Consider the following 57,671-nt stretch of genomic DNA (forward strand, 5'->3'; position numbering starts at 1 on the left):
TAGACGCGCTTGCCCAATATTATCTGCTGGAGAGGGAAGAGCCGGTCTACGAGTCTGAGTATCAGAGAGAAATGACGGAGTATTATTTTGTGGAGGAAGAAGAGGAAGTCAAACCGGCAGTGGCGGTGATTGGTGATGCGGGCGGATATTTAAGAGGAACCTTTTACTACCACGATGGACTGCGCAATACGGCAGAGTATTTTGCAGAACAGGGATATGGAATGACATATCAGCAGAAGCCGGACAGAACCATACCTGTAAAGCAGTCTGAAACTGTCTATGACGGTGAAAATGAACTGGATTGGTATGAAGATCTGGATGGCGGCTATGCGGTCTGCGGTATGGATGGGCAGTTGATGACGGACTTTATCTATGAAGAGTGCGGAAGTGTCTCCTCCGGCCTTCTTGCGGTGAAGCAAAATGGCAAATGGGGATATGTCAATGAACAGGGCGAGGAAGTGATTCCCTTGGAGTACGACGCATCCTGCAGTTATGAAACTTGTGTTTTCAGCTATAACACGGAGGAAGAACCAGAAATAGTGGAATATTGCTACGCGGCGTCCGATGGCTATGTTCCGCTCTGTAAAAATGGAGAATGGGAGCTTCGGGATACGTCTGGAAAACTTATCGTTCCTTCAGGTGTTTTCGACACGATCCGTCCGGTATATGATGGAAAATGCTGGGTTGAAAAAGACGGAAACTGGGGCGTGATCCAAGTTGGCGAAGAGGAAACACAGGCTGACAGCACGGAGAATGGAAAAGACAGCGGCGAAGAATCTTGGCGAACGGCCTATACCTCCTATATTGAGAGCATCCAGGCTGAAGGATGGGCAGGATATCGGCTGATCTATATCAATGACGACAACATTCCTGAATTATATATCACAGGAAGTAATACGGCCCAGGGAGATCAGATCTGCACGATGAAAGGATCCGAGATCAATGTGCTTAGCACAGGGATTTCCGGTCTGACTTATCTGGAACGCCAGAATCTGTTCTGTGAAAGCGGCGGCCGTATGGACTCTTATTACGATAATGTATATCAGATAGAAAATGGGGAGATGGTAAAGCTCCATGAAGGCTGGTATGGAGCGGAAGACAACACCAATGTCCAGTTTGACGCCCAAGGGAATCCGGTCTACCAGTATTTCTGGGATGGCGAAGAACTGTCCAAAGAAGAATACGAAGAAAGCTTGGAACAGGTATTCCATAGAGAAGGGGCGGTCTACGCGGCGGAGAAGACTCTTTCCGCCGGGGAGATTTTGAGACAGATCAAGAGTTATTAGGAATAAAAAGCAGGAATTAGAGAATATGAGTGAACATATCCTAACGATCATAGACACGAGGGGAAATTTAAGAGAAGTAGATCTGGATACCTTTCAGAAATCTGCGCTGACGCTGGGAAGGGATCGGGAACAGTGCGATATTGTGATCCCTGACCAGATCGTATCAAAGCTCCATGGAAGACTGCACATCAGCGGAGACAGGGTCCGCTATCAGGACCTGGACAGCCGGAACGGAACCTTCCTTGGTCTGGGAGCCGGGCGGCAGCTTCTTGGGAAGGCAGACGGATGGGCGGAGGTATTTGATAAGACGGTCCTTTGTATCGGGAATCTTGAGCAGGCAGAGAATATGGTATTGCTGCTCTATTCTGCCAGCGCTGAACGAGAGCTGTGGAAACGGGAACCATTGGAACGGCAGATCACAGAGATCGGACGGGACAGCGGGAATCAGATCTGCCTTCCCGGCCCTGGAGTATCGAAGATCCATTGCCGGATCTGCCGGCAGGAGACAGGATTTGTGCTGCAAGATAACCGCAGTACCAATGGAGTCCTGGTCAATGGAGGATATGTCAGAGGAGTCCAGGCCCTGAGAGATAAGGATGTGATCCAGATCCTGGGATTCCAGCTTGTCTTCTGCCAGGGGTGTATTTATTACAAATCGGCGGCCAAAGGAATTTCCCTGCAGGTACAGGGGATTACGAAGGTTGTTGGAAAGGGAAAGAAGAAAAAGAAGATTCTAAATGATGTAAGCTGTGAAATCCAGGGGAATGAATTTGTAGCGATCATCGGAGGTTCCGGGGCTGGGAAAACGACGCTGATGAACGCGATCAGCGGGTTTGAACCGGATTTTGAGGGAAAAGTTTTCTGCAACGGCACGGATCTTGTGGAAAATTTCCAGGCGTTGAAAAGCGTGATCGGCTTCGTTCCTCAGCAGGATATCATATATGAAAATCTGACGTTAAAGAAGATGCTGTATTACTCGGCCAAAATCCGGATGCCAAAGGATACCCGGCCGGACGAGATCCAGAAAAGGATCGAGGATGTGCTGGAAATGGTGGACCTAAAAGCTCACCAGGGAACGTATATCCGCAAATTATCCGGCGGCCAGAAGAAGCGTGCCAGCATCGCGGTGGAGCTGCTGGCGGATCCGAAGCTGTTTTTCCTGGATGAACCCACTTCCGGTCTGGACCCAGGGACAGAGAAGAACCTGATGATGAGTCTGAAAACGCTTGCAAGAGAGCAGAATAAAACCATTATTATGGTGACGCATACAACGGCAAACCTGCATCTGTGCGATAAGATCATTTTCATGGGGCCTGGCGGAAGGCTCTGTTTCTGCGGAAATGTGGAAGAAGCAAAGCGTTTCTATGAGACAGACGACCTGGTAAATATCTATAATATGATCGCTGCCGCTCCGGGAGAGTGGGAACAGCGGTACCGGAGATACCGGAGCCGGGAAGAACAGATCCCAAAGCAGAACCGGGGAAGGGAGAATCTGGCTAAGTCTGGAGAGAAATCCGGTTTCCGACAGTTCCTGGTGCTGCTGCGGCGATACGGGGAATTGATGGGAAACGACCGGCAGCGGCTGATGGTACTTCTGCTGCAGCCGTGTTTGATCGCGGTTCTCTTACATATAGTAGCGGATGAAAATATTTTTACGATTTATGAAAGCACGAAATCTATGCTGTTCGCCTTAAGTTGTTCTGGAATCTGGATCGGGCTGTTCAATTCGATCCAGGAGATCTGTAAGGAACGGACGATCGTCAAACGAGAATATATGGCGAATCTTAAGCTCCCCGGATACGTGCTGTCCAAATTTACGTTCCAGTTTGTTTTGGGCGGAGTCCAGGCGGCGTTTTTAGCTATGATCTTCCTGGAACTTACAAATAAGGACAGAGAAGGCATTTTCTTGGAGCATTTTTCCTGGGAGATGTTCCTGACCGTATGGCTGACAGTGCTGGCCTCTATTGCTCTTGGGTTTGTCATATCGGCTATGGTGCGGACGGGCGATAAGGCTATGGCTGTAGCGCCCTTTGTGCTGATCATCCAGCTTTTGTTTTCTGGGATTCTTTTTACCCTGGAGGGAGCGGGGAAGATCATTTCGTATGTAACGATCAGCAGATGGTCGGTGGAAGCGCTTGGGAGTATTGCCAAGCTGAATCGGCTGGATTTGAAGCTTCAGGCGGATTACCCGATGCTGGAACATGAAGCGGAAGCTTTCTTTAAAGCGACCAAAGTCCATGCGGCGCAGTGCTGGGGTATCCTGCTTTTTATGACAGCGCTGTTTCTTGCGCTGAGCGTGCTGTTTCTGAAAAGGATCGCCAGGGATACCAGATAGAAGAATGGCTGACACAGGAGGAAAGACTATGAAAGATTATCTCAAAGGTTGGAAGGATGAGCAGACGGCAGAGATTCCGCCGATACCGGAGACTGAGGAAGAACTAGTTGTGATCCGTCAGTATGTTCCTCCGCTGGAGCGGGAGGACGAGGAAGCTACAACACCGCTGTTTTCGGAAGCGGCAGCGGAGTCTGAAGGGGACGATGAGCCCACGACTCTGTTGGAACGCAATGTAAAAGTCTTGGTCACCCTGCAGAGAATGAAGACGGGAGAGACGGTGGATGTATCTGAGGATCCGTTTGTCCTGGGAAAGGGATCAGACTGTGATTATATCATCAGAGAGAATTCTTCGATCAGCCGGCGCCATGGGGAGATCTTCCAGAAGGAAGGCGCCTGGTTCTATCGGGATCTGGATTCTTTGAACCACAGCTTTATGGAGGAACAGCAGATCACGGAAGACCTTAAACTGGAAGACGGAATGAAGCTTCTGCTGTCAGACGAGGAATTTTTGGTGAGGATAGAGATAAGGAAGTAAGCAATGGATCAATTTGAAGAATTTACAAGTACATATCAGCTCCTGGAGAAGCTGGGAGAGGGCAGCGGGGGCGTTGTCTATCGGGCCTATCATAAAAGGCTTCAGAAGGAAGTGGTGCTCAAGCAGATCAAGAGCAAAGGGCTTTCGATGGCGGATAAGCGGCAGGAAGTGGATATCCTGAAGAATCTGAATCATATGTATCTGCCTCAGGTGCTGGATTTCCTGGTGTATGACGATGAAGTGTATACCGTTATGAGTTATATTCCGGGAAAATCTTTCCGACAGTTGATGAGAGAGCATGCTTCCTTTTCCCTGGGACAACTGACCCGGTGGGGGATGCAGATCTGCAGCGCCCTCAATTATCTGCACAGCCAGAATCCGCCGGTGATCCATGGAGATATCAAACCGTCCAATATCATGCTGACACCGCAGGGAAATATCTGTCTGATCGATTTTAATATTTCTTTTTATCTGGATGAGAACTCAATCCTTGGATATACAGACGGGTACACGTCGCCGGAACAGTATATCATCGCTTTAGACAGTGAATCAGACCGACCCATCGGCCGCTATTCTAAGGTGGACGAAAAAGCGGATATCTACAGTCTGGGAGCCACCCTCTATCACTTGGCCACAGGGAGGAAGCTTCAGAATTATCGGGATCGGATCGACCGGGAATATCTGGCGGAACGCACCAGCGAGGCATTTGCCCAGATCATTGAAAAAGCGGTGGAGATTGAGCCGGGGAAAAGATATCAGAGCGCCTTTGAGATGTTCCAGGCGTTTCAGAATGTGGGAAAGAAGGATTGGAGATACCAGGCGCTCCTGCGCAGGCAGACGGCTGTCCGGGCAGGACTTGTGGCGGCGATGGCTGGATTCATTGTGCTTGGCGGCTATGGGATCCATACGATCCAGGGAGAACGGACAGACGCCTACAATGAACTGGTGGCGGAACAGGAAGAATACCGGGAGAGCAGGGATTATGAGAAGCAGGAGGAAACCTTTGCGGAAGCGGTGGAGATCCTTCCCTCATCTCTGGAAAGCTACTATCAGAATGCCTGCGCCCTATATGAGCAGGAAGAATACCAGGATTGCATTTCTTTCGTAGAATACGATGTGGAGCAAAATGAGAAGCTGGATCTTCTGGCTCCCAGGATGGCGGACATTTATTATCTGGAAGCAGAAAGCCATATGGCTCTGGAAGAATACGAAGAGGCGGTCAGCACCTTTGAGAAGCTGTTCCAGATCGGCGGGTTTGATCAGGAATATTACCGGGATTACGCCATTGCCCTGGCCTATGACCAGGAACCGGAGAAGGCCCAGGATGCCCTGGATGAAGCCATCGAACTTGGTCTGAAAGAAGATTCTGTCTATTATACCAGGGGTGAGATCAAGAAGTCTCAGCAGGAATTGGATCAGGCGCTGAATGATTTTAAGAGCTGTATCCAGATTTCAGAAGATAATGAACTAAAAGCCAGGGCCTATATTGTGATGAGTGATATTTACGAGGAACAAGGAAGGGACCAGGATCAAAGGGAGATCCTGCTGGAAGCGAGAGAGGCGCTTCCGATAGAGAACCAGATGATCTTGCTGCAGAGGCTGATCCAGGCAGACATGGATCTGGCGGAGCGAAGCGGGAATGACAGCTACCGGGAGGAAGCGGCCGTTCTTTTGAACCAGGTGATCGAGCAGGGATGGGATACTTACGAGACTTATAATAACCTGGTAATCCTCAGCGAAAAGCAGGGGCGCCTTCAGGAAGCGGAACAATATCTGAACCAGATGGCGCAGAAGTTTGGAGAAGATTATAATATTTATAAAAGGCTGGCGTTCCTGGAGATCGATAAACAGGAACAGAAAAGCAACAGCCAGAGGGATTACAGCGCGTTTGCCGGCTATTATCAGAAAGCAAATGAAATGTACCAGGAACAATTGGAAGGAAATGATACAGACGCAGAAATGCAGCTGCTGGATAATGTGTATCAGCAGGTGCTGGCAGGAGGGTGGTTATCATCATGGGATTAACGGCAGGATGGATCTTTACGGGGATCAGTGTGATTGGGATCATCGGCTGCGCGGCGGGACTGATCGCAACGATTAAAAGTTTTCCCAGACAGCGCAGAAGGCTTCTGGAAGAGATTGAGGACGAGCAGGAGGGAAGAAGATGAAAAAGTATCTGAGATATGTGGCGGGGGGCCTGTTTGCCGCGGCCTTATTGATCCTGCTGTTTGCTCCGCTGATCGATGTGGCTGTGATGGAGCTTTCTCTGGCGGATGTGATGAAGCTGGGCAGTGGAATTGGAAGTTCCAACGCCTGGGGAGGATTTGAAGATGTGCTGAGAGAATATATGAAGCCCTATTTCTTTGTGATCCTATTTTTGATCCTATTAGTGATCGCAAGCGTTCTGGGCTGTGTGCTGCTCAGCTGGAGAAGCGCCTATGTGGCGGCGCTTGCGGGAGTGGCGGCAACCAATATTGTGACAGTCATCAGTGTGTGGACCCTTTATTCCAAGACCAAAGAACTGCGGCAGGGGTTAAGCTTCTTTGGAATGGAAGGGCTGATCCGCCTTCACAAGGGACCGATTATTTTGTGGTTTCTGCTTTGCGCCGGGATTCTTGCGATCAGTGTATGGGGGATCATACAGGCAGCTAAGATGCCGGAGCGGGAAAGAGTAAGGGATATCCTGCCAGAGAGCTTTAACGGCAGGAAGAATCCCTGGGAGGACCATCGGGATCTGACAGCTCAGGTGGGACGGGAAGATTATCTGAACCGGATCAATGAGCTGGAACAGGAGAAACAGCGCAGAGAAATGTTCCAAGAGATCGTTCACGAGAAGCAGGAAGAGAAACGGCAGAAGGAGAGAATGGCGCATTTCCACGGAGCATTAAAAGGATTAGAGGGAATATATGATAAGAAAGTATATGCCCTGGAAGAAAAGCTGCCGGTTTATTTTGTGCGGGACGGAGAGCAAGTCTTCGTTTCTGAGAAAAAAGAAGAAGACACACTGGCAGAAGTCTATTATATCAGTGAGTATGGAGAGTACTGCCTGACGCCAAAGAAGAGGCGGGCTTGTATTCTGGAAAGCGGCCAGCCTTTAGGCTCGGACCGGCATTATTATCTGAAGCGGGGGACACGGATCGGAGTAAACGGTCTGTCGTTTCTGCTGGCGTAGCAAGGAGGGAAAAATGCGGTGCAGTCATTGTAATATGGACAATCCGCCGGGATTCAGATTCTGTGGGAACTGCGGACGGCCCCTTAAGGCAGACGGGGATCAGGCGCTCAGAGAGAGCGGCCGGGCGGAAGAAAAGGGCCATAGAAAAGGTCCTGGGAAAGGAGTCTGGATCGGGGCCATATGTATCATTTTGGTCATTGCGGCAGCGGCGGTGGGATTTCTGATCTTTGGCTCAGGGAAGAACGCGAAAGAGATGGATCAGCTGCTGGCCAAAGGAGATCAATATCTGGAAGAGCTGGATTATGAGGAAGCGGAAGCTCAGTATCTGGAAGCGATCGCGGTGGATCCAAAGGAAGAAGAGCCTTATTTGAAGCTGGCAGAACTCTATACAAAGCAGAATCAGCCTGGAAAGGCGGCCAAAATCCTGGAAGAGGGAAAGAAGAATACGGAAAGTGAAGCAATCACAGAGCGGTATACGCTATATTCCTATGTGGATCAGGCGCTGATCCCCAAGATTGGAGCGTGCCGGGAAGGGGAATATATCTGTGGATATAAGCATGTTAATGGATTTGTGGGAGTGGACGGCGTCCATGATCAGAAAGGTGTCCTGACTTCCAGGATCAGGGATTTTGACGGGGACGGCGAAGAAGAACTGCTGGTGCTGGTACTGGATAATGAGGCCGATCTGGATGAGACGTCTCTTGGTTATGTGTCAGAAGGCGAGAAGGTTAATCAAATGCTTCTTCAAATGTATGAACTGGAAGAAGAAGAGGTGATCTTGAAGGATGAATACCAAGGGTTATGCCCCGTGCTGGGATATGGAGATGAAGAATCATCCGGCGTTTTCCTGAAGGAGAAAGATGGCAGGCTATATATTTGCGGAAGTCTCCACCAGATGATGCGAGTCAGTTATTCCGGCGGGAACGCCGTGCAGCTATTCGTACTGATCTATGACGGAGAAGAATTTGTGTTCCAAGCGGGACAGCGGGAAGTGACGGTAGGTACAGATTTTGAAGGAGAACGGGAGAGCGCCATGGAGACAGCTGACTTTCTGGAGGAAATCGGACTGCCCAAGGAGGCGGCTCAGATACGGGAGTCCTATATAGAGAAATTTGATTTTGCAGATGAAATGGATGATGTACTGCTTCGGATCACAGGAGAGGAAGATGGAAACAGCGATAGAGACGCCTTCTGGGATTCGGGCGGAAGAAATCTGGAATATCTTGGAAATGTAGTGATCCGCCTGCGGATGACATGGGAAGAAGGAGAATCTGCGGCCAGCCAGGAGAAAGCGGCAGAAACAGCAGGGCAGGCGCCGGAGATTTATGAAGAAGGAACGGTGGAGATGACGGGAACTGTTGAGGAGGTGGAATTCTCCCATCCCAATGGTTCCGCCTTGACAGCCATGGTTTTAAAGTTGGATGAGCCGGCGGATCTTAAGATCACTCATGATGGAGGGCCCATGGTTTATGAAGACTGTGAGCAGATCCAGCTTGGAAGCGGTGAGGGGATCGATCCCTCCTGGAGAGGAAAGCGGGTGAAGGTGACTGGAGAACTTCGAGAAAGCCCCCTGACAGCCTATTATCTAGATACCTACGTGATCTGGGATCCTGTTTTGGAAGAAATCAGTGAATAGAGGAAGGAGAGGTCAGAAATGGAAAATCGCGATGAAACAGTATTTGTCAATTACGAGAAGCTGGGACAGGGGCAAAATCTGACGTCTGCTGAAGGTAAGAGAACAGAAAGCAGGCCAAAGGAAGGCAGAAAGCCGGCAGACCAACTGGAACAGGCTTATCGGGATCTGGGGAAGGCATACTATGAAGGCGGGTTCGAGGATCCGCTTCCGCAGCTTCTGCCCTTGTTTGATAAGATCACCAGACTGAAAAAGGAAGAGGAGCGGCAGAAAGGGCTTTGCCCCGGATGTGGGAATCCGGTAGAGAAAAACGCGGTGTTCTGTGGAAAATGCGGATACCGGCTGAAGTAAACCTTTTGAAAAAATAGAAAACCAGGAGGAAAAAGGAATGAGATGTCCAAATTGTGGTTATGAAAACGAACATGGCTCCCAGTTCTGCGGAAATTGCGGGGCGGCGCTTCCGCCGTCAGGGCCGGCCGGCCAGGATCCGATGGAAATGAGGCCGGAGGGACAGAAAGGCAGGAAGAAGCCGAAAACAGCGCTGATCATTATCATAGCGGTCATAGCGGCGGCACTGCTGGCCGGTGTGATCGGATTTGCGGTCTATCACCAGTTTGCGGAGCGCAGAAGGCAGGAAGAGATCCAGGAAGAGCAAAGAGAAGCGGAGCAAGAGCGCCAGGAAGAAGAACAGGAAGCCAAGGAGGAACAAGAAGAGCAGGAGATGGAGCAGACGGCTCCGCCGCAGGAAGAGGAGGACGGCATCTGGACAGCCTATTCTTCGTCGGCTCCGGCCAGCCTGGGAGAGAGCTATAAGCTTCCGGTCAGCCAGGCCACAGCCACTTCTGTGATCGATCAGGAAGGGCATGACAACAGCGCGGCCATGGTGCTGGACGGGAAAGACGAGACTTCCTGGCAGGAAGGTGTAGATGGACCGGGAATTGGAGAGAGACTTACCTTCTCTTTGGATCGGACATATGAGATCGAGTATCTGTCATTCAAGCTGGGAAATTGGCGCTCTGATGAGTTTTACTATGAAAATCACCGGCCTATGACGCTGAAAATCGTCATAGGAGGGCAGGAGACACTGGTGGATTTCGCGGATGAGAAGACGGAGCAATGGGTGAAAGTAGACGGAGACTGTGAGGCTTCAGAGATCCAGATCGAGATTGTGGATGTCTATCAAGGGACCAGCAGCGTTTGGGACGATACCTGTATCGCGGAGATCGGGATCTACGGAGAGGATGCGGATTAAATGAAGAGCTTCAGAAGGAAAGGGAATCTTTGGATAAGGGCAGGCATAGGGTGTCTTGCCCTTTCCTTGATGGCTGGTCTTGCCGGCTGCGGCCAGTTGGGCGTAAAGTTTGAGAAACAGGAAGATATATCCCGGAAAACCAAGAAAGAGCAGAGCGGACTTCCGGTCCAACTGGAAACAGTGGAAAACTTAAAGGCGGGAGAGGTCATACCCGCCGATTGGCTGGATTTTGAACACCTGGAACAGTATTTTCAGGTGCTCGAAATAAGCGAAGCTGTATATCAGGAAATGAATGGGCAATCCTATGTAGCAAATGACCATATTCAGATCGAGGATCTGCGGTATTTGAAGGTACTCCATTACAACTATGATCATGAGATCCAGGTGGGAGAACTGGTGGTCAATCGGGCGATCGCGGAAGACGTGAAAAATGTTTTCTACGAATTGTTTCAGGAAGAGTATGAAATCTCATCCATGTATCTGATCGATAAATACTGGACGGGAAACGGCGTGGATTCAGACACAAATTCGATCGAACACAATAATACGTCCGCGTTTAACTACCGGGTGGTTCCGGGAACGGATCATTTGTCCAATCATGCGGAAGGGTATGCCATCGATATCAATCCCATAGAGAATCCCTACGTACAGTACACAGCAGACGGGGAATTTGCAAAATATTATCAGGATATGGAGAAATATCTGGATCGGGATTCAGGGAAACCTCACATGATCACACATGAAGACGCCGCATACAAGGTGTTTACAAAGTATGGTTTCACTTGGGGAGGAGACTGGGTAAATACAAAAGATTATCAGCATTTTGAGAAAAGACCCTGATAATCAACAATGAATTTCCAATGGCGCTCTGGTATTGATAGCCGGCATATGATAAAATCATAGCAGCATAAGGAGAAAGAATAAGGAGGAAGATAAAATGGGATTTCGAGAGATAGATATCCAGAGTTTACAGTTCAATCCATTTGATAAGATCAGCAAACAGTGGATGCTGGTGACCGCGGGGGATGAGGAAGGATCCAATACCATGACGGCAAGCTGGGGAGGTGTTGGGATCATGTGGGGGAAACCGGTAGCGACAGCTTACATCCGTCCCCAGAGGTACACAAGAGAGTTTGTGGAGAAGTCCGATTGCTTCACGCTGGCGTTTCTGCCGGAGGAATACCGGGAGGCGCTGAAGATCTGCGGCAGCGTATCGGGAAGAGACGTGGAAAATAAGTGGGAATCAGCGGGACTGCATCCTTGCTGCATAGAAGGGACGGCCCTGCCCCAGGAGGCTGAGCTGGCGTTTGTGTGCAGAAAGCTGTATGTCCAGGAGATGAAGCCGGAATGTTTCACCGACAGCGAGTGCGATATTAAGTGGTATCCGCAGAAGGACTATCATATCATGTATATGGCGGAGATTGAGAAAGTTTTGGTGAAGGAATAGGCAGATGCCCTGACGGGATCGAAACGGTGAACTCCTTTCTGAGTAAGCGTATATTACGTGAAAACCGCTTACTTTAGGAAGGAGTTTTTTATTTTTGATAGAAATGCCGGCCGGTTATACGAAGTAAAAGACAAAGGAGAGCGTTTTCCTTAACAGGGGGAAGAAAAGAATGAAATTGACAGAGGAAAATTTTATCAGCGAATTAAAAAGGGGAAATGAGAAAGCGCTGGTTTATGTGGTCGATCAGTACGGGAGCCTTTTGTGCGGGATAATACGCCGAAAACTTTGTCTTTTAAAAGAATACCAGGAAGAATGTCTGAATGATGTGTTTTTCAGTATCTGGCAGAATATCAGCTATTATGATGCAGACAAAAACAGTTTTGCTAATTGGGCTTCAGGTATCGCGCGTTATAAAGCGATCGATTATCTCAGGAGATATTATAAAAAGATTCCCACAGCCAGTCTTGAAGAACTGGAGCTTTCAGAGCCGGATCAAAATCTGGAAGATCTGATAGAATGTGAGATCTCGGAGGAACTGGAAGAAATGTTAAGCTGCCTGAAAGAGCAGGACCGGGAATTGTTTCTGCAGATTTACGTCCAGGAAAAGGGAGTAGGGCAGGTCAGCCAGGAGACGGGGATTTCCAGAGAGGTAATCTATAACAGATTGTCCAGAGGAAAGAAAAAGATCCGAAAACGGTATGCGCCGGGAAGGGAGAATGAATATGAAGACGATCTATGATCTTTTGAATGACGTTAAGACGGATACGGAAGAATACTGTGCGGAAGAAGTATCTGTGCTGGAAAAGCAAAGATGGAAACGAGCGGTTCTGCGCAAAGCCGGGAAGAACAGAAAGGCAAGAGCAATCAAAATTGCGGCTTGCATAGCGGTCTGTATCCTAGCTCTGGCAGGAGGGCCGCTTCGAGGTCAGGTGACGGCGGCAATGGATTCCGTGGCGGAAGCCATAGGCGGATGGCTCTCCTGGGGCACGGGAGAGAGGGAAGTAGCCCAGTATGAAGAGGTGATCAATACCAATCAAGAAAGCGATGGGATTGAAATGAAGCTGGAGTCTGTTTTCCTGGATGACCGGGAGATTGTCGTATCTACCCTGCAGACTTACCCGGATGACAGAGAGGACCTGGCCGAGCCTGTGAAAGATATGCAGGAAGGGATGACTCCGATATGGTCTATCGAACCGTTTGAAGATTTTGACAATGTCAGGGAGGAACTGAAAGCGTCAAAAGAGGAAACGGAATACCCGTGTATTGCTTCGAATGTGACGATCAACGGGCAGAAGGTAAAGGTAAGGCAGTTCATTGATGTGATGGGCGGCGATGAAGACGGGATCCGGGTGATCTATCAGTACTTTTTAGACGGCAGGGCAAAACTGGATCTGGCGGAAAGGTCTGAGATTCAAGTGGAATTCCAGGAAGTGGCAGGATTCAGTGATGGGAAATGGGAATTTGATTTTACCGCGGATGATGAAGAGCTGAAGCAAGATACCCTGATCGTGCCTTTGGATCAAAAAGTACAGCTTTCAGACGGAAGTGAGATCGTGCTGACAGAGTATAAGTGTAATAAGCTGGGAACGTATATTTATTACGAAGGTGAGACGCCGTCGGGCAATCCTGTACAGCTGAGAGGAGTCAATGACAAAAACGAGATCGTTTGGTTCCTGGATTATGGAGATATAGATAAAGAAGGCAGGTTTGGGCTATACAATTTGAACCAAATGAGAGCGGAAGACGCGGAAAGGATGATGTTGACGGTATACCAGAAAACGGATGTGGAAAAAGAAGAGTATAAACCCTGCGGGGAATCCTTTACAATTCCAACAGCGAACTAAAGGAATTCCCAAGCGCTCCGGTATGGAAAAGATATTCCATACCGGAGTATTTCATTTTTTAGGACTCCATTTTTAAATACAGAACACTGTAAGGGGGGAGTTCTATCTGGCCGTTCAAAGACAGATGTGCGCCGCTTAGAAGATCGAGAGCATCCCCGTTTAAGTCCCCATGGCTGGCGGTATACGCGTTTTCAGAAGCGTTTACGGCGACAAGGATGCGTTCCTGTTCCGCGGTCCGCCCAAAGATCAGTTGGTGATTGGTGATCACTATATTTTGATAGGACCCGCTGCACAAAGCATCGCTGTTTTGACGGAGATGAATTAATTTTTTTATAAATTCCGTTAATTCATTTGGTTTTGGGGTTTCAAAATAAGGACGCAGGGCATAATCGTTATCCGGAGCCTTTTCTCCCAGTTCTCCCCATTCGCTTCCGTAGTACAGGCAGGGGATGCCGGGCATACCAAAGAGAAGGCCGTAGGCAAGAGGGATATGCTCCTTGTTGGTCAAAATACTGGCAAGTCTTGTAACGTCATGGTTGTCCGCAAAGGTCATCAGGTGTTTCCCGCGGTAAATGCACCAGGGGTCCGGGCCGAACTGCCGATGCAGGGAGTGGGCGATCTCGAAGAGGTTCATGGAGTTGAAGCTGGAATACAGCCCTTTATAACATTCATAGTTCGTGCAGCTGTGCAGCATATCATCATTGACGATCTGATTGTAGTCTCCAAACAGCACTTCCCCGATCAAAGCGAAATCAGGTTTTAATCCGTTGGTGAAAGAACGGAGTCTGCGCATAAAATTGTGATCCAGGCTATAAGCCACATCCAGCCTGAGCCCATTGATATCAAAAGTATCCATCCAGAACCGGACACATTCCAGAAGGTAGTCCGCAACTGCCGGATTCTGAAGATTCAGTTTGACCAGTTCAAAATGTCCTTCCCAGCCTTCGTACCAGAAACCATCATTGTACGCGCTGTTTCCATCAAAATTAATGTAAAACCAGTCCTTATAAGGTGAATCCCATTTTTTCTCCAGCACATCCTGAAAAGCCCAGAATCCGCGGCCTACATGATTGAAAACACCATCTAGAACAATCTTGATGCCATGGCCATGTAAAGTGCGGCAGACCTGGACGAAATCTTCGTTGGTTCCCAGACGGCAGTCGATCCGTTTGAAATCACGGGTATCGTAGCCGTGGTTATCCGACTCGAAAATAGGATTTAATAAGACCGCATCCACGCCCAGTTCCTGGAGATAGTCGGCCCAGGCTGCCAGATGACGGATACGGGGAACGCATTGGCCGTCATTATGTACCGGAGCGCTGCAGAACCCGATGGGATAAATCTGATAAAAAATACTGTGATAAGCCCACATATCTTAAACCTCGCTTTTCAAAATTTAATAAAGACATTATATCAGAAAAATCAAGAGTTTAACATAGTTTTGATAGACAGGGCGCAAGGAGGGGGATATAATAGAAGTATCAAAATCAAAGGGGGACATTTTTATGAAGAAAGTTCTAAGTTTTGTGCTGATCTGCTGTATGGCGTTTGGGCTTGCGGCGTGCGGAGCGGAAGAGAAAGAAGACGCGCTGGTCTGCACCATGGAGCAGAGTGGGATGACCTTTACCATGCGTATGGACGCGAAAGGAGATAAGATCACTAATGTAGAGCAGGAAACGGTAGTAAGTACAGAAGGCTTTACTGAAGACCAGATCGCGCAGCTTCAGACAGCGATCGAGGATGCGGCAGCTGCCTATGAGGAAGTAGAAGGAACAGAATACTCTACTGAGGAAGGCGATGGAGAGATCCGCGAAGTGATCTCGATTCCAGTAGAGGATGAAGATGTTCTGAAAGCAGTGATCGATAAAGGACTGCTTCCAGTAGATGGAGAAAATGTGACAGAACTTTCTCTGGAACAGACGAGGGAAAGTCTGGAAGCCAGCGGATGGACGATCGAAGAATAAATAACCAGGGTTTAGGAAAAACTATATAAAATGAATAGAAAAGCACTGTAGAAACGGAAATATTCTGGAGTTCCATTCACAGTGCTTTTTTACGTACAACTATTCTTTCTTCAAAGCCGCGGAGAAAATGTGAGGGCCATTCTCCGGTTTGGTTTCCCGGCGCAGGAAGAGAAGAAACCAGATGAGAAGAAGGACACCCTTAAGGATACTGGAAATGGTAATACTCCACCAGATTCCATTTAAGCCAAGGGCAGTATCAGTGAGCAAAACCGCAAGGGGAATCCGCAGCGCCGTAAAAAAGATTCCGATCACGGAAGGCGGGATGGTCCGCCCGAATCCAGAGAAAGCCCCGGCCGTGGTGATCTCTGTGCTCATAAAAAGCTGAGAAACTCCCAGGATGATCAAGTAATCTACACCCATAGGAAGCAGTTCCGGTTCTGTAATGAAGACGCGAAAGACCGGAGCCGGACAGAGCATCAGAAGAAGTGTGCAGAAAACACCCCAGATCAGAACAATGCCCATAGCGCAGCGGTAGCCCTTCCGGATTCTGGCGCGGTTCCCAGCGCCGTGATTCTGGGCGATAAAGGAATTTACAGCCGCGGCAAAACCGTCCGCCGTCATCCAGGAAATAGACTCGATCTGGGATCCAACTTTCTGTACGGCGACAGCGCCGTCACCGTAACTGGCGACAAAACGGGCAATGATCATAGAAATGCCGGTGAAAAGCATATTCTGGATGGATGTGGGAAACCCGATCCGCGCGATAGATTTTAAGGAAGCGGCCGCCGGGACCGATTTCCAGTTTATATAAGGGAAGAGGGTCGTGTCTCTAAGGGCGAAAGCTAGGAACATTAATGTAACGATAGCCTGAGCCAGCACTGTAGCGATGGCGGCGCCCATAACCCCTAACTTTGGAAATGGCCCCACGCCGAAGATCAATACAGGGTCCATAATGATATTTACGAATAATCCGGTGGTAGTAGCCAAAAAAGCGGCCTTGCTGTTCCCGATAGCGGTAAAGATCCCGGTAAACGTCTGATTGAAAAACGAAAAGATCACAAGGCCGCAGGTAATCTGCAGATAGATCTTGGCGTCTGCAATGACCTTAGGACTGTTCAGTTTAAAGAAATCAATCAGAGGATCCGCAAAAACAGCGCAGCCAACGCCAAAGAGGATTCCCAGGAGCGCGCAGAGCCAGAGCGCGGCAAAAGCGTACTCTCCTGCGGATTTAGGACGCCCCGAGCCAAGAGCGTGTCCTACATTGACTTGTCCGCCCATTTTCGACAGGGCGACAAGACCATTGGAAAGCCACATATACATTCCGGCGGCGCCTACAGCGGCAACGGCATCGCTTCCCACCCTGCCGATCCAGATCATGTCCGTAAGATTGTAGGCCATCTGGATCAGAGAAGTGGCCATGATCGGGACAGCCAGTTTAGTGAGAGATGGAAGCACAGGACCATGGAGCAAGTCCACATTTTTCTGCATTGCGAAAACCTCCGTAAATAGCAAGATAAACGCGCTCGGCAAGAGCGCGGGCACTATTATAGCACAGTATATAGGAAAAAGATAGATACAGAGCATAAATCCCGCCGTGAAGGCGGAAAAACCCTGAAAAAATCACGGAAAATGGTTGACACGCCAGGAAGCGTATAATATAATAATGCAGTATGACAAAAGGAGAAACGGCAAGAAACCATAGCCCCGGAGTCTTGTTGATTTCGATAAATGATCATGGAAAATGGAAATGATTTACAGGAGGTAAACCAATGAAAACTTATATGGCGAATCCAGATAAGATCGAAAGAAAATGGTATGTAGTTGACGCTGCAGGATATACATTAGGCCGTCTGGCTTCTGAAGTGGCTAAGGTTTTAAGAGGAAAGAACAAACCGGAGTTCACTCCACACATTGACACAGGTGACTATGTGATCGTAGTCAACGCAAAAGACATCAAAGTGACAGGCAAGAAGATGGATCAGAAGATCTACTATCGTCACTCTGAATATGTTGGAGGTATGAAAGAGACAACATTGGCTGAGATGATGGAGAAGAAGCCTGAGAAAGTTGTTGAGCTGGCCGTAAAAGGTATGCTTCCGAAGGGACCTTTAGGAAGAGCAATGATCAAGAAGCTCCGTGTATATGCCGGACCAGAGCATGAACAGCAGGCTCAGAAACCGGAAGAGCTGAAGTTTTAAGGAAAGGTTTTGAAAGGAGGATATGACAGTGGCAAAAGCAAAATTCTACGGAACAGGAAGAAGAAAAAAATCAGTTGCGAGAGTATATTTAGTACCAGGAACAGGCAATATTACAATAAATAAGAGAGACATCGACGAGTATCTTGGTCTGGAGACTTTGAAAGTGGTTGTTCGTCAGCCGCTGGTAGCGACAGAGACAGATGGAAAGTTTGATGTGATCGTAAACGTAAAGGGCGGCGGTTATACCGGACAGGCTGGAGCAATCCGCCACGGAATCGCAAGAGCGCTTCTTGAGGCAGACCCGGATTACAGACCGGTTCTTAAGAAAGCTGGATTCCTGACACGTGATCCGAGAATGAAAGAGCGTAAGAAATACGGCCTCAAGGCTGCACGCCGCGCTCCGCAGTTCAGCAAGCGCTGATTTCAGTTCAAAACAGCTCAAAAACCCCGAAACCATGCGGTTTTCGGGGTTTTTCCTTTTCAGATTGTTTGCCCTGTTTTGGCATAGTCTGACCTGTTTTAACCCGATTTTTATGGGTTAAATAAAGGACAACCACCCCTAAAATGAGGGCTAATGGGTTAAATTATAGGACAACTTTTTTGGCCTTTCCCTCTCCCCCAAGGTCGTTTTTGCCTTTTAAGCCCTCCGCATTTTTATGCAAAATCGGTTTGGCAAAGTTTGACCAAATCTGAACAAATGAATATGATTTTATTGCGAAAGCGCTCAGTGTTCCTGCTGGGCGCTTTTTGCATTTCCGGGGATTGATGTTCCGGGATCAGAAAAAGCCGTCACTCTTTTTAACGAAAGAAGTGGCGGCTTTTTCTATTTCCAGAACCGAACGCAATCAACAGAAACGAGGTGAAACATAATGAACACGCAAATCATCGCCGTCGCCAACCAGAAGGGCGGTGTCGGCAAAACGACCACCTGCGCCAACTTAGGGATAGGGCTGGCCCAGGCCGGAAAGAAAGTGCTGCTGGTGGATGCTGACCCCCAGGCCAGCCTGACCATCAGCCTGGGCAACCCGCAGCCGGACAAGCTGCCCTTCACCCTTTCGGACGCGATGGGCCGCATCCTGATGGACGAGCCGCTCCGCCCCGGCGAGGGCATCCTGCACGACCCGGAGGGCGTGGACCTGATGCCCGCCGACATCCAGCTCTCCGGCATGGAGGTGTCCCTGGTGAACGCCATGAGCCGAGAGACCATCCTGCGGCAGTATCTGGACACGCTCAAAGGACAGTATTCCCATATCCTGATTGACTGCCAGCCCTCCCTGGGTATGCTCACGGTCAACGCGCTGGCCGCCGCCAACAGGATCATAGTCCCCGTCCAGGCAGAGTATCTGCCCGCCAAGGGCCTGGAGCAGCTGCTGTCCACCATCAACAAGGTCAAGCGGCAGCTGAACCCCAAGCTCCAGATTGACGGCATTCTGCTGACGATGGTGGACAACCGTACCAACTTTGCCAGGGAAATCGCCGCCCTGCTGCGGGAGACCTATGGCAGCAAAATTAAGGTGTTCGGCACCGAGATCCCCCACTCGGTCCGGGCCAAGGAGACCAGCGCCGAGGGCAAGAGCATCTATGCTCACGACCCCGGTGGCAAGGTGGCGGAAGCCTACAAAAATCTGACGAAGGAGGTGTTGAAACTTGAAAAGCAGCGCGAAAAAAGTAGAGCTGGCATCGGTCGATGATCTGTTTTCCACCGAGGAAAGCCGGGCCGACGCCCATAGGGAGAAGGTTCTGGAAATTCCCTTGTCGGAGCTGCACCCGTTCAAGGACCACCCCTTCAAGGTCAAGGATGACGAGGCCATGATGGAGACCGCAGACAGCATCCGGCAGTACGGCGTGCTGGTCCCGGCCATCGCCCGCCCCGACCCCAACGGCGGCTATGAGCTGGTGGCCGGACACCGGAGGCACCGGGCCAGCGAACTGGCGGGCAAGGACACCATGCCGGTCATTGTCCGCGACCTGGACGACGATCAGGCCACCATTATTATGGTTGACAGCAATTTGCAGCGAGAAAGCCTGCTCCCCAGTGAGCGGGCTTTTGCTTATAAGATGAAGCTGGAGGCCATCAAGCACCAGGGCGAGCGGTCGGACTTAACTTCTCGCCAAGTTGGCGAGAAGTCGCAGACTTCGATTTCTCTTGTTGCGGATCAGGCGGGAGAAAGCCAGCGGCAGGTCCAGCGTTACATCCGCCTGACCGAGCTGATTCCCGAACTGCTGGATATGGTGGACGAGAAGAGAATTGCCTTCAATCCGGCCTATGAGCTGTCTTTCCTCAAAAAAGAGGAACAGGTGGACCTGCTGGACGCGATGGACAGCGAGCAGGCCACCCCCTCCCTCTCCCAAGCCCAGCGGTTGAAAAAGTACAGTCAGGAGGGCCACCTGACCCTCGACATGATGCGGGTCATCATGGGCGAGGAAAAGAAAAGTGACCTGGACAAGATCACCTTCACCAGTGACACCCTGCGCAAATATTTTCCCCGGAGTTACACGCCCCAGCGGATGCAGGAGACCATCATCAAGCTGCTGGAGCAGTGGCAGCGCAAGCGCCAGCAACAGCACGACCGCTGAGAAAGGAGAGCCTATGAGGGATATTTCAGCCCGTGAGCTGAAAGGACATAACATTTTGGCTGTGGAGCGATTTCAGGACAGCACCCGATGGATGATTGAATTTGCGGTCCGCAAGCCCCGTTCCCCCTACGGCAGCCCCGGCGATGAGGTTCGCCTGTTTCTCACCGAGGATGGCTACCGGCAGGCCCTGGACGCCCAGCGCGGCCAGCAAATCAAAATCAAGCGGTATGCCCACGTTGTAGAGGGCCATATCCTCGATTTCAAACCGAAAAAGAAACGCCGTCACCCGTAAACCTGCCATCTGCCAAGAAAGGAATGAATTATGTGTACCGTTAGAGAGATTCAAGAGGCCATCCGTGAACACTGCCAATCCCAACATGACATGGAAAGCACCGAGATCGACCGGGTGATGCAGCGCCTGCCCTTTGTGAGTGAGCAAGACGTTTTTACCCGGCCCCCTGTGCCAAAGCCGCCTTATTCCTGGCGCAGCCGGAAATATCGCACCTGACCGCCGCAGTCTTTTTGAAAGATTGCGGCTTTTTTCATGCCATGAACTGTGAGAGGAGTGAAGTCAATGGCCGTTTTTCGCATTGAGCGGACCAAGAATTACACCGTAATGAGCAATTATCATCTGCGCGATAAGGCGCTGTCGCTGAAATCCAAGGGACTGCTTTCCATGATGCTGTCCTTGCCGGAGGACTGGAACTATACCACACGCGGCCTGGCGAAGATCTGCAAGGAAGGCGTGGATGCCATCGGCGGGGCGCTGCGGGAACTGGAGACCGCCGGTTACATCGTCCGTCACCAGCTACGGGACCGGCAGGGCCGCATCAGTGACACCGAGTACGTCATCTACGAGCAGCCCCAGCCCAAAGCGCCGGATATGCCCCACCCGGATACTGCTGGCCCAGATACGGCTTCACCAGATACGGAAAACCCGTATCTGGATAAACCGGATACGGAAAAGCCCGCAGAATTAAATATAGAGAAATCAAAAACCCAAAAATCAAATACCCAAAAATCAAATACCCAGGGATCAAGTACCGATTCCATTCCCTTCCGGGCAACTGCGGCGGCCAGGCCGCCGGAACGGAAAGGACGGGATTCGATGTCGATGGAAGAAATGCAGGATTATCGGGAATTGATTCTGGAGAACATCGAGTACGACCACCTGTGCCGTGAGTTTGAGACCTACCGGGAGGACCTGGACGAGATCGTGGAACTGATTGTGGAGACGGTCTGCGCCAAGCGGAAAACCACCCGTATCGCCGGGGCGGACTTCCCCCATGAGGTGGTTCGGTCGCGGTTCCTGAAGCTGGACAGCTCCCACATCGAGTTTGTCATGGAGAGCCTGCACAACAACACCACCGAGATCCGCAACATGAAGCAATACCTGCTGACCGTGCTGTTCAACGCGCCCACCACCATGAGCAACCACTACACGGCCCAAGTCAACCACGATATGTACGCAGGCGGCTGGTAACGGCCGCTTTTCTGCTGCACTGCCGAAGGAGGCACGATATGAACCAGATGGAAATTTTCAAAAACCCGGAGTTTGGCAGCATCCGTACTTTTGAGCAGAATGGCGAGGTCCTGTTTTGCGGAAAAGATATTGCCCAAGCACTCGGATACCGACGCCCGGCTGACGCTATCGCGGCCCATTGTAAAGGGGTCTGTGTTTTACCGACCCCTTCTAACGGCGGGATTCAACAAATGAAATTTATCCCCGAAGGCGATGTGTACCGCCTCATTGTCCACAGCAAGCTGCCCTCGGCGGAACGGTTTGAACGCTGGGTGTTCGATGAGGTGCTGCCCAGCATCCGCCAGCATGGGGCCTACATTACCAGGGACAAGCTGTGGGAGGTCGCCACCTCGCCGGAGGCGCTGCTGAAGCTCTGCACCGACCTGCTGGCTGAGCGCGAGAAAAACGCGGCGCTGCGGGAGGACAATGCCCGGCTGCAAAGCAAAGCCGTCTACTACGACCTGTTCATTGACCTGCACCACAGTACCAACCTGCGCACCACCGCCAAGGAGCTGGACGTGCCGGAGCGGCGCTTTGTCCGCTTCCTACTGGAACGGCGATTTGTCTACCGCACTCCTTCCGGCTGCGTGCTGCCCTACGCCAAGAGCGCCAACGATGGGTTGTTCTGTGTGCGGGACTACTACCGCAACGGCCACACCGGCTCCTACACGCTGGTGACGCCCAAGGGCAAACTGCACTTTGCCGGTCTGCGTGACCTGATTCTGGTGACGGTATGACGGGCCGGTATCTTTTGCGACGGTTGGTGGTCCCGCCTTAGTATTCAAGACCATCCACTGCATAACCGACGAAGGGAGGGATGACCTATGCAGGAGGAAGTGGAAAACAGGACTTTGACGCTGGTTGTCAGCGGCACTAAGTTCACCGGCAGGCTGTTCAAGGCCGCCATATCCAAGTACATGGCCCACCGCAGGGAGAAAAAGCTGGAAAAGCAGCGCAGCCGGGATTCTCCCGTTACCCCGAAGGGCAAGCAGACGGTGAAGCAGCTCATCGGGCAGAACCAGGGCGTCTCCAACATCGAGATCAACGACCCGTCCATCCGTGACTTTGAGCGCATCGCCCGCAAGTACGGAGTGGACTATGCGGTGAAAAAAGACCGCAGCACCTCGCCGCCCAAGTACCTGATTTTCTTCAAGGCCCGCGATGCCGACGCCCTGACGGCGGCATTCTCGGAGTACACCCAGAAGAAGGTCAGGAAGGCCGACCGCAGCGAGCGCCCGTCGGTGCTGGAGAAGCTCAGCCACTTCAAGGAGCTTATTAAAAATGCGGTGGTGGACAGGACAAAGCGGAAGGAGCTGGAACGATGAAGCAGCTGAATGTGAAAAAACTGGTGCTGCTGAACCTGCCCTATTTTCTGCTGGGCCTGTTTGCCACCAACTTAGGGGAAGCCTGGCGGCTGGCGACCGGCGCGGATGCCTCGGCCAAGATGCTTTCGTTCTTCTCCACCCTGCCGGTGGCGCTGGGAAGCTGGTGGCCCAGCCTGCACCCGCTGGACCTGGCTGTTGGCCTGTGCTGCGGCGCTGGTCTGCGGCTGGCGGTGTACCTGAAAGGCAAGAACGCCAAGAAATACCGCCATAACGTGGAGTACGGTTCAGCCCGATGGGGCACCCACGACGATATTGCCCCCTATATCGACCCGGTGTTCCAGAATAATGTCATTTTGACCCAGACCGAACGGCTCACTATGTCCAGCCGCCCTAAGAACCCAAAGTATGCGCGCAATAAAAACGTGCTGGTCATCGGCGGTTCCGGCTCCGGCAAGACCCGCTTCTGGCTTAAGCCCAATCTGATGCAGATGCACAGTTCCTATGTGGTCACCGACCCAAAGGGCACCATTCTGGTGGAGTGCGGCAAAATGCTTCAGCGGGGCGCACCCAAGCTGGGCAAGGACGGCAAGCCGATGAAGGACAAAAACGGCAAAGTCATCTATGAGCCGTACCAGATCAAGGTGCTGAACACCATCAACTTCAAGAAGTCCATGCACTATAACCCTTTCAGCTACATCCACAGCGAAAAGGATATTTTGAAGCTGGTCACGACCTTGATTGCGAATACGAAGGGCGAGGGCAAGGCCGGGGACGATTTCTGGGTCAGTGCGACTCGTTCGCAGGCGGTAAAAAGTCTGCGCACGGGCAACGGTTTTCCGTTGTTCGGAGAACTGATAGTTTGATAGGTGGAATGACGGGGTAACGCCCTGAAACGCCTACCCTTGATGGGCGTGCATTAGCTGTAATGGCTTTTGTACGAAGCCCCATGACAAAGGCTGAGAGTAACCGTAACCACTGCCAAAAGTGGTCGAAAGCGGTCTGGCGGCAGACTGTGTTACCTATAGGCCGAGGGTCTATAAGATACCTATGGTTAGAATGTTCGCTTTGGCGGGCGGACTGACGAACCTGCGAATGTACAGGTCTAAAAGAAGACCACGCAGAAATGCGTGGGTGCGTTAAAGCGCAGTCGGTGTGGTTCAGTAGAAATTTGCCCTACGAACGACCATGCTGTGTTACAGGCACAGGCAAGCCGACAGGTCTATAGCAGGAACCTAAGGGTATGTATGTACAGATAGAACTATCGGAACGAGGAAAGGCAGCAGATTCCGCAAGGAATAATCTGACGAAGAACAATAAGCAGACGAACTGCTGCTGAAAAGCAGTGGTCGAACCTATGATGTGCTTGCGTTATGTGAGCTACGGAGGAATGGCCACAAGTCGGTTGAGATAAACAGGCATTATTCAATCCAACATAAGGATTCGAGTAAGACCAAAAGGGTCACTTTCGTAAAAGGAGGTGATGCCTTATGCCAAAGAAAAGCAAAAATCTATGTGTAGACGATTTACGGCACGCCGAGTATTACGGTATGCAGCCAGTTTTTGACGAACTCTATCGCCGAAGTCTGGACGGAGACAACTTTACCGACCTTATGGATATAATCCTAAGCCGGGATAACATTCTTCTGGCATATCGGAACATCAAAGCAAACGGAGGAAGCTACACAGCAGGAACAGACAACAGAAACATCAGTGACATCGGGTGTTTACCGCCCGAAACAGTTGTGGAGAAAGTGAGGTTTATTGTCACAGGAAGTCAGCACGGATACCGACCAAAACCGGTCAGGCGTAAAGACATTCCGAAGCCAAACGGCAAGACCCGCCCGTTGGGTATTCCTTGTATCTGGGACAGGCTGATACAGCAATGTATCAAGCAGGTCATGGAGCCTATCTGCGAAGCGAAATTCAGCGACAATAGCTACGGCTTTCGCCCGAACCGCTCCGTAGAACACGCCATGCAGAGAACCTATACCATGCTCCAGCGAATGAATCTGCATTATGTGATTGAGTTTGATATAAAGGGCTTTTTCGATAATGTAAATCACAGTAAGCTGGTGCGGCAGATATGGGCTTTGGGAATACACGACAAACAGTTGATTTTTATTATCAAGCGGATTCTGAAAGCACCGATTAGAATGCCAGACGGCACTACCCTCATTCCAGACAAAGGCACACCGCAAGGTGGTATCATTTCACCGCTACTTGCGAATATCGTGCTGAATGAACTGGATAACTGGGTAGAGAGCCAATGGCAGAACCACCCTCTTGTAAAGGAATACGGGTATGAGAGAAAAATCAGAAACTCGATTACTTTTGACCGGAGTAAGGCATTTCTCAAAATGAGGAAAACGGGACTGAAAGAAATGTACATCGTGAGATATGCAGATGATTTCAGAATCTTCTGTCGGAATAAAGAGGACGCTTTGAGAACAAAAGAAGCTGTAACAGCGTGGATAACTGAGAGGCTAAGGCTTGAAGTATCGCCAGAGAAAACAAGGATAGTCAATGTCAGAAAACGCTATTCAGAGTTTCTCGGATTCAAGATACGGGTCAGACCAAAAAGCGGTAGGTACGCTGTGCAATCTCATATCTGTGACAAAAAGTTGGAACTGGAAAGGCAAAAGCTGGTGGAACAAGCGAAGCGGATTGCCAGACCGTCCAAAGGAAAAAGACCTTTAGACGAGATAAGGCTGTTCAATTCAATGGTTCTGGGAATACAGAATTATTTCCAGCTCGCTACCTGTATCAGTATTGATTGCAGAAAAATCCACAGGCAGGTCATGACAGTTTTAACCAACCGGCTCAATACAGAAACCGGGTGCAAACTTGTTCGAGAAGGCGGTGCAATGACCGAGAGCGAAAAGGAGCGGTTCGGTAAGTCGGCAATGGTGCGGTATGTATCAGGAATCGACCAACCTATCTACCCTATCGCATATATCAAGAACAAGATACCGATGGCAAAGAAAACAGCGGTATGCAGTTATACGGCCGACGGACGGACATTGATACACACAAACCTAAGCCTGAACTCATTTGTTCTGGCGGGTTTGAGAAATCAACCGTCTATGGGTCGAAGCACAGAACTCACAGACAGCAGGATTTCATTATTCTCTGCTCAACGTGGAAAATGTGCGCTAAGTGGAGAACTCTTTGAAAATGCGGCTGACATTGTATGCTGGCTGAAAACTCCGGCAGAATTTGGCGGCAGGGAACGCTATCAAAACATGATTTTGTTCCACAGGAGATTCCTTCTGCTTCTGCAAAGACGCCCGATGAATGAGCTGAAAGCGATAGCTTATGCTCTCAAAACAACAAAGGAACTGATGTTAAAAGTGAACAGTCTGCGTGAGCGGGCTGGTTTGTCCGCAATAGAATAATAGTATTTCATTTGGAGATTGATTAAATGCTTGTGAAAACAATCGATGGAACGCCGGATGCGGTGAAAGTCGCACGTCCGGTGTGAAGTGGGGGAAAATCCGGCGATAACTTCAAAGGATTACCTATCACTATAGGCCGAGACGCTGCTGTACTGCGCGCTCATCGGCTACATCCACTACGAGGCCCCGGTGGAGGAACAGAACTTTTCCACGCTCATCGAGATGATAAACAGCATGGAGGTCCGGGAGGACGATGAGGAGTTCAAAAATGCCGTTGACCTGATGTTTGATGAGCTGAAAGAGCGGGAACCCAACCACTTTGCGGTGCGCCAATATGCCAAATATAAATTGGCCGCAGGCAAAACTGCGAAGTCGATTTTGGTGAGCTGCGGCGCACGGCTGGCGGTGTTCGACATTGCCGAGCTGCGGGAGGTCACAGCCTATGACGAGCTGGAGCTGGACACCCTGGGAGACCGACGAACGGCCTTGTTTCTTATCATGTCGGACACTGATGACAGCTTTAACTTCCTGATCTCCATGTGCTACACGCAGTTGTTTAACTTACTATGCGAAAAGGCTGACGATGTGTACGGCGGGCGGCTGCCGGTTCATGTACGCTGCCTCATTGATGAGTGCGCCAACATCGGCCAGATCCCCAAGCTGGAAAAATTGGTCGCCACCATCCGCAGTCGAGAAATCTCTGCCTGTCTGGTGTTGCAGGCGCAGAGCCAGCTCAAGGCCATCTACAAAGATAACGCCGACACAATCATTGGCAACATGGATACCTCGATCTTTTTGGGCGGCAAAGAACCCACCACGCTCAAAGAACTGGCTGCCGTGCTGGGCAAGGAGACTATCGACACCTACAATGTTGGTGAGAGCCGTGGGCGGGAAACTTCCCATTCGCTCAACTACCAAAAGCTCGGTAAAGAGCTGATGAGCCAAGACGAGTTGGCCGTCATGGACGGCAGCAAGTGCATTTTGCAGCTGCGGGGTGTGCGACCGTTCCTCTCGGACAAGTACGACATCACCCAGCACCCCAATTACAAGCTCACCGCTGATGCTGACCCGAAGAACGCCTTTGACATCGAAGGCTATCTCAAGGCTCGGCTGAAGCTCAAACCCAACCAGGTCTGCGACGTGTATGAGATCGACGCCGCAGCCAACGAATGATGCTCCGCTGTGAAAGGAGGGGTCCTATCTATCCGCCACAACCGCCCCGCTGGGGCCATCGGCGTACAAAGCGGACAATCTCTAATCAAAATAATGAAAAAGGAGGAAGGCCGGAATCAGCCAGCCCGGAAATCGGGCGGCGATTGTCCGGCTTTTGTATGCCTATGAACCATGACTAAATCAATCTTTTTCAAATGATTCCGGCCAACTTTATTTATGGAATTTTTCAATCAGGCAATCACCGTTCTTCAGACCCTCGTTATCGCTCTCGGTGCCGGTCTCGGCGTGTGGGGCGTCATCAATTTGCTGGAAGGTTATGGCAACGATAACCCCGGAGCCAAGAGCCAGGGCATGAAACAGCTGATGGCGGGCGCGGGCGTCGCTATCGTCGGCATGGTGCTGGTGCCCCTGCTGTCCGGCCTGTTCACCGTCTGATCGTTACCCGCTGAAATCCTCGCCCCCTCCCGCGCTCAGCGGGAGGGGCAGAAAGGAGGCTTGACACCGTATGGATTTCTTATTGGATGCCCTGACCAACTGGCTCAAAGAGATGCTGGTGGGCGGCATCATGGGAAACTTAACGGGGATGTTCGACAGCGTGAACCAGCAGGTCGCGGACATCGCTACCCAGGTAGGTCAGACCCCGCAAGGGTGGAACGGCAGCATTTTCAGCATGATCCAGAACCTCTCCAACACCATCATGGTGCCGATTGCAGGTGTTATCTTGGCAATCGTGATGACGCTGGAGCTGATTCAGATGATAACCGACCGCAACAACCTGCATGATGTGGACACCTGGATGATCTTCAAATGGGTGTTCAAATCTGCCGCTGCGATTTTGCTCGTCACCAACACCTGGAACCTCGTCATGGGCGTGTTTGACATGGCCCAAAGTGTGGTGGCCCAGGCGTCCGGCATCATCGGCTCGGACGCATCTATCGACATCTCCTCGGTTATGACCGATATGGAGTCCCGGCTGATGGATATGGACCTGGGACCGCTGTTCGGCCTGTGGTTCCAGTCGCTCTTTATCGGCATTACCATGTGGGCGCTGTATATCTGCATTTTTATCGTCATTTATGGCCGTATGATTGAGATTTACCTTGTCACGTCGGTGGCCCCCATCCCGATGGCGACCATGATGGGTAAGGAATGGGGCGGCATGGGCCAGAACTATCTGCGCAGTCTGCTGGCCCTGGGCTTCCAGGCGTTCCTCATTATCGTCTGTGTGGCAATCTACGCCGTGCTGGTGCAGAACATTGCCACCGAGGATGACATTATCATGGCGATTTGGACCTGCGTGGGCTATACGGTGCTGCTGTGTTTTACTCTGTTTAAGACCGGCAGCCTGTCTAAAGCAGTATTTAATGCACATTAAGGAGGATTGGCATGGGAAAATATCAGATTATTTATGCAGATCCTCCTTGGAGCTACCGTAGCGGAAAAGTGCAAGGGGCGGCTCAAAATCATTACCCAACCATGTCGGATGAACAGCTGTACCGACTTCCAGTATCTACGCTGGCCGCCGATACCAGTGTTTTATTCCTGTGGTGTACATTCCCAAAACTGCCGGAAGCACTGAAACTTATTAAAGCGTGGGGATTTACCTTCAAAACTGTTGCATTTGTCTGGCTCAAGCAGAATAAATCCGGCAACGGATTTTTCTTAGGGCTTGGCTGGTGGACAAGGAGCAACGCTGAGATTTGTCTGCTGGCTGTAAGAGGGAAACCTAAGAGAAAGAGCGCCAGTGTCCGGCAACTGGTTTTTGCACCTGTTGAGCAACATAGTAAGAAACCTGATATTGTTAGGGATCGTATTTTGGAACTCATGGGTGATTTACCACGCATTGAGTTGTTTGCCCGCCAAACTGCACCAGGATGGGATGTGTGGGGCAACGAAGTGGACAGCTCAATATCGTTCCCATAAAAAGGAGGGATGTAACAATGGCTTATGTACCCGTACCCAAAGACTTGTCCAAGGTCAAGACGAAAGTCGCATTCAACTTAACCAAGAGGCAGCTTGTCTGCTTCGGCAGCGGGGCGCTCATCGGCGTGCCGCTTTTCTTTTTGCTCCGGGGGCCTGCTGGCAACAGCGTGGCGGCCATGTGTATGATGCTCGTCATGCTGCCCTTCTTCATGCTGGCGATGTATGAGAAGCACGGCCAGCCCCTGGAAAAGATCGTCGGCAACATCCTCAAAGTGGCTGTCATTCGGCCCAGGCAGCGCCCGTATCGGACCAATAACTTCTACGCCACGTTGGAGCGGCAGGCAAATCTCGATAAGGAGGTGTATGACATTGTTCGCGGCAAAGACAAAGCGACAGACCGAAATGGCAGAGTCGCAGACTAAAACCCGGCGTAAGCTGACCCGCGCCGAACGCAAACAGATCGAGGCAGCGATTGCCCGTGCCAACCGCACGGACAAAAAAGAGCAGTCCGCCCAGGACAGCATCCCCTATGAACGGATGTGGCCGGACGGTATCTGCAAAGTGGCGGATGGCCGCTACACAAAAACCATCCAGTTCCAGGACATCAACTACCAGCTCAGCCAGAACGAGGACAAAGCGGCCATCTTCGAGGGCTGGTGTGATTTCCTCAACTACTTTGACAGCTCCATCCGGTTTCAGCTGTCCTTCTTGAATCTGGCAGCGTCCCAGGAGACTTTCGCCAACAGCATCACCATCCCGCCCCAGGGGGACGACTTCGACCCGATCCGGGTGGAGTACACGCAGATGCTGCAAAACCAGCTGGCGCGTGGCAACAACGGCCTTATCAAAACCAAGTACCTGACCTTTTCCATCGAGGCGGACAGTATCCGCACCGCCAAGCCCCGGCTGGAGCGCATCGAGACCGATGTGCTGAACAACTTCAAGCGGCTGGGTGTCGCCGCCGAGGTATTGGACGGCAAAGCCCGGCTGGCCCAGCTGCACGCCATCTTCCACATGGACGAGCAGGTTCCGTTCCAGTTCGAGTGGGAATGGCTGCCCTCCAGCGGCCTTTCCACCAAGGACTTCATCGCTCCGTCTGGCTTCGAGTTCCGCACCGGCAAGCAGTTCCGCATGGGCAGGAAGTATGGGGCCGTCAGCTTCGTGCAGATTCTGGCCCCGGAGCTGAATGACCGGATGCTGGCGGACTTCCTGGATATGGAAAGCAGCCTGATCGTGAACCTGCACATCCAGTCGGTGGACCAGGTGAAGGCCATCAAGACGGTGAAACGGAAAATCACCGACCTGGACCGCAGCAAAATCGAGGAACAGAAAAAGGCTGTCCGCGCCGGATATGACATGGACATCATCCCCTCCGACCTTGCCACCTACGGCAACGAGGCCAAGAAGCTGTTGCAGGACCTGCAAAGCCGTAATGAGCGGATGTTCCTGGTGACGTTTCTGGTGTTGAACACGGCGGACACCCCCCGGCAGCTGGACAACAACATCTTCCAGGCGTCGAGTATCGCCCAGAAGCACAACTGCCAGCTGGTACGGCTGGATTTCCAGCAGGAGGAAGGCTTGATGTCCTCTTTGCCGCTGGGTTTGAACCAGATCGAGATCCAGCGCGGGCTGACCACCAGTTCTACCGCTATCTTTGTACCGTTCACGACGCAGGAACTTTTTCAGAATGGCAAAGAGGCGCTGTATTACGGCATCAATGCTCTTTCCAACAACCTCATCATGGTGGATCGCAAGCTGCTGAAGAACCCCAACGGCCTGATTCTGGGCACGCCCGGTTCCGGCAAAAGTTTTTCGGCCAAGCGCGAGATTGCCAACTGTTTCCTGCTCACCAGCGATGATGTCATCATCTGTGACCCGGAGGCCGAGTACGCCCCGCTGGTGGAACGTCTGCACGGGCAGGTCATTAAGATTTCGCCCACTTCCACCAACTACATCAACCCGATGGACTTGAACCTGGACTATTCGGACGATGAAAGCCCGCTGTCCCTCAAGTCCGATTTTATTTTGTCACTGTGCGAGCTGATTGTGGGCGGTAAGGAAGGTTTGCAGCCGGTGCAGAAAACCATCATCGACCGCTGTGTGCGGCTGGTCTACCAGAACTATCTCAACGACCCCAGGCCGGAGAATATGCCGATTCTGGAGGATTTGTACGACCTGCTGCGGGCGCAGGACGAGAAGGAGGCCCAGTACATCGCCACGGCGCTGGAAATCTACGTCACGGGTTCTTTGAATGTGTTCAATCACAGGTCCAACGTCAATGTGCATAACCGCATCGTCTGTTACGACATCAAGGAATTGGGCAAACAGCTCAAGAAAATCGGGATGCTGGTTGTTCAGGATCAGGTCTGGAACCGTGTCACCATCAACCGGGCGGCCCACAAGTCCACCCGCTACTACATCGACGAGATGCACCTGCTGCTCAAGGAGGAACAGACTGCCGCCTACACGGTGGAGATCTGGAAGCGTTTTCGTAAATGGGGAGGAATCCCTACAGGTAAATGAATTTGTTCCGGGAAACGCTTGCGGAACAAATTTTGCCGTCCTGGCCGAGATCGGCGTGTAGGCCAGGAGTATGAACGCGGAAGAAATCGGGAAGGGGGCAGCGCCCTGATCCGAGTGGAAGGCCGGACACAAAAAGCCGGTCACACGCAACGCATAGAAACTGAACCTCCATGATTAGGAGAATATAATGTTTCCACGAGGCCGCGTTGCCAGCCGATACGGGGAAACCCGTGGCAAAAAGATATGCTATGCTGGGCGTGAATGGACACGCCGCTGAAAATGGGCGAAAGCTCCAGAGGAATGGATAAAAAGCCATTCGCTAATCACAATCAGATTACTCAGAACGTGAAAGATCTTCTTGCGTCCCGCGAGGTAGAGAACATCTTCGAGAACTCCGACTTCGTGTATATGCTCAACCAGGCGGGCGGTGACCGACAGATTCTCGCCAAACAGTTGGGCATTTCACCGCACCAGCTGTCCTATGTGACCCATTCCGGCGAGGGCGAAGGGCTGCTGTTCTACGGTTCCACGATTTTGCCTTTCGTGGACCACTTCCCGAAAAACACCGAGCTGTACCGCATTATGACCACCAAACCCCAAGAAATAAAGGAGGCGGACTGATTATGAAACCCGAAATTCTGAACAATGACCACATGATGTTTTTGGACCGGGCGTTGGAGACCCAGCGCACCGCACTGCTGACGGCGATGGCCGACGCGGTTGCCGAGTGCCGCACGGCGGCAGACCAGGCGGCGGAGTTGACCGAGACCGGCGAGATCGGCCTGCTTCGGCTGGTGGAGATTCTGTGCGCCGCCAGGGTCCAGCGGGGCCAGACCGGCGGGGCCGTGCTGGAAGGCACCGAAGTCCAGATTCTGGCGGATGCGCTGGCCCAGCTTTACGCCTGCCTGACCGAGTGCCGCTTCGTGGGGCCGATGGGGCTGGCGGCCTATGCGGAGCTTTCCGGCATGATGGCCTCCCTCATGCTGGGAGAATGGTTTGATTAAGGAACCGCGCCTGCGCTTTACGGAGGAAGAACGGGCGGACCCGGCATTGGAAAAACCCATCCGAAAGGCGGAAAAGGCCGCCGCCAAAGCGGACAAGGCGCAGGCAAAAATCCCGAAAAAGCAGGTCAAACGGACCGAGGTGGACCCCAAGACTGGCAAGGTCACAACCAAGCTGGTGCTGGAGGACAAGCCCAGGCCGCCCTCCAAGCTGTCCCATTCTCTGCGGGATGCGCCGGGCAATGCAGTGGCAGGCAAGATTCACCAGGAGATTCAGGAGTCCGAGGATGACAACGTGGGCGTGGAGAGCGCCCACAAGTCCGAGGAAGCCGTAGAGGCTGGTGTGCATCTGGTCCAGGAGGGCTACCGCAGCCACAAGCTGAAACCCTACCGCAAGGCCGCCCAGGCCGAGCGGCAGCTGGAAAAGGCCAACATCAATGCACTGTACCAGAAGTCGTTGCAGGACAATCCCCAGGCTGCGAGTAACCCGCTGTCCCGGTGGCAGCAGAAGCAGCAGATCAAAAAGCAGTACGCCGCTGCTAAACGGGCCGCGCAGTCCGGCGGGACCGCCGCCGGTGCCGCGCAAAAATCCGGCAAGGCAGCCAAAACGGTCAAAGAAAAGGCCCAGCAGGCCGGTGCCTATGTGATGCAGCACAAGAAAGGCTTCATCATGGTGCTGGCGATTTTCCTGCTGATCTGCCTGCTGCTCAACACTATGTCCTCCTGCTCCATGATGGCGCAGAGCATCGGTTCGATGATTTCCGGCACCACTTACCCTTCGGATGACCCGGAGCTGGTGGCGGTGGAAGCGGACTATGCAGCCAAGGAGGCCGCGTTGCAAGCCGAGATCGACAACATCGAGAGCAGCCATCCCGGCTATGACGAGTACCGCTATGACCTGGATATGATCGGCCACGACCCCCACGAGCTGGCGGCCTACCTGTCTGCCGTCTTGCAGGGCTACACGCGAGCAAGTGCCCAGGCCGAGCTGGAGCGCATCTTCAATGCCCAGTACCAGCTGACGCTGACCGAGGAAGTGGAAGTACGCTACCGCACCGAGACCCGGACCGACAGCGAGGGCAACAGTTATACGGTCGAAGTCCCCTACAACTACTACATCTTAAATGTGACCCTAGCCAGCAAGCCCATATCCTCTGTGGCTTCGGAGTTGTTGACGCCGGAGCAGCTGGAGATGTACCAGGTGTACCGGCAGACGCTGGGCAACAAGCCGTTGATATTCGGCGGCGGTTCCGCCGACACCAGCGACTCCGAGAGCTTGGCCGGTGTGGAGTTTGTGAACGGCACCCGGCCCGGCAATCAGGCGGTGGTGGACATCGCCAAAAGCCAGGTGGGCAACGTGGGCGGTCAGCCCTATTGGAGCTGGTACGGCTTTACGTCCCGTGTGGAGTGGTGCGCTTGTTATGTGTCCTGGTGCTATGGTCAGATGGGGCTGTCCGAGCCGCGCTTTGCAGCCTGCCAGTCCCAGGGTATTCCGTGGTTCCAGTCACATGGACAATGGGGCGGGCGGGACTACGCCAACATCGCCCCCGGCGACGCCATCTTCTTCGATTGGGACCTGGATGGGAGTGCCGACCATGTGGGCATCGTGGTGGGCACCGACGGCAGCCGGGTCTACACCGTGGAAGGTAATTCCGGCGACGCCTGCAAGATTAAAAGCTACTCACTCACTTATGAGTGCATCAAGGGCTACGGCCTGATGAACTGGTAAATTTCTGCGGAGGTATAAAACTGAATATTGTATCTTTTGGGGGCGGCACGAACAGTGCCGCCCTTTTGGTTGGGCTTCATCAGCATGGGATTCCCGTTGACCTCATCACCTTTGCGGACACCGGGGCGGAGCATCCACACACCTACCGCTTCCTGGAAACCATGAACCAGTGGCTGCGTGAACATGAGATGCCGCCCATTACGGTGGTGGAAAAGATGGACCGTAACGGCAACCGGCTGACATTGGAAACCGAGTGCCTGCGTTCCTGTACACTGCCCTCCATCGCCTACGGCTTCAAGCGGTGTTCCCAGAAGCATAAGGTTGGGCCGCAGGAAAAATTCTGCAACCACCATCCGCAATGCCGCGCTGTGTGGCAGTCCGGGAACCGGGTCACGCGGTTTATCGGCTACGATGCTGGGGAGCGGAAACGGTATGAACATTCCAGAAAATTCAATGAGGCGGACAAAAAGTATAAGAACCGCTATCCGCTGATTGAGGACTGGCACTGGACGCGGGACGATTGTATCCGGGCAATTCAGGAGGCGGGTTTGCCTCTGCCCGGCAAATCGTCCTGCTTTTTCTGCCCCAGTATGAAGCGCAACGAAGTAGAAGCCCTGAAACGGCAGCACCCCGACCTGTATCGTCGGGCGCTTGCCATCGAGGAAAATGCAATGCCCCATCTCAAGACCGTCAAGGGATTGGGGCGCAACTACGCTTGGAAAGAGCGATATGGAATGGAGTGATTGATTATGGCTAAGAACAAAATCGAGCGCATCGACCAGGAGATTGCCAAGACCCGCGAGAAGATCGCGGAGCAGCAGGAAAAGCTGAAGGCCCTGGAAGCGCAGAAAACCGAGGCGGAGAACCTGGAAATCGTCCAGATGGTGCGCGCCCTGCGCATGACCCCGGCCCAGCTGAGCGCCATGCTCGCTGGCGGCATGGTGCCCGGCCAGGACGCGATTCCCGCCGATTCCGAACAGGAGGACATGACCCATGAAGAATAAGAAGATTTTCAGAACCCTTGCCGCCCTCTGCACCTGCCTGATGCTGATGGGCGGCTTTTCTGTGACCGCCTTTGCCCAGGGCACGGACCCCGCGCCGACGGCTACCCCTGCGGCGGACGCCACCAATGACAGCAATGTGGTGGTGGAGGAAACCGAGGACAGCCCGCCGCTGACCCCGGAAGGCAACGCCGCCCTGGTGGATGATTTTGGCGGCAACAAGCAGCTCATCACCGTCACCACCAAGGCGGGCAACTACTTCTACATCCTCATTGACCGTGCCAACGAGGATAAGGAGACCGCCGTCCACTTCTTAAACCAGGTGGATGAGGCTGATTTGGAGGCACTCATGGAGGACGGCCAGACCACAGAGGAAACCCCTGCCGTCTGCAACTGTACGGAGAAGTGTGCGGCGGGCGCGGTGAATACGGCTTGTCCGGTCTGCGCCGTGGATATGGCGGGCTGCACGGGCCAGGAGCCGGAACCCACACCCGACCCGGAGACGGAACCTGAGCCGGAAACCGAACCGGCAGGACTGAATCCGGCGTTCTTGCTGGTGGTGCTGGCCGCGCTGGGTGGCATCGGTGCGCTGGTCTACTTCAAATTCATCAAGCAGAAGCCCAAGACCAAGGGCAGCGATGACCTGGATGATTACGACTACGGCGCAGATGAAGAACTCCCGGAGGATGAGACCTGGGAGACCGAGCCGGAGGAAGCTGACGGGGGCGGCGACGAGGAAAGCGAGGGCAAGACGGATTGACCCGCTTCACCGACAGCCCTTTTGAACCCATGATGACGCGCAGGCCGGAGGGCGGGAAGGCAGCTTCCCGTCCTCCCTCTTTATCTCCCGGCCACCCCTGTTATGGCTGCGGAAACTACCGCCCCGGCCAGCCCTGCGTGGGATTCTGCCACAAGGAGCTGACCGCATGGCTGCGCGAAAGGAGAAAAGCAAAATGAACCCTTTTATTCAATTTCTCATTGTGTTCGACCTGATCTGTTTCGGCGTCTACTTTGGTGGTGACATCTTTTGCACAGCGCTCGCCAAGATGCGCAAAAACCCGGACCAGAAAGACCCCTATGAATTTGAGGTGGAGGACGAACCCGCTGAACCGCCTCTGTCCATTGACGCCATCCGCCACCTGTTTCGTGGCGAGGTCCACGATTTTGTCCGAAACAAACTTCTGCCCAGCGGACAGGAGACGCTTTCCGCCCTGACCGAGCCGGAGCAGACGGCGGCCCGGTTCCTGTTCTGCGCCCTGATTGGCTATCTCAAAGAGGAAGCCCCGATGGATGAGCAGAGCTTTCCGATGGTAATGGAGATGCTGAACTACGCCGAGGGCGCGAAAGAGGACGGCGACAAGGACGTGATCGACATTCTGATGGAAGAAACCGCCGCCCGGACACATCTGCGCGAGGAATATTTCAGCGATTACCGCCGTTACCAGCTCATGCAGGTGAACAAGGAGCGTGTGCTGCTGGCCTGCCGGGTCATCATCAACGACCTGCTGGGCGAGATGTACCGCTATGATTACCATGTCGGCTATGACTGCCTTCTGGACGATGGCAACAGCGTTTCCAGAAAGCTGAAAAAATCCAACGAAGAAATGGAGGTTGAGGAAAATGCGCCTTGTGATCGCTGAGAAGCCCTCAGTCGCAAAATCCCTGGCCGCCGTGCTGGGCGCTACCACCCGAAAGGACGGCTACCTGGAGGGCGGCGGCTGGCTGGTGAGCTGGTGCCTGGGGCACCTGGCCGGGTTGGCCGATGCCGCCACCTATAACCCTGACTACGCCAAGTGGCGCTATGATGACCTGCCGATTTTGCCGGAGACCTGGCGCTTCACCATCGCCAAGGACAAACGGGATCAGTTCGATGTGCTGCGTACCCTGCTGCGGCGGGAGGACGTGACCGAAGTGGTCAACGCCTGCGATGCCGGGCGCGAAGGTGAGTTGATTTTCCGCACCGTCTACTGTCTGGCGGGCTGCACCAAGCCCATACGCCGGTTGTGGATCTCCAGCATGGAGGATTCCGCCATCCGGGAGGGCTTTGCCAACCTGCGCCCCGGTGCGGACTATGACGGGCTGCACCAGGCGGCCCTCTGTCGTGCCAAGGCGGACTGGCTTGTTGGTATCAACGCCACCCGGCTGTTTTCGGTGCTGTACCACCGCACCCTCAACATTGGCCGCGTTATGTCCCCGACGCTGGCCCTCATTGTCCAACGGGAGGCCGAGATCGACGCCTTCAAGCCGGTGCCGTTTTATACGGTACAGTTGGACCTGCCCGGCTTTACCGCTGCCAGCTCTCGGATGGACAATAAAGGCACTGCCGAGCAACTGCGGCAAGTCTGCGAGGGCGGCATGGCCACGGTCAAACAGGTGGAACGCAAGGACAAAACCGAGAAGCCGCCCGCCCTCTACGACCTGACAACACTCCAGCGGGACGCCAATCGCTTGCTGGGCTTCACGGCGCAGCAGACATTGGATTACCTGCAAAACCTCTATGAAAAGAAGCTCTGCACCTATCCCCGGACGGACAGCCGCTACCTGACTTCCGACATGGCCGAGGGCCTGCCGGTGCTGGTGAATCTGGTCGCCAACGCCATGCCGTTCCGCAAGGGCATCGCCATTTCCTGCGATGCGGCGGTGGTCATCAACGACAAGAAAGTGTCCGACCACCATGCCGTGATCCCCACCCGCAACATCCGGGAGGCGGACTTATCTGCTTTGCCTGTGGGCGAACGGGCAATTCTGGAGCTGGTGGCCCTGCGCCTGTTGTGCGCGGTGGCCCCGCCCTATACCTACGCCGAGACCGCTGTCACGGTGGAGTGCGATGGCGCGGAGTTCACCGCCAAAGGCCGCACGGTGAAGCAGCCCGGCTGGCGGGAACTGGACGCCGCTTACCGCGCCAGCATGAAAAATGCGGAGCCGGATAAGGACACCGAGGACAAGTCGCTGCCGGAATTGGCTGAGGGCCAGGCGCTGCCGGTCGCCGGTGCCGCCGTCAAGGAAGGAAAAACCAGCCCACCCAAACATTTTTCGGAAGATACGCTTCTTGCAGCGATGGAGACCGCCGGTGCCAAAGATATGCCGGAGGATGCCGAGCGCAAAGGTCTCGGCACCCCCGCCACCCGCGCCGGGATTTTAGAAAAGCTGGTGTCCACCGGCTTTCTGGAACGAAAAAAGAGCAAGAAAACCGTGCAGCTGATACCGTCCCACGATGCAGTGTCCCTTATCACAGTATTGCCGGAGCAGCTGCAATCCCCGCTGCTGACCGCCGACTGGGAGTACCGGCTGGGCGAAATCGAGCGCGGCGAGCTGGCCCCGGAGGACTTCATGGACGGGATCTGCGCCATGCTGAAAGAACTGGTGGGAACTTATCAGGTCATCAAAGGCAGCGAGTACCTGTTCACCCCGCCCCGCGAGGTGGTGGGTAAATGTCCCCGCTGCGGCGGCGAGGTTGCAGAAACGCAAAAGGGCTTCTTCTGCCAGGAGAAATCTTGCAAATTTGCCATCTGGAAAAACAGCAAGTGGTGGGCCGCGAAGCGCAAACAGCCCACCAAGACTATTGTGGCGGCGCTGCTGCAAGATGGTCGCGCCCGTGTGACCGGGCTGCACTCCGAAAAGAGCGGCAAAACCTACGACGCCACCGTTGTCCTGGAGGATACCGGCCAGTACGTCAACTTCAAGCTGGACTTTGACCGGCAGAAAGGCGGCGGCAAATGAAACTGAGCCTTTATGAACAGGAAACCATTATCCTCTACAACCAAGCCGAGGCCACCGCCGAGGTCTACACCCATGACCCGAAGCTGCTGGAGAAGCTGCGGCGGCTGGCGGAGAAGTACCCGGACCAAATCGTAAAAAAAGACCGCCAGACCTTTACAGTACCCAAACGCTGCGTGTCTGTCCGGGAACCGTACAGCGCCGAGCGCCGCAAGGCTGCCAGTGAGCGGGCCAAGGCCGCCGGGTACAGGCCGCCCGTCCCTAAAGCGGGTGGCAAGTGAGCATGGGCGAGAGTGTCTTTGAAGTCGTGAAACAGTCCGTCACCGCCAAGGAGGCGGCGGAGCATTACGGCATCGCGGTGGGACGTGGCGGCATGGCCTGCTGTCCCTTCCACGATGACCGCCACCCCAGCATGAAGGTGGACACACGTTTCCACTGCTTTGGGTGTGGCGCAGACGGCGATGTGATCGACTTCACCGCCCGGCTCTATGACCTGTCCCCCAAGGAGGCCGCCGAAAAGCTGGCCCTGGATTTTGGCCTGGCCTATGACAGTCAGGCCCCTCCCCGAAGGCGTTACGTCCGGCAGAAAACCGAGGCGCAGAAATTAAAGGAAAAACGGGAACATGGGTGGCGTGTTCTGACGGACTACTACCACTTGCTCCGAAAATGGGAAACCGACTATTCCCCCAAAACGCCGGACGAGGACCCGCATCCCCGTTTTGTGGAGGCCATTCAAAAGAAAGATTACATGGGCTATCTGCTGGACACCTTTCTCGACAGCAGCACCGAGGCACGGGACCAATGGATTGCAGAACACGCTGCTGAAATCTCGGCCATAGAAGGGAGAGTGAACAACATGGCTGACAAACCCACCAACCGGGAACGGTTGCAGGAAATCACGGCGGGCATTGAACAGGGTATCAATGAACTGTTCGAGAGCGACAAATACCGCCGTTACCTGTCCGTGATGTCCCGCTTCCACCGCTACTCCGTCAACAACACCATGCTCATCTATATGCAGCGCCCGGACGCCACCCTGGTGGCCGGTTACAACAAGTGGAAAAACCAGTTTTCCCGCCATGTGAAGCGGGGTGAACACGGCATTACCATCATTGCCCCGACACCATATAAGAAGAAAATCGAGGAGCAGAAGCTGGACCCGGACACCAAAGCCCCTATGCTGGATAAGGATGGAAAGGTCATCATGGAGGAAAAGGAGATCGAGATCCCACTGTTCCGCCCGGTGAAGGTGTTTGACGTCAGCCAGACGGACGGAAAGCCCCTGCCGGAGTTGGCCTCCAGCCTGTCCGGCAACGTCCAGAACTATGAGGTATTTATGGAGGCCCTGCGCCGGTCCGCCCCAGTTCCCATCGAGTTTGAGCCGATGGATGCAAACATGGACGGCTATTTTTCCTCCGATCAGCAGCGCATCGCCATCCGGGAAGGCATGAGCGAGGTGCAGACCGTTTCCGCTGCCGTTCATGAGACCGCCCACAGCAAGCTGCACGACCCGAAACGGGCGGAACCCGAACCCACCTGGAAGGTGGTCATGGTCAGCGACGGCGGGACCAAGCGGGACTATTCCCAGGGCTTTGCCACCGAAGCAGAGGCTGAACAGTTCGCTGCCGATGCAGACTGGCGCTTTGTGGACGAGAATCAGTTCGAGTGGCGGCTGGAGGTGGAGGAAGATCACTCTGCCGAGGTCCAGGCAGCGAAGGACCGGCATACTGAGGAAGTCCAGGCGGAGAGCATCTCCTATGCGGTTTGCCAGTATTACGGTATCCAGACTGGCGAGAACAGCTTCGGCTATATCGCCAGTTGGAGTCAAGGCAAGGAACTGAAGGAGCTGCGGGCCAGCCTGGAGGTTATCAATAAGACCGCCGGTGAGCTGATTTCCGATATTGACCGGCACTACAAGGAAATCTGTAAGGAGCGCGGCATTGACCTTACCGCCCAGCCGGAACAGGCGGTGCCCCAACAGGAAGTTGCGCCGGAGCTGGCCCCGGAGGTCGCTGTTCAGCAGCCCACAGAGGAAACGCCTGATACACTTGCCCCCAGCGCCGAAGCCCAGGAGGCCCTGTTGCTGGTTGATGATGCCACCTATCTTCATGTTCAGTCCTGCGACACCGGCTGGGACTACACGCTCTACGACAAAGAAACCATGCGACAGCTGGACAGCGGCCAGCTAGATGCGCCGGAATTGCCGTTGTCCACCGCTGCACTGAAAATCTGTGAGATGCACGGCATGGGCGGCCAGTCCATTCGGTATGCGCCGCTGTCCATGATCGAGACCTTGCAGGAGGCGGCAGTCCAACAGATGCAGGCAGCGGCCCAGGCCGCTGTGCCGGAAGTCACCCAGCTGCCGGATGCCCCGGAGCAGACACTGGACGAATACCCCATGCCGGACCCGACGTTGACCCAGGACGATCTGGAAAAGTGCGGCTATCTGGACAGCGACCTTCTGCCCCTTTCCAAAGAGCGGGCCTACGAGCTGATGGCGCAGGACCTAACCGTTTACATGGTCCAGCAGGGCGAAAACCCCGTAATGGCCTTTGACACCGCCGATCTGGACGCCCACGATGGTATTTTTGCCGTCACCCGTGAGGAATGGGAGGATAGTCCCTCCTTTGATGCTCAGGTCAAGGAGCGTATGGACCACCAGCAGGAACGAGAGCAGGCGTTTCTCAACCACAAGGGCGATTGTTATGCCATCTATCAGGTGAAGCACACCGACGAACTGAGGGACATTCGCTACGAGGGGCTGGAATGGGTCAAGTCTATCGGGCGGACTGTGCAGCGCGATAACTACGATCTGGTCTATACTGCGCCGCTCACACCCGGCGACCTGAAAGGCAGCGTGCTGGATAATCTCGAATACCGCTTCAACAACGAACACCCTGCCGACTACCGCCACCCGTCTATGAGCGTCAGCGACATCGTTGCCATCAAGCGGGACGGCAAGGTATCCTGTCATTACTGCGACAGTTTTGGCTTTCAGCAAATCCCCGGCTTTCTGCCGGACAATTCGCTGAAAAGTGCGGAGATGACGGTTGAGGACGACTACGGCATGATCGACGGCGTTATCAACAACGGCCCCAAGGAGCCGACGGTGGCTCAGCTGGAACAGCAGGCCCGCAGCGGTCAGCCCATCTCTCTCATGGATTTGGCGGCCGCCGCCCACCGGGAAGATCGGGACAAGAAGAAGTCTGTCATGGACCAGCTGAAAAGCCAGCCTAAATCCGAACACAAAAAGACAGCGCCCAAAAAGAGCGCGGAAAGGGAAATCTGATATGAACGCTTTGACTTTTGAGGAAACCAACTTGCTGTGCATCTACAACCCCGGCAGCCGCCTGGGAGCCATTGAGGCCCTGACCGAGATGCGCGGCTACCTGGAACAGGACGAGAACGAGTTGCTGGCCCTGACCGACAGCACCATCGTCAAGCTCCGGGCTATGACCGATACCGAGTTTAGCACGCTGGATCTGTATCTGGATTTTGATAAATAAGTGGCTAGTCAGCATTCTTCCTTTATGATAATATTTTAGTGTTATCAGTCCTCATTGGTCATTTTGTTGAGGTAAAGGAGGGATACTGTATGCGGTGGATGTATTGGCTCCCCACTGACATTCGACAAACGCTTCGTAACCGAGTAGATAAAACCATTGGTTACGAATTAGATAAGAATCGTTGGGGGGCACTGGCTCCAGGTTCGTTGGATAAGATAAAGCATTTCTATGTTACAGATTTTAGAGCATTAAATCTTGTTACAGGTATTATCCGTTATTCGTTGAAAGGCACTAATACAAAAGTGTATTATCGAGGGCAAGAGCGTGACTATCCTCTTATTCCAAGTTTGTATCGATCGGCCAAAAGTGGTGATGATGCAGCGATAGCAGAGCAGAAACTGTCAGAGATACTGTCCTGCCTCAAACCTTATTTCGATCCGATGGGAACAGACGACGAACGAGAAGCTCTTTGTCAGCATTATGGCCTACATACGCGTTGGTTAGATATTGTTGACCATATTCAAACGGCATTGTGGTTTGCTTATGATCGTACCTATGTCGATGATATGCGCGAGCAACGCTTTGACGAAGATGTTGGGTATATTTATGTCATTGCAGTACCTGACGATGAAACAAAAGTAAAAGCAATTGATTTGCGGGAGAAGCCTTCTCAATTTCTGAGGCCGCATACGCAGCAAGCATTTGCCATGAGGACAGCCAACCCAAGTAAAGAATTAGGAAAACTGTCTGCATATCAAGTTGCTACCTTGATAATTCCACGCCCACTCCTCAAAATTTGGAGCAATTATGATAATATTCCGGCAAAGTATATGTATCCAAACAATGTGACCGATGCAGGATTACGCTTTTGGGAACAAGCTGTTGAGCGAGTGACCGCGACAGGACTAGATATAAAATCAATATAACACAAAAAAGAGCAACCTTCGGGTTGCTCTCAGACTGTAGACAAAGTTGGTGCTGGAGCCTAGCTCCAGCACCACTCTTTTTGCCAAAATGCCAACTCCCATATTTTTTTATAAAAGATAAAAAAGAATCCTGATTTTTTGTCCTGCCTTTCCCTTACATCCAGAATCTTTGCCAGCTTTTTCAGATTCATGCACGCAAAGGTCAGCCCGGCTTTCATTCTCATTCGGGCGTTGCCGATGTATTGTGTGTATCGAAATCCATGCTGTTCTTTTGCACTTCCGAACAATCTCTCAATGGTTTCTTTTCTCAACATATAGATCTCTTTGTTCCCGAGAGTATAGCGGATATCCTCACTGGTTTCCAGATACTCTTCCCAAATGTGGCGGGAGATCGTTTTTTCATGCTCTTTGCTTTCTGTACAGTTGCAAAGGTAAGGGCAGTTTTTACAGATGCTTTTATCGCTCTTGTATTCTTTGTACCCTTCCCGGTTCGTTGTCCGATAAGTAAGGATCTGATCCGCCGGACAGATATAGCAGTCATAGTACTCATCGTAGACATACTCATATTTCTTGAAGAATCCATCTTTTGTCATGGGCCTTTTATACGGAAACAGGGGCTGTATCCCGTCTTTTAACAATTCTCGGGCGATTGCTGGAGTCTTATATCCGGCATCCAATACCATCATCTCCATATCCAGGTCTTTCAACTTGTCGTACAAAGGCTTCCATGTCCTGCTGTCATGTTCATTCCCTGGATGCACAGTATAACCTAAGATCCACCCGTGCTTGTCACATGCAGTCTCTATGTTGTATGCAAAAACATGTTTATGTTCGCCTTTTCGGAACCACCCGCTTTCCGGATCTGAAGTACTGCATTTTTGCGTTTTGGCTCCTTCCGGGATCTCGTCTGAAGAACCGCTTTCACCAGAAGTGCCGCTACCCGCTGCAGGCGGTGTAGTTGAATCATCCTTTTTTTCTTTTAAAGGTTTCTTTCCATGATTTTTGCGGTCTTCATTGATTTCTTTTTTTAACTCCTCCTCATACCATAGAGCTTCTTGAGATGCAATCCTCTTTCGCCTCTTTTTGCTGTTCGCACAGGCTTTTACATGGGTAGAATCCACAAACACGGTAGACGTATCTACCAGATGAAACTTCATACATTGTTCGAGGATATGGGAAAAGATCTGTTCAAACAGTTCCGTATCCTTAAAACGCCGGGTATAGTTTTTCCCAAAAGTAGAAAAGTGAGGAACTGGATCCAGCATATCCAGACCGAGAAACCAACGATACGCTACATTCACTTCGATTTCTTTGATCGTCTGGCGCATACTTTTAATCCCATAGAGATACTGGATAAAAGGGATTTTGATCAGCATCACCGGATCCATGCTCGGCCTTCCGTTATCTGCACAATACTTGTCTTCTACAAGATCGTAAATAAAGTTCCAGTCAATTGCCCGGTCAATCTTTCGGAGCATGTGATCCTTTGGCACCATGTCATCCATGCTGAACAGCATCATTTGTTCTCTTTTTTTATCGGAATCTCTTGTCATCATAAGCAGGCCCTCCTTATAGGATAATTATACCATGTGCAGAGAACGCACCGCTTAACTTTCGAGTTGATAAGTAGGGGATTTTTCTTGATAAAAACCGGAAGAATCATTGAAATGTTGATAACTACAATAGAAAAGCTCCGGTGTAAACCGGGGACTTTGTCTACAGTCTGAGAGCAACCTTCGGGTTGCTCTTTTTTTATCTGAAACCGAAAGGAGGACAGACCCATGCCAACCAAAGCAGAAATGTACGCGCAGATGGCGGAGAAGGTGGCGGTCCAGCTCACCGGCAGCTGGCAGGAGTGGGCGGGCTTTCTCACCACCGCCGCACGACTGTATAAGTACCCCTACTATGAACAACTGATGATCTACGCCCAGCGCCCGGACGCTACCGCCTGCGCCGAGTATGACCTGTGGAATGACCGCATGGGCCGGTATGTGCGGCGCGGTTCCAAGGGCATCGCCCTGGTGGACGATTCCGGCGACCGGCCCCGCCTGCGCTATGTGTTCGATATTTCCGACACCGGCACGCGGGAACATTCCCGCACCCCCTGGCTATGGCAGCTGGAGGAACGGCACATTGAGCCTGTGTCGGCCATGCTGGAACGCAACTACGATGTGGGCAGCAACGACCTGGCCCAGCAACTGGCTGATGTGGCCGCCAAGCTGGCGGAGGAATATTGGGACGAACACAGGCAGGACATTCTCTATATCGTTGACGGTTCCTTTTTGGAGGAGTACGATGAGTACAACATCGAGGTGCAATTCAAATCCGCCGCCACCGTCAGCATCACCTATGCCCTCATGTCCCGCTGCGGGCTGGAACCGGAGCAGTATTTCGGCCATGAAGATTTCATGCCGATCTTCGACTTCAACACCCCTGCGGCCATCGGGGCGCTGGGCACGGCGGTCAGCCAGGTAAACCAGCAGGTGCTGCGGCAGATTGGCGTCACCATCCAGAACTATGAACGTGAACAACTCGCAGAAAGGAGCGTCACACATGGAGAACAACCTGACTTACACGAGGAACGGAGATTACCTGATTCCCGACCTGAACCTGACCGAGCAGCCGCAGAGGCCCCTGGGCAAGTACGGCAGGATGCGCAAAGCGTACCTGAAGGAGCATCGGCCCATCCTGTACAACCAGCTGTTGATGACCGAGAAGCTGTACCCGCACCTAGCGGAGATCGACGAGACCGCGAACAGCCGTCTGAAACAGATGATGCCCCGGCTGGCAGAGTCGGCGGGCGCGACGGAGGAGCTGAAAGCCCGCAATCCGATGCAGTGGGTGGGCCTGATGAACACCTGCAAGGCCCAGGCGGAGGAGATTCTGCTGGCGGAACTTATCAACAGCTGAGCTTAAACCTGTTCCTCTCCGAAGCGGAACAAATCCATAAAATTGATGAAGCAGAGAGTGTGAAAACGCCCTCTGCTTCTTCTTTTGCCCAGGAGCAGCCGCAGCCAGAAGCTGGCGACTATGAGGCGGAGGCGGTAAAGCCTACCCTCCGAGAGCTGCATGAGAAATATAAGCCCATCATTTTGGAGTCCGTTACCCAGGACGCCCGATACCGCAACGCCTGTGGTCACAGCGATTATGAAAGTGCCGTGATTGAAGGCAGGTCGGCCATCCACCGCGCTGTTTTGTCGTCCGGCAACAGGGAACTGCTCCAGCTCTATTCCTATACGCCGGAGTTCCGTCAACGCTTGCACAAGGAAATCATTGACGAGACCTATCCGCGTCTCCACGAGCTGCTGTGCCCGCTTTCGCAGGATGACATCGACGATGCCATCCGCGCTTGGAATGGGGACGTTGCCAGCAAACGTGCGGTGGTCCACTATATGGCAGATCATGCACGAGAGAAAGATACCGCTGCCTGGCTGGCCCGCGAATATAGCGGCGGGGACAGCACAAAGCTGTTGCTCGCCCGCGCCGGAAGCTCCGTAGAAATGGAATTGCCGTGGCCCAAAGTGCAGCGCCGGATTGCCCAGCTCATAGCGGACGGCACTTTTCTGACAGAACAGGAGCGCCAGCCGGAAAGGCAAGAGCAGGATGCCCGCCGGTATCAGGTGGTGGTCTATCACCATTCTGAGAACGGCTTTGATGAGCGCATGGAATATCCCACACGGGAAGAAGCCGAAAAAGTCGCTCAGGGCTATGTGGACGGCACGATGGAGCCGGACGGCTTTGCCTACGATGGCGCAGCGGTCTACGATTTAGAGCAGCGGACCTACCTGTGTATTTTCGGCAACTACCCGGATGAGGCCGCGCAGGCGCAGGTTGCGCCGCCTGACCTGTCCGGCCAGCCCGTCACCCGCGAGGGAGACACCATCACCATCGGCAGCGGCGAACCCACCCACGAGATGGACATTGCCGTGTCGGACGGGGAATATGAAGCCATCCGGCAGGCTATCCCGGAAACAGAGGCCCCCACCGCCTATGACCCTGCAACACCCCCTTACCATGTGGGTGATACGGTCTATCTGGACAATCAGGAGTACCAAATCACCGAGCTGCGGGAGGGCACGGTGCAGCTGCTGCCCTCCGATATGGCGTTCCCCATCTACCGGGCCGAGAGCCGGGAGCGGTTCGAGACGCTGCTGCGCGAGGATGCCCGCAACGAGGCCATCACTGAGTTTCTGCCGGTCAATCCCGACACCGCGGACCAGGACCTGCGGGACGTGCTGACCCACGGCCTGATCGGTGCGCCGAATAAGGCGGAGATTGCCGAACTGCTGCGCAGCGGCAAGTCTAACGCTGAAATTGCCCAGTGGTTGAGCCGGGCCTACCCCGACATCATCGAGACGATGGAGCTGGAGACCGGCGACACCGCCGACTACCGCACCATGACGGAAGGCATCGAGTTGAAAGTGCTGGATGCAGACGAGAAGCGGCTGGCTATGCTGTTCTTCCGCTGGGATGAGGTCGCACCGCTGCTGCGCGGGTTGTATGCCCGCCAGCTGGATGGCTTTGGACAGGAACAGGCCAAACCGGCGGTTGATGCCGCTGCCACTGTTGAAAAACCAGCTGAAACCGCCAACCCCATCGAGGAACCCGATGTTGAGGCACCGACATTCCATTCAGAAACAGTAGCCGTCTACTCCGGCGAGAAAAACAACCTGCCCTATGACGTGGTGGTGGAACGGCTGCACATTGACCGGCCGGAACCTACGCCGCCGGAACTGGCCCCCGCCACGGACGCAGAGCCGGGCGAGAAGCCGGAACACCCGGTTGCCATCCCGATCAACGGCGATTGGCGGACCTTTCCCAACCAGAGGGCGGCTGAGCAGGCGGCCTACCAAGAGTACAAAGACAACCTGCGCCGCAACGCCCAGAATTTCCATATCAGTGACGACCATCTGGGTGAGGGCGGCCCCAAGGCCAAGTACCAGGCCAATGTAGCAGCGATTAAGCTACTGAAGCATCTGGAGGAGACCACCGGGCAGGCCACGCCGGAACAGCAGGAGGTATTGTCTCGCTATGTTGGCTGGGGTGGCCTGGCAGATGCCTTTGACCCGGACAAATCTGTGTGGGCTGCCGAGTTTTCGGAACTGAAAGAACTGCTGACCCCGGAGGAATACGCTGCGGCCAGAGCCTCCACCTTGAATGCCCACTACACCAGCCCTACCGTCATCCGTGCCATCTATGAGGCCGTGGAGAAGATGGGCTTCCGTACCGGCAACATTTTGGAGCCGTCTATGGGTGTGGGCAATTTCTTCGGGATGCTGCCGGAGAGTATGGAGGGCAGCCGACTGTACGGCGTGGAGCTGGATTCCATCAGCGGCCGGATCGCAAAGCAGCTTTACCCCAAGGCTAACATCACCGTGGCAGGTTTCGAGACCACCGACCGGCGGGACTTTTACGACCTTGCCATCGGCAACGTGCCTTTCGGCCAGTATCAGGTGAACGACAAAGCCTACAACAAGCTGGGCTTCAACATCCACAATTACTTTTTCGCCAAGGCATTGGACCAGGTACGCCCCGGCGGCGTGGTGGCTTTTGTCACCAGCCGCTATACGATGGACGCCAAGGATTCCACCGTGCGCCGGTATCTGGCCCAGCGGGCCGAACTGCTGGGAGCCATTCGTCTGCCCAATGACGCTTTCAAAAAGAATGCCGGAACTGAGGTTGTTTCGGACATTCTCTTTCTGCAAAAACGGGACCGCCCGCTGGACATTGCGCCGGACTGGACCCAGGTGGGCCGGACCGAGGACGGCTTCACGGTCAACCAATATTTTCTGGACCACCCGGAGATGGTGTTAGGGCGGCCTACCGCTGAAAGCACCCAATATGGCAAGCAGGACTACACCGTGGCCCCCATCGAAGGGCTGGAGCTGGCCGACCAGCTGCACGATGCCGTGAAGTACATCCAGGGAACCTATCAGGAGGCCGCGCTGCCGGAGCTGGGCGAGGGCGAGGAGATCGACGAATCCCTCCCGGCTGACCCCAACGTGAAGAACTACTCCTACACGGTGGTGGACGGTGCGGTGTACTTCCGGGAAAACAGCCGCATGGTGCGCCCTGACTTGAATGCCACCGCCGAAGCCCGTGTCAAAGGGCTGGTAGGGCTGCGGGACTGTGTGCAGCGGCTCATCGACCTGGAAATGGACGCCGCCGCGCCGGAGGCCGCCATCCAGGGACAGATGGCCGAACTGAACCGGCTCTATGACGATTTTTCCGCCAAGTATGGCCTTATCAACGACCGGGCCAACCGGCTGGCCTTTGCCGATGACAGCAGCTACTATCTGCTCTGCGCCCTGGAGGTGCTGGACGAGGATGGGAAGCTGGAACGCAAGGCGGATATGTTTTCAAAACGGACCATCAAACCCCATGAAGCCGTCACCACGGTGGACACGGCCAGCGAAGCACTTGCGGTATCCATTTCGGAGAAAGCCTGTGTGGATATGGCTTACATGGAGCAACTGACCGGCAAGACCAGTGAGGAGCTGGCCGCTGAACTGCAAGGCGTCATTTTCCGCGTTCCCGGCCAGGCCGAGCCGGATGGGCGGCCCCACTATGTCACGTCGGACGAGTACCTGTCCGGCAACGTGCGCCGGAAGCTGCGTCAGGCACAGCGGGTAGCCGAAACCGACCCGTCCTTTGCGGTCAACGTGGAGGCACTGACCGCCGCCCAGCCCAAGGACCTGGACGCTTCCGAGATCGAGGTGCGGCTGGGGGCAACGTGGATCGACAAGGAGTATATCCAGCAATTCATGTACGAGACCTTTGACACGCCCTTTTACCTTCAGCGCAGCATTGAGGTCCACTATACCCCCTTTACGGCGGAATGGCAGATCTCCGGCAAGACTGCCGTTGGACAGAACAATGTGGCTGCTTATTCGACGTATGGAACCGAGCGGGCCAACGCCTATAAAATCCTGGAGGACAGCCTGAACCTGCGGGATGTGCGCATCTACGACACCGTGGAGGACGCAGACGGCAAGGAGCGCCGGGTGCTGAACGCCAAGGAGACTACCCTTGCCGCGCAAAAGCAGCAGGCTATTCGGGAGGCGTTCAAGGATTGGATTTGGCGCGACCCGGAGCGGCGGCAGGCATTGGTGCGCCAGTACAACGAGGAGATGAACAGCACCCGGCCCCGCGAGTATGACGGCAGCCATATTGTCTTTGGCGGCATGAACCCGTCCATCACCCTGCGGGAACACCAGAAAAACGCCATCGCCCATGTGCTGTACGGCGGCAACACGCTGCTGGCCCATGAGGTGGGTGCGGGCAAAACTTTTGAAATGGTTGGGGCCGCGATGGAGGCCAAACGGCTGGGCCTTTGCCAGAAATCTCTCTTTGTGGTGCCGAACCACTTGACCGAGCAGTGGGCGTCGGAGTTCCTGCGGCTCTACCCATCCGCCAACATCCTGGTGACAACGCGAAAAGATTTTGAGAAGCACAACCGCAAAAAATTTTGTGCCAGAGTCGCCACTGGCGATTACGATGCCATCATCATGGGTCACAGCCAGTTTGAGAAAATCCCCATCAGCAAGGAACGTCAGGAGCGGCTTTTGCAGGAACAGATCTGGGAGATCACCGAGGGTATCTCTGAGGTAGAGGCCAGCGGTGGGGAGCGTTTTACGGTCAAGCAGCTGGAACGCACCCGAAAGTCCCTGGAAGCCAGGCTGGAAAAGCTGCAAGCCGAGGAACGAAAAGATGACGTGGTGACGTTTGAGCAGTTGGGCGTTGACCGGCTGTTCGTGGATGAGGCCCACAACTATAAAAATCTGTTTCTTTACACCAAAATGCGCAATGTGGCGGGCCTCTCCACTACGGACGCGCAGAAATCCAGCGATATGTTCGCCAAGTGCCGCTATATGGACGAGCTGACGGGTGGCCGGGGCGTTGTCTTTGCCACCGGCACACCCGTGTCGAACAGTATGACCGAACTTTATACCATGCAGCGGTATCTCCAATATGACCGCCTGCAAGAGCTGGGCATGACCCACTTTGACTGCTGGGCCAGCCGCTTCGGGGAGACCTGCACCTCGCTGGAGCTTGCCCCTGAAGGAACCGGCTACCGGGCAAGAACAAGATTCAGCAAGTTTTTCAACCTGCCGGAGCTGATGAACCTGTTCAAAGAGGTGGCGGATATTAAGACCGCCGACCAGCTGCATCTGTCCACGCCGCAGGTGGAGTACCACAACGTCGTGGCCCAGCCCACCGAAATCCAGAAAGAGATGGTAGAGGCGCTCTCCGAGCGGGCGTCCCAGGTACACAGCGGTACGGTGGACCCGTCCCAGGACAATATGCTCAAGATCACCAGCGACGGGCGCAAGCTGGGTCTGGACCAGCGGATCATCAACCAGCTGCTGCCGGATGAGCCGGGCACCAAAGTCAACCAGTGTGTGGACAATATCATGCAAATCTGGCGGGACGGCGAGGCCGACAAGCTGACACAGCTGGTCTTTTGCGACATCTCTACGCCCCAGGCCCGGCCTGCCAAAAAGGCAGCGAAGGCGCTGGACAACCCAACGCTGCACGCATTGGAGGACGCGGTGCCGCTGCCAGAGCCGGAACCGGCCTTTACGGTGTATGAGGACATTCGACAAAAGCTCATTGCCAAGGGAGTGCCTGCCGAACAGATCGCCTTTATCCATGAGGCCAACACCGAGGTACGAAAAAAAGAGTTGTTCTCCAAGGTGCGCACCGGCCAGGTGCGGGTGCTGCTGGGCAGTACACAGACAATGGGCGCGGGTACCAACGTCCAGGACCGCCTGGTGGCACTGCATGACCTGGACTGCCCGTGGCGGCCTGGCGATCTGGCCCAGAGAAAGGGCCGCATTGAACGCCAGGGCAACCAGAACGAGACCGTCCATGTGTATCGCTACGTCACTGAGGGAACTTTCGATGCCTATCTCTGGCAGACAGTGGAGAACAAGCAGCGGTTTATCAGTCAGATTATGACTTCCAAATCTCCGGTGCGAAGCTGTGATGACGTGGACGAAACGGCGTTGTCATTTGCCGAGATCAAGGCTTTGTGCGCAGGCGACCCGCGCATCAAGGAACGCATGGACCTGGATGTGGACGTGGCACGGTTGAAATTGATGAAGGCCGACCACCAAAGCAAGCAATACCACTTGGAGGACCAGCTGCTCAAAACCTTCCCTGAGGAAATCGAAAAAAACAAGGGTTTTATCACCGGGCTGGAAGCGGATATGAAAACGCTGGCGGAACACCCGCACCCGGAGGACGGCTTTGCGGGCATGGAAGTCCGGGGCGATACCCTGACGGACAAAGAGAACGCCGGTGCGGCGCTTTTGGATGCCTGCAAGGAGGTCAAAGGCTCCGACCCGGTATCGGTGGGTAGTTACCGGGGCTTTGCTATGTCGGTGTCGTTTGACGCTTTCCGGCAGGAATATATGCTCCTGCTGAAAGGCGAGATGACCCACCGGACGGCCTTGGGCACCGACCCACGCGGCAACCTCACCCGTATTGACAACGCCCTTGCCCAGATGCCCCAGCGGCTGGAGGCGGTGAAAAATCAGCTGGACAACCTCTATCAGCAGCAGGCCGCCGCCAAGGCCGAGGTGGGGAAGCCCTTTGCCCAGGAGCAGGAGCTGCGGGACAAATCCGCCCGGCTGGCCGAGTTGGATGTGCTGCTGAATATTGACGGCCATAAGCGCCCCGCACCGGAGGCGGTGGTGGCTAAGAGCGGCCGTCCCTCGGTGCTGGAAGGGCTGAAACGCCCGGTGCCGCTGCGTAGCCCCGAAAAGAAACCCAAACACCATGAACAGGAGGTGCGATAACATGAACGCAGACAAAAATACGGCCCTCTATGAAAAGATGGCCGCCGAGCAGGACAAGTTCCGGGACTGGCTGAAAACCCAACCGCCGGAAGAAATTCTGAACCATGCCTATGAGTACGTTGTCCGTGAGGATATTTTGATGGCAATGGAGGAACTGGATCTGCCCCAAAGCCGGGCCGCCGCGCTGTTGGCGTCGCCGTCCCCGCTGGCCGATGTGTACAAGGAGTTTGCCGACCGGGAAACTTCCTACATGGATGTGGTGCGGGACAGCATCGAGCAGCGGGCCGAGGCAGCACTGGACACCCAGCGGGAACTGCCGCTCTACCGGCATGACGCCGCCCATGCCCGCGAACAGGGCGACCTGGATTTGTACCGGGCGTCCCGCCGCGCCAATATCGCCTGCAAGGAGGCCATTGAGACGGCGATTGCCGACAACTACCGGGACAACCGGCTGGACAGAGACGCGGTGCCCCAGGTGATCGAACAGTTCGGCTACACCCGCACTCTCTATGTGCTGGCAAACACCGTGCAGCAGAAAGATTGGGACGGACGGTTCAGCTCGGCCAACAAGACGTGGGCCAAGACTGTGGACATCCCGCCCAACCCGGACGGCTTCGGCGGCGAACGCAACCTGGACTTTGTGGTGGACAGCCATTCCGGCCTGGTCGATCTGTTTCTGACCCAGGCCCGGCAGGATTATCTGCGTCTCCAGCCGCTGACGCCGGAGGAAATCCAGGCCGAGGCCGCCCGGCTCTTGCAGGAGCTTCGCGTCCCGGATACCCCCAACAGCCCCCACGGCACCCATTACATGGCCCGCGTGTCGCCGGACTTTCTGGCCCGTGCAGGCACCCAGGCCCACGACCAGCTGATGAAATTGCTGCCGTTCCGCAGCCTGGCGATTACCGGGCTGGTGGACCGTCCCGGCACCTATGTCACCATCCTTGCCAGCGAGGATCGCAGTAAGGAGTTGCGCCAGCGCCGCCCCTCGGTCCGCCGTCAGCTGAAGCAGGAACCGCACCCCGCTGAAAAAGGCGAGAAAAAAGCGCCTGCCCGAAAAAAGACGGAGCCGGAGCGATGACCACCCCCAAGCGCAAGCGGGACGTGCAGCTGAACTTCCGGGTCTCGCCGGAGGAACTGGCGATGATCGAGCAGAAGATGGCCCAGCTGGGGACAAAGAACCGGGAAGCCTACCTGCGCAAGATGGCCCTGGACGGCTATGTGGTGCGCCTGGAACTGCCGGAGCTGAAGGAGCTGGTCTCCCTGATGCGCTATTCCAGCAACAATTTGAACCAGCTGACCCGCCGCGTGCATGAGACCGGGCGCATTTATGACGCCGACCTGGAAGATATATCCCAGCAGCAGGAGGCTTTGTGGGATGGGGTGCATAGGATATTAACTCAGCTGGCGAAGCTGTCGTGACAGGGGCATACGCCCTGGCTGTGAGGGAGGTCTGGCGTATGCGGGCTGCTGCGCCGGGCCTCCCTCCTTTTTCTTTGCCCGTATCGTTGCGTTTTGGCGGGGTGTGATTGATAATGGAGTCAGAAACGAGGTGATGGCTGATGCTGACGTTTGAAAATGTCTTGACTGTGTTTCGTGATTACCTGCGGCAAGACCCGGAGGAAGAAGTCCTTTCATGCAGGCGCGGCTACGTTCGGATAAGCTGGAACAGCGATTCCCGCTACTGTGTGGACGGCGTCCTCTGTCGAACCCCGGAGGAACTTTTTGATCTGTTGCTGCAAGATTACTGGGATTTCGAGCTGATCCGCCGGACGCATGGCCGCAGGGAGGCCACCGCAGCAGACGAAGAAGCCGTAGACGAACTGTGCCAGCCATACCTGGACTGGCGAAAGGAGGCGCAGAAATGAGAGCGTTACTGTTTATCTTGAGATTGATGATGAAAATTATCGCTGCGCCGGTAGTGCTGGCGCTGGCCTTGTTCACCTGGGTATGCTTCGGGCTGCTGTATGTGTCCAGCTTTATCTTCGGTCTGGCCTCCACCCTGGTGGCGCTACTGGGGATCGCAGTGCTTGTGACCTACTCACCGCAAAACGGCATCATCCTGTTGGTGATTGCCTTCCTGGTCAGCCCGGTGGGCCTGCCGATGGCCGCCGCCTGGCTGGTGGGCAAGGTGCAGGATCTGCGGTATGCCATCCAAGACGCAGTGTATGGCTGAATAGAAAACACAGGATTGCCGGGAGTAGTTGCCCGGCAATTTTTTTGACTTTACTTTCGCGCTAATTTCAGTGATGAGATTAGCATGAAAGTAAAGTCCACGCACATCAAAGGCATATAAAAAATCAGGGTGTCGGAGCATACAACTTCCTCCGACACCCTGATTTGGTTCAATTTTCTGGTGCAGGTTTTTGTACCGTTACATATTTTTGATGTTGGCTTCTGGGCTTATCTGGGATGGTCATTTGCAGCTGTCCATTGTCCAGCAGTGGACGCAAGTACCTCTTTGTAAATCCCTTTGTGTTTTTATACCCACAATGTTCCGCAATTTCAGCTTTCGAGCGCGGTTCTGCACAAAAGGCTAAAATCTGGTCTGTAAGTGTCACTTGGGTTCCCACTTGGGTTCCCACTTGGGTCCTCACTTGGGTCTCGTCCTGCGGCCCAACCTTTTCCACCGCAATCGGGGCCAGCGGAACCACGGTGCGGAACACATCGCCCTCGATAAATTCCGGGGTTCCACCGGAATAGAGCTTCGTGTATTTGTAAGTATTCCGCATCCCGGACCCCAGCTCGTCCGCCAGTCCAATCTCACGGAACACTTTGGAAATGGGCGGGTTCTTGGCATACGGCTCAAAGGAGGAAAGGTGCAGAGCGCCGTGCCCGTGGGAACGGTTGGCATTTTCGGTGTAGAGCCGGTTACGCTCAATTACGAATTTTGCCACATAGCCGCTGGAGTAATCCCGGTGCGCCAGGCTGTTGGAGAAAATTTCACGCAGGATGCGGTCTCTGGCGCTGACGCTCTGGAGGCCCTCCTGTACAAAGGGGTCGCTGAGGTGCTTTTGACCGAACGCAATCAGCCGGTCATAGGTCTCCAGAAGATTTGTGATGATGACATCCCGGTCGTCATAGCGATCCAGGTTTTCCACCCGGAAAATGGCGTCCGTTTTGTGCTGCGGCAATACGGACAGAATCGTGCTGTCCTTCCCGAACAGAAGAATCGCCGCAAGGGTAATGCCTTCGAGCTGCCTTTCGGGGTCTTTTAAGATCAGACCGGCGCTGCGCAGCAGTTCTTCGTCTGACATGGACTTCCACGGATGGTTGGCCGTGCGGCTGGTGGTCATGGCTCTGGCGCGCTCCATCAGGTCAGGGCGCAGGTCGTCCATCTGGAAGCGGGTCACTTTGTTTACAAAATAGCTGCCGCTTTTCCGGGCGTACAGCTGGTACACCATGTCGGAGTTGTCGGTTATATCAATATCTGCTTCGTGACTGCGGTCAAAAATGCGCCCGTGATGGCGGCAGACCTGGCTGCCGGACGGCACCTGAATGACCAGCAGCGTGCGGCCGTCTACGGTGCAGGCTTCCGGCTGCAAGTACAGAGGCGGATTGATTTTCTGCCCGTTGTTGATGGAAGTCACGAAGTCTTTTTTCATACGGTCAACCGCATCCGGGGCAACACCCAAAATCTCCCCGTTGTCTTTGACGCCCAGGAGAATGATTCCACCGTCCCGGTTGGAAAAAGAACAGACGGTATCGTAAACATCCTTTGTAATCTCGGTGGTGGATTTCTTAAACTCCACCCGGATGTTCTCGCCGTCCTCGATCAGCTTCAGAAGTTCGGCTTCTGTCATAGGAGCAACAGCCCCCTTTCGATGTGGATTTATACGTTCTTATTATACGGGATTTTTCACGCATTATCAAACCCATTCTGCGTG

The 57,671-nt window shown here is 53.7% G+C and carries 50 protein-coding genes and 6 pseudogenes (1 of these 56 only partly in view); 51 read left to right on the plus strand and 5 right to left on the minus strand.

Going from position 1 to position 57,671, the window contains the following annotated elements; translation table 11 throughout:
* The 12 genes from FND36_03540 to FND36_03595 all read left to right on the plus strand — a co-directional run.
* Positions 1-1,286 carry the 3' portion of a tetratricopeptide repeat protein gene (locus FND36_03540; protein QDW73192.1) on the plus strand. Its footprint begins 763 nt before the window's first position, so the window shows 1,286 of its 2,049 coding nt (coding positions 764-2,049); its start codon lies off the left edge, out of view; it ends in the stop codon at positions 1,284-1,286.
* A gap of 25 nt (positions 1,287-1,311) precedes the next feature.
* Positions 1,312-3,621, plus strand: coding sequence for an ATP-binding cassette domain-containing protein (locus FND36_03545; GenBank protein ID QDW73193.1), 2,310 nt, complete (start codon positions 1,312-1,314; stop codon positions 3,619-3,621).
* Between the two features lie 4 nt (positions 3,622-3,625).
* Positions 3,626-4,156 (plus strand): FHA domain-containing protein, encoded by a 531-nt coding sequence (locus tag FND36_03550; GenBank protein ID QDW73194.1) that lies wholly within the window; start codon positions 3,626-3,628, stop codon positions 4,154-4,156.
* Between the two features lie 3 nt (positions 4,157-4,159).
* Complete coding sequence (locus FND36_03555; GenBank protein QDW73195.1) at positions 4,160-6,181, plus strand: protein kinase; 2,022 nt, start codon at positions 4,160-4,162, stop codon at positions 6,179-6,181.
* 139 nt (positions 6,182-6,320) lie between these two features.
* Positions 6,321-7,328 (plus strand): hypothetical protein, encoded by a 1,008-nt coding sequence (locus tag FND36_03560; protein QDW73196.1) that lies wholly within the window; start codon positions 6,321-6,323, stop codon positions 7,326-7,328.
* Positions 7,329-7,341: 13 nt separating this feature from the next.
* Positions 7,342-8,964 carry a hypothetical protein gene (locus tag FND36_03565; protein QDW73197.1) on the plus strand — a complete coding sequence of 541 codons (1,623 nt, stop codon included), beginning with the start codon at positions 7,342-7,344 and terminating at the stop codon, positions 8,962-8,964.
* Between the two features lie 18 nt (positions 8,965-8,982).
* Positions 8,983-9,312 (plus strand): zinc ribbon domain-containing protein, encoded by a 330-nt coding sequence (locus tag FND36_03570; GenBank protein ID QDW73198.1) that lies wholly within the window; start codon positions 8,983-8,985, stop codon positions 9,310-9,312.
* A gap of 37 nt (positions 9,313-9,349) precedes the next feature.
* On the plus strand, positions 9,350-10,213 hold the full coding sequence (locus FND36_03575) for a zinc-ribbon domain-containing protein (protein QDW73199.1): 864 nt from the start codon (positions 9,350-9,352) through the stop codon (positions 10,211-10,213).
* Complete coding sequence (locus FND36_03580; GenBank protein QDW73200.1) at positions 10,214-11,053, plus strand: M15 family metallopeptidase; 840 nt, start codon at positions 10,214-10,216, stop codon at positions 11,051-11,053.
* Between the two features lie 97 nt (positions 11,054-11,150).
* A complete protein-coding gene (locus tag FND36_03585; protein ID QDW73201.1) occupies positions 11,151-11,660 on the plus strand; it encodes a flavin reductase family protein in 510 nt (169 codons plus the stop codon).
* Positions 11,661-11,829: 169 nt separating this feature from the next.
* Positions 11,830-12,399 (plus strand): sigma-70 family RNA polymerase sigma factor, encoded by a 570-nt coding sequence (locus FND36_03590; protein ID QDW73202.1) that lies wholly within the window; start codon positions 11,830-11,832, stop codon positions 12,397-12,399.
* Positions 12,359-13,504: a DUF4179 domain-containing protein gene (locus tag FND36_03595; GenBank protein ID QDW73203.1), complete on the plus strand. Its 1,146-nt coding sequence runs from the start codon at positions 12,359-12,361 to the stop codon at positions 13,502-13,504. Before FND36_03590 ends, FND36_03595 begins: the two co-directional genes overlap by 41 nt.
* Before the next feature lie 58 nt (positions 13,505-13,562).
* Here FND36_03595 and FND36_03600 read toward each other — a convergent pair whose 3' ends face one another.
* Complete coding sequence (locus FND36_03600) at positions 13,563-14,876, minus strand: maltodextrin glucosidase (GenBank protein ID QDW73204.1); 1,314 nt, start codon at positions 14,874-14,876, stop codon at positions 13,563-13,565.
* A gap of 133 nt (positions 14,877-15,009) precedes the next feature.
* Between FND36_03600 and FND36_03605 the strand changes: the two genes are divergently transcribed.
* The gene (locus FND36_03605) at positions 15,010-15,468 is read left to right on the plus strand and encodes a DUF1307 domain-containing protein (GenBank protein ID QDW73205.1); all 459 of its coding nucleotides are present in this window, start codon (positions 15,010-15,012) and stop codon (positions 15,466-15,468) included.
* 99 nt (positions 15,469-15,567) lie between these two features.
* Here the strand turns inward: FND36_03605 and FND36_03610 are convergent, their stop codons facing one another.
* On the minus strand, positions 15,568-16,956 hold the full coding sequence (locus FND36_03610) for an MATE family efflux transporter (GenBank protein ID QDW73206.1): 1,389 nt from the start codon (positions 16,954-16,956) through the stop codon (positions 15,568-15,570).
* A 281-nt stretch (positions 16,957-17,237) separates the two neighbouring features.
* On the opposite strand from FND36_03610, the gene rplM reads away from it, so the two are divergent.
* The 31 genes and pseudogenes from rplM to FND36_03765 all read left to right on the plus strand — a co-directional run bounded on the left by rplM (position 17,238) and on the right by FND36_03765 (position 43,984).
* A complete protein-coding gene (rplM, locus tag FND36_03615) occupies positions 17,238-17,666 on the plus strand; it encodes a 50S ribosomal protein L13 (protein ID QDW73207.1) in 429 nt (142 codons plus the stop codon).
* Positions 17,667-17,694: 28 nt separating this feature from the next.
* On the plus strand, positions 17,695-18,087 hold the full coding sequence (gene rpsI / locus FND36_03620) for a 30S ribosomal protein S9 (GenBank protein ID QDW73208.1): 393 nt from the start codon (positions 17,695-17,697) through the stop codon (positions 18,085-18,087).
* A gap of 448 nt (positions 18,088-18,535) precedes the next feature.
* A complete protein-coding gene (locus FND36_03625; protein ID QDW73209.1) occupies positions 18,536-19,357 on the plus strand; it encodes a ParA family protein in 822 nt (273 codons plus the stop codon).
* A complete protein-coding gene (locus FND36_03630; GenBank protein QDW73210.1) occupies positions 19,314-20,243 on the plus strand; it encodes a ParB/RepB/Spo0J family partition protein in 930 nt (309 codons plus the stop codon). The genes FND36_03625 and FND36_03630 overlap by 44 nt, the downstream gene beginning before the upstream one ends.
* Positions 20,244-20,256: 13 nt before the next feature.
* Entirely contained in the window at positions 20,257-20,535 is a 279-nt protein-coding gene (locus tag FND36_03635) for a hypothetical protein (protein ID QDW73211.1), read from the plus strand.
* A 30-nt stretch (positions 20,536-20,565) separates the two neighbouring features.
* A complete protein-coding gene (locus FND36_03640; GenBank protein ID QDW73212.1) occupies positions 20,566-20,751 on the plus strand; it encodes a hypothetical protein in 186 nt (61 codons plus the stop codon).
* Between the two features lie 66 nt (positions 20,752-20,817).
* Positions 20,818-21,726 (plus strand): helix-turn-helix domain-containing protein, encoded by a 909-nt coding sequence (locus FND36_03645; protein QDW73213.1) that lies wholly within the window; start codon positions 20,818-20,820, stop codon positions 21,724-21,726.
* A gap of 38 nt (positions 21,727-21,764) precedes the next feature.
* A complete protein-coding gene (locus FND36_03650; GenBank protein QDW73214.1) occupies positions 21,765-22,502 on the plus strand; it encodes a toxin Bro in 738 nt (245 codons plus the stop codon).
* Positions 22,503-22,589: 87 nt separating this feature from the next.
* Positions 22,590-23,090 (plus strand): PcfB family protein, encoded by a 501-nt coding sequence (locus tag FND36_03655; GenBank protein ID QDW73215.1) that lies wholly within the window; start codon positions 22,590-22,592, stop codon positions 23,088-23,090.
* Entirely contained in the window at positions 23,087-23,953 is an 867-nt protein-coding gene (locus tag FND36_03660) for a type IV secretory system conjugative DNA transfer family protein (GenBank protein QDW73216.1), read from the plus strand. Before FND36_03655 ends, FND36_03660 begins: the two co-directional genes overlap by 4 nt.
* A 264-nt stretch (positions 23,954-24,217) precedes the next feature.
* Positions 24,218-24,426 (plus strand): annotated as a pseudogene (locus FND36_03665) (hypothetical protein).
* A 151-nt stretch (positions 24,427-24,577) separates the two neighbouring features.
* On the plus strand, positions 24,578-26,485 hold the full coding sequence (ltrA, locus tag FND36_03670) for a group II intron reverse transcriptase/maturase (GenBank protein QDW73217.1): 1,908 nt from the start codon (positions 24,578-24,580) through the stop codon (positions 26,483-26,485).
* A gap of 135 nt (positions 26,486-26,620) precedes the next feature.
* Positions 26,621-27,658: pseudogene (locus FND36_03675) on the plus strand (type IV secretory system conjugative DNA transfer family protein).
* A gap of 216 nt (positions 27,659-27,874) precedes the next feature.
* Positions 27,875-28,093: a conjugative transfer protein gene (locus FND36_03680; GenBank protein QDW73218.1), complete on the plus strand. Its 219-nt coding sequence runs from the start codon at positions 27,875-27,877 to the stop codon at positions 28,091-28,093.
* Positions 28,094-28,163: 70 nt separating this feature from the next.
* Positions 28,164-29,033 (plus strand): hypothetical protein, encoded by an 870-nt coding sequence (locus tag FND36_03685; GenBank protein QDW73219.1) that lies wholly within the window; start codon positions 28,164-28,166, stop codon positions 29,031-29,033.
* An 11-nt stretch (positions 29,034-29,044) separates the two neighbouring features.
* Positions 29,045-29,581, plus strand: a complete 537-nt coding sequence (locus FND36_03690; protein QDW73220.1) for a DNA methyltransferase — start codon at positions 29,045-29,047, stop codon at positions 29,579-29,581.
* Positions 29,582-29,598: 17 nt separating this feature from the next.
* On the plus strand, positions 29,599-30,003 hold the full coding sequence (locus tag FND36_03695) for a PrgI family protein (protein QDW73221.1): 405 nt from the start codon (positions 29,599-29,601) through the stop codon (positions 30,001-30,003).
* Complete coding sequence (locus tag FND36_03700; protein QDW75527.1) at positions 29,984-32,104, plus strand: conjugal transfer protein TraE; 2,121 nt, start codon at positions 29,984-29,986, stop codon at positions 32,102-32,104. The genes FND36_03695 and FND36_03700 overlap by 20 nt, the downstream gene beginning before the upstream one ends.
* Positions 32,105-32,377: 273 nt before the next feature.
* Positions 32,378-32,725 carry a conjugal transfer protein TraE gene (locus FND36_03705; protein ID QDW75528.1) on the plus strand — a complete coding sequence of 116 codons (348 nt, stop codon included), beginning with the start codon at positions 32,378-32,380 and terminating at the stop codon, positions 32,723-32,725.
* Between the two features lie 2 nt (positions 32,726-32,727).
* Positions 32,728-33,108 (plus strand): DUF3851 domain-containing protein, encoded by a 381-nt coding sequence (locus FND36_03710; protein ID QDW73222.1) that lies wholly within the window; start codon positions 32,728-32,730, stop codon positions 33,106-33,108.
* Positions 33,101-34,834: a CHAP domain-containing protein gene (locus FND36_03715; protein QDW73223.1), complete on the plus strand. Its 1,734-nt coding sequence runs from the start codon at positions 33,101-33,103 to the stop codon at positions 34,832-34,834. Before FND36_03710 ends, FND36_03715 begins: the two co-directional genes overlap by 8 nt.
* Positions 34,835-34,854: 20 nt before the next feature.
* Positions 34,855-35,577, plus strand: a complete 723-nt coding sequence (locus FND36_03720) for a phosphoadenosine phosphosulfate reductase (protein QDW75529.1) — start codon at positions 34,855-34,857, stop codon at positions 35,575-35,577.
* Between the two features lie 6 nt (positions 35,578-35,583).
* The gene (locus FND36_03725) at positions 35,584-35,838 is read left to right on the plus strand and encodes a DUF4315 family protein (GenBank protein QDW73224.1); all 255 of its coding nucleotides are present in this window, start codon (positions 35,584-35,586) and stop codon (positions 35,836-35,838) included.
* Positions 35,828-36,595: a DUF4366 domain-containing protein gene (locus FND36_03730; protein QDW73225.1), complete on the plus strand. Its 768-nt coding sequence runs from the start codon at positions 35,828-35,830 to the stop codon at positions 36,593-36,595. Before FND36_03725 ends, FND36_03730 begins: the two co-directional genes overlap by 11 nt.
* Positions 36,592-36,792, plus strand: a complete 201-nt coding sequence (locus FND36_03735) for a hypothetical protein (protein ID QDW73226.1) — start codon at positions 36,592-36,594, stop codon at positions 36,790-36,792. The genes FND36_03730 and FND36_03735 overlap by 4 nt, the downstream gene beginning before the upstream one ends.
* Positions 36,789-37,475: a conjugal transfer protein TraG gene (locus FND36_03740; protein ID QDW73227.1), complete on the plus strand. Its 687-nt coding sequence runs from the start codon at positions 36,789-36,791 to the stop codon at positions 37,473-37,475. Before FND36_03735 ends, FND36_03740 begins: the two co-directional genes overlap by 4 nt.
* The gene (gene topB / locus FND36_03745) at positions 37,456-39,555 is read left to right on the plus strand and encodes a DNA topoisomerase III (protein ID QDW73228.1); all 2,100 of its coding nucleotides are present in this window, start codon (positions 37,456-37,458) and stop codon (positions 39,553-39,555) included. Before FND36_03740 ends, topB begins: the two co-directional genes overlap by 20 nt.
* Complete coding sequence (locus FND36_03750) at positions 39,552-39,833, plus strand: immunoglobulin (GenBank protein QDW73229.1); 282 nt, start codon at positions 39,552-39,554, stop codon at positions 39,831-39,833. Before topB ends, FND36_03750 begins: the two co-directional genes overlap by 4 nt.
* A gap of 2 nt (positions 39,834-39,835) precedes the next feature.
* A complete protein-coding gene (locus tag FND36_03755) occupies positions 39,836-42,841 on the plus strand; it encodes a DUF4316 domain-containing protein (GenBank protein QDW73230.1) in 3,006 nt (1,001 codons plus the stop codon).
* 1 nt (position 42,842) lies between these two features.
* Complete coding sequence (locus tag FND36_03760) at positions 42,843-43,058, plus strand: hypothetical protein (protein QDW73231.1); 216 nt, start codon at positions 42,843-42,845, stop codon at positions 43,056-43,058.
* 89 nt (positions 43,059-43,147) lie between these two features.
* Complete coding sequence (locus tag FND36_03765) at positions 43,148-43,984, plus strand: FRG domain-containing protein (protein QDW73232.1); 837 nt, start codon at positions 43,148-43,150, stop codon at positions 43,982-43,984.
* Positions 43,985-44,148: 164 nt separating this feature from the next.
* Here the strand turns inward: FND36_03765 and FND36_03770 are convergent.
* Together FND36_03770 and FND36_03775 are read right to left on the minus strand one after the other, a co-directional pair.
* A pseudogene (locus tag FND36_03770) lies at positions 44,149-45,546 on the minus strand (IS1182 family transposase).
* 240 nt (positions 45,547-45,786) lie between these two features.
* Positions 45,787-46,539, minus strand: a pseudogene (locus FND36_03775) (hypothetical protein).
* Between FND36_03775 and FND36_03780 the strand changes: the two are divergent.
* The 7 genes and pseudogenes from FND36_03780 (at position 46,538) to FND36_03810 (ending at position 55,960) form a co-directional block, all read left to right on the plus strand.
* The gene (locus FND36_03780; protein ID QDW73233.1) at positions 46,538-46,894 is read left to right on the plus strand and encodes a TnpV protein; all 357 of its coding nucleotides are present in this window, start codon (positions 46,538-46,540) and stop codon (positions 46,892-46,894) included. The pseudogene FND36_03775 and the gene FND36_03780 overlap by 2 nt on opposite strands.
* Before the next feature lie 137 nt (positions 46,895-47,031).
* Positions 47,032-47,808: pseudogene (locus FND36_03785) on the plus strand (DEAD/DEAH box helicase).
* A gap of 93 nt (positions 47,809-47,901) precedes the next feature.
* Positions 47,902-53,787, plus strand: a pseudogene (locus FND36_03790) (helicase SNF2).
* 1 nt (position 53,788) lies between these two features.
* Positions 53,789-54,865 (plus strand): DUF3849 domain-containing protein, encoded by a 1,077-nt coding sequence (locus tag FND36_03795; protein QDW73234.1) that lies wholly within the window; start codon positions 53,789-53,791, stop codon positions 54,863-54,865.
* On the plus strand, positions 54,862-55,206 hold the full coding sequence (gene mobC, locus FND36_03800; protein QDW73235.1) for a plasmid mobilization relaxosome protein MobC: 345 nt from the start codon (positions 54,862-54,864) through the stop codon (positions 55,204-55,206). The genes FND36_03795 and mobC overlap by 4 nt, the downstream gene beginning before the upstream one ends.
* A gap of 140 nt (positions 55,207-55,346) precedes the next feature.
* On the plus strand, positions 55,347-55,652 hold the full coding sequence (locus FND36_03805) for a hypothetical protein (GenBank protein QDW73236.1): 306 nt from the start codon (positions 55,347-55,349) through the stop codon (positions 55,650-55,652).
* Positions 55,649-55,960: a succinate dehydrogenase gene (locus tag FND36_03810; GenBank protein ID QDW73237.1), complete on the plus strand. Its 312-nt coding sequence runs from the start codon at positions 55,649-55,651 to the stop codon at positions 55,958-55,960. Before FND36_03805 ends, FND36_03810 begins: the two co-directional genes overlap by 4 nt.
* Positions 55,961-56,129: 169 nt before the next feature.
* Here the strand turns inward: FND36_03810 and FND36_03815 are convergent, their stop codons facing one another.
* Entirely contained in the window at positions 56,130-57,587 is a 1,458-nt protein-coding gene (locus tag FND36_03815; GenBank protein QDW73238.1) for an AAA family ATPase, read from the minus strand.
* Positions 57,588-57,671: the final 84 nt, after the last annotated feature.

The organism is Lachnospiraceae bacterium KGMB03038 (assembly GCA_007361935.1).
GTDB lineage: Bacteria > Bacillota > Clostridia > Lachnospirales > Lachnospiraceae > Massilistercora.

What these genes read in the sequence shown, in the direction of transcription:
- FND36_03545 (QDW73193.1), top strand. Translation starts at nt 1,312, where the DNA reads ATGAGTGAACATATCCTAACGATCATAGACACGAGGGGAAATTTAAGA.
- FND36_03550 (QDW73194.1), top strand. Translation starts at nt 3,626, where the DNA reads ATGGCTGACACAGGAGGAAAGACTATGAAAGATTATCTCAAAGGTTGG.
- FND36_03555 (QDW73195.1), top strand. Translation starts at nt 4,160, where the DNA reads ATGGATCAATTTGAAGAATTTACAAGTACATATCAGCTCCTGGAGAAG.
- FND36_03560 (QDW73196.1), top strand. Translation starts at nt 6,321, where the DNA reads ATGAAAAAGTATCTGAGATATGTGGCGGGGGGCCTGTTTGCCGCGGCC.
- FND36_03565 (QDW73197.1), top strand. Translation starts at nt 7,342, where the DNA reads ATGCGGTGCAGTCATTGTAATATGGACAATCCGCCGGGATTCAGATTC.
- FND36_03570 (QDW73198.1), top strand. Translation starts at nt 8,983, where the DNA reads ATGGAAAATCGCGATGAAACAGTATTTGTCAATTACGAGAAGCTGGGA.
- FND36_03575 (QDW73199.1), top strand. Translation starts at nt 9,350, where the DNA reads ATGAGATGTCCAAATTGTGGTTATGAAAACGAACATGGCTCCCAGTTC.
- FND36_03580 (QDW73200.1), top strand. Translation starts at nt 10,214, where the DNA reads ATGAAGAGCTTCAGAAGGAAAGGGAATCTTTGGATAAGGGCAGGCATA.
- FND36_03585 (QDW73201.1), top strand. Translation starts at nt 11,151, where the DNA reads ATGGGATTTCGAGAGATAGATATCCAGAGTTTACAGTTCAATCCATTT.
- FND36_03590 (QDW73202.1), top strand. Translation starts at nt 11,830, where the DNA reads ATGAAATTGACAGAGGAAAATTTTATCAGCGAATTAAAAAGGGGAAAT.
- FND36_03595 (QDW73203.1), top strand. Translation starts at nt 12,359, where the DNA reads ATGCGCCGGGAAGGGAGAATGAATATGAAGACGATCTATGATCTTTTG.
- FND36_03600 (QDW73204.1), bottom strand. Translation starts at nt 14,876, where the DNA reads ATGTGGGCTTATCACAGTATTTTTTATCAGATTTATCCCATCGGGTTC.
- FND36_03605 (QDW73205.1), top strand. Translation starts at nt 15,010, where the DNA reads ATGAAGAAAGTTCTAAGTTTTGTGCTGATCTGCTGTATGGCGTTTGGG.
- FND36_03610 (QDW73206.1), bottom strand. Translation starts at nt 16,956, where the DNA reads ATGCAGAAAAATGTGGACTTGCTCCATGGTCCTGTGCTTCCATCTCTC.
- rplM (QDW73207.1), top strand. Translation starts at nt 17,238, where the DNA reads ATGAAAACTTATATGGCGAATCCAGATAAGATCGAAAGAAAATGGTAT.
- FND36_03625 (QDW73209.1), top strand. Translation starts at nt 18,536, where the DNA reads ATGAACACGCAAATCATCGCCGTCGCCAACCAGAAGGGCGGTGTCGGC.
- FND36_03635 (QDW73211.1), top strand. Translation starts at nt 20,257, where the DNA reads ATGAGGGATATTTCAGCCCGTGAGCTGAAAGGACATAACATTTTGGCT.
- FND36_03640 (QDW73212.1), top strand. Translation starts at nt 20,566, where the DNA reads ATGTGTACCGTTAGAGAGATTCAAGAGGCCATCCGTGAACACTGCCAA.
- FND36_03645 (QDW73213.1), top strand. Translation starts at nt 20,818, where the DNA reads ATGGCCGTTTTTCGCATTGAGCGGACCAAGAATTACACCGTAATGAGC.
- FND36_03650 (QDW73214.1), top strand. Translation starts at nt 21,765, where the DNA reads ATGAACCAGATGGAAATTTTCAAAAACCCGGAGTTTGGCAGCATCCGT.
- FND36_03655 (QDW73215.1), top strand. Translation starts at nt 22,590, where the DNA reads ATGCAGGAGGAAGTGGAAAACAGGACTTTGACGCTGGTTGTCAGCGGC.
- FND36_03660 (QDW73216.1), top strand. Translation starts at nt 23,087, where the DNA reads ATGAAGCAGCTGAATGTGAAAAAACTGGTGCTGCTGAACCTGCCCTAT.
- ltrA (QDW73217.1), top strand. Translation starts at nt 24,578, where the DNA reads ATGCCAAAGAAAAGCAAAAATCTATGTGTAGACGATTTACGGCACGCC.
- FND36_03680 (QDW73218.1), top strand. Translation starts at nt 27,875, where the DNA reads ATGGAATTTTTCAATCAGGCAATCACCGTTCTTCAGACCCTCGTTATC.
- FND36_03685 (QDW73219.1), top strand. Translation starts at nt 28,164, where the DNA reads ATGGATTTCTTATTGGATGCCCTGACCAACTGGCTCAAAGAGATGCTG.
- FND36_03690 (QDW73220.1), top strand. Translation starts at nt 29,045, where the DNA reads ATGGGAAAATATCAGATTATTTATGCAGATCCTCCTTGGAGCTACCGT.
- FND36_03695 (QDW73221.1), top strand. Translation starts at nt 29,599, where the DNA reads ATGGCTTATGTACCCGTACCCAAAGACTTGTCCAAGGTCAAGACGAAA.
- FND36_03700 (QDW75527.1), top strand. Translation starts at nt 29,984, where the DNA reads ATGGCAGAGTCGCAGACTAAAACCCGGCGTAAGCTGACCCGCGCCGAA.
- FND36_03710 (QDW73222.1), top strand. Translation starts at nt 32,728, where the DNA reads ATGAAACCCGAAATTCTGAACAATGACCACATGATGTTTTTGGACCGG.
- FND36_03725 (QDW73224.1), top strand. Translation starts at nt 35,584, where the DNA reads ATGGCTAAGAACAAAATCGAGCGCATCGACCAGGAGATTGCCAAGACC.
- FND36_03730 (QDW73225.1), top strand. Translation starts at nt 35,828, where the DNA reads ATGAAGAATAAGAAGATTTTCAGAACCCTTGCCGCCCTCTGCACCTGC.
- FND36_03740 (QDW73227.1), top strand. Translation starts at nt 36,789, where the DNA reads ATGAACCCTTTTATTCAATTTCTCATTGTGTTCGACCTGATCTGTTTC.
- topB (QDW73228.1), top strand. Translation starts at nt 37,456, where the DNA reads ATGCGCCTTGTGATCGCTGAGAAGCCCTCAGTCGCAAAATCCCTGGCC.
- FND36_03750 (QDW73229.1), top strand. Translation starts at nt 39,552, where the DNA reads ATGAAACTGAGCCTTTATGAACAGGAAACCATTATCCTCTACAACCAA.
- FND36_03755 (QDW73230.1), top strand. Translation starts at nt 39,836, where the DNA reads ATGGGCGAGAGTGTCTTTGAAGTCGTGAAACAGTCCGTCACCGCCAAG.
- FND36_03760 (QDW73231.1), top strand. Translation starts at nt 42,843, where the DNA reads ATGAACGCTTTGACTTTTGAGGAAACCAACTTGCTGTGCATCTACAAC.
- FND36_03765 (QDW73232.1), top strand. Translation starts at nt 43,148, where the DNA reads ATGCGGTGGATGTATTGGCTCCCCACTGACATTCGACAAACGCTTCGT.
- FND36_03780 (QDW73233.1), top strand. Translation starts at nt 46,538, where the DNA reads ATGGAGAACAACCTGACTTACACGAGGAACGGAGATTACCTGATTCCC.
- FND36_03795 (QDW73234.1), top strand. Translation starts at nt 53,789, where the DNA reads ATGAACGCAGACAAAAATACGGCCCTCTATGAAAAGATGGCCGCCGAG.
- mobC (QDW73235.1), top strand. Translation starts at nt 54,862, where the DNA reads ATGACCACCCCCAAGCGCAAGCGGGACGTGCAGCTGAACTTCCGGGTC.
- FND36_03805 (QDW73236.1), top strand. Translation starts at nt 55,347, where the DNA reads ATGCTGACGTTTGAAAATGTCTTGACTGTGTTTCGTGATTACCTGCGG.
- FND36_03810 (QDW73237.1), top strand. Translation starts at nt 55,649, where the DNA reads ATGAGAGCGTTACTGTTTATCTTGAGATTGATGATGAAAATTATCGCT.
- FND36_03815 (QDW73238.1), bottom strand. Translation starts at nt 57,587, where the DNA reads ATGACAGAAGCCGAACTTCTGAAGCTGATCGAGGACGGCGAGAACATC.